The following is a 55,688-nucleotide window of genomic DNA, read 5'->3' as shown; positions in this document are numbered from 1 at the left end:
AGTCTGAGCGCAGGAGGCCGGTGAACTCGCTGTCGCTGAGTTCGCGCTGTTCGGTGGGTTGGCCGGGGCGTTCGATGCTGTAGGTGCGGCCACGCAGGGCCCGCACCGAAGTTTCGTCTTTACGCACGACGATGGGGCGATGGGTGAAGGGGGAGTTGGGGTTGGTCGAGGTGTTGAAGTTGGCGGCCTCCACATCGACGAAGTACTGCAGTTCTTCGGCAAAGGTCTGGATCGTCTTGCCGAACTCACGCAGGTGCCAGACGTTGTCCGGGGTCTGCTGAAGCTCGTACTGCCAGACGCCCTGCTGCTGCGCTGCACCTGAAGTGAATGGCAGGGGAGTGAGCAGGCCGGAACCGAACCCGACGTCGGCCAGCCACTGCTGCTCCTGGGTGGCCACTCGGAGCACGAGATGGGATCGGGAGCGGACGATTTCGGCTGGGTCGCCGACGCGGGCCAGAATGCGGGTGACCTGAAAGCCCAGCCGTTCGGCGACGGCTCCGAACAGCATGCCGTGCTCGTAGCAGTAACCCCCGCGCTGCCGATCGACCAGCTTGGCCTGTACGTGCTCCAGGTCGACGGCGATGCCGCGGCCCAGGATGACGTCGAGGTTCTCGAACGGGATGCTGGCCACATGGGCGCGGTGCAGGGCGGCCAGGGTCTTCTCGTCGCTCTCCAGTGGTCCGGTGTGTCCGATTCGCTTCAGATAGGCTTCGAGATCGAGGTTCTCGCTCTGCCACTCGGTGGTCACGGGTGCGGTTCCTTCCGGGCGATGATTGCGGACGAGGGGTGCGGGGCCGGTGCTGGAACGGGCGACGAGGTGGGTCGGGAGTACTACCTGTTCCTCGGTGTAGGTGGGGTCGAGCAGCAGACGGCCCATCAGGCGGCCCTTTTCGTGGATCGGCTGCCGAATCGTGGTGAGCCCGAGGGTGGCTGCGGAGGGAATGTCGTCGAACCCGGTGACCGAGATGTCGCGCCCGGGCCGAAGTCCCCTCTGCTGAAGAACCTTGAGGACGCCGGTGGCCATGACGTCACTGTCGGCGGCGATCGCTGTGGGCATGTCGGGTTGGTCGAAAAACCCAGCTGCGTCGGGCGAAGGCGAATTCTTGCCGCCGCTGACGACGCGCACGCGAGCTCGTGGGCCCAGGCCCTCGCGCAGCCCGGCCAGACGCAATCTGGAGTAGCGCGTGAGGTGACTTTCGTCGTCGAGGCTCACCGACGTCCATTGTTGGTGAAGGCTGTAAACCACGAAGACCACGTTTTGATGCCCGAAACCGGCCAGATGTGAACCAAGTTCGCGGGCGGCGGCACGGTCGTCGATGGCGACGAACGGTCCGGACTCGTTGATCGACTCCCGCACCATCGGAATGTGGCGGTCGCGCAAGACCTGGACCGCCGGATGCTCGTCGGTCAGGTTGTCGGCCACCACGGCCGCGTCGATCACCGCGCGCTGCACGGCGTCGAGCGACTTACGCAGCTCGTCGGGGCCGGAGCCAGCGGCCGCCAACGGGATCAGGACCAGGCCCGTCCCGGTCTGCTCGGTGATCTCGGCCAGACCCCCGAGCATGGCCAGAAGATAGGGGTCCTTGAAGGCCTGGGAAAGACCGACCGTGAACAGGACTCCGATCGCCTCGGCCTTGCCGGTGCGCAGCGAGCGGGCCGCGGCGTTCGGCCCGGAGTAGCCCAGCTGCCGGGCGACCTCGAGAATGCGCACTCTGGCCTGGGCAGACAGCCGATCCGGGCGGTTGAAGGCGTAGGAGACCTGGGCCGTGGACACCCCCGCGGCGGCGGCCACGGACTTGAGGGTGGGGCGCGGTCCCATCTTTCCTCCCGACGGTGTTAATCAATTAACATCAGCGTCGCCCAAGCTCTTCGCTCCGTCAAGGCCGCATGGGGAACCAATCCGGGCGGCGGGCCGTCCAAGGTTCGGCACTGGTGAGGGAGGTATTTCGATGAGCCAGAAATTGAGGACGGCGGTGGTCGGCCTGGTCCTGCCCGTCCTGTTGGTCACGGGTTGCGGAGAGCAGGGCGAGCCCGTGGCCGAGGGGACCGCGCTGGTCGGGTCCAACGTGGCCGAAGACATCGTGGGCCGGTGGTATCCGCTGCGGATCGAGGGGTACCGCCTGGATCCGGTGTTCGCGGACTCCTGGGCCGATGCCTATCTGGAGTTCGACCAGGGTGAATGGACCGGCAGCGACGGGTGCAACGGCCTGCGCGGTACCTACGAGCTCGACGCCGGCGGTGCGTTCGAGCAGAAGGAGATGGCCTCCACCGAGATCGGCTGCGCCAACGTGCCGCACTACGACGTGCTCGACCGGGCCACCACTGTGCGGGTCGAGGACGACACGCTGATCTTCAGTGCGGACGAGGAGATCGCGCGGTACACCCGTTCCGAGAACCCGGCCCCCACCCGGACCGACGCTCCCTCGCCCGCCGCGTCGATCGTCCAAAAGAAGACCGAGCCGGACGTGCCCCCGGGAACTTGACCTCGATTTGAAGGTCCCGAAAGCAACCTGAGAGCGCCCGGAACCGACCTCACTGGCGTCGGCCGGCGACCCGCCGGCACCGTCGAACCAGGAAAGGTGCCATGTCCAGCGTCTTCTCAGTGCGGTCGGGAGCCCGGAAGGGCCGGATCCGGCTGGCGTGGCTGCTCGCCGCCGCGGTCGTGACCGCGGCGGTCGTTCCGGCGACCCTGCACCTTCGTTCTGCCGGTGCGGCCAACTACCCCGGCCCGGGTGCGGTCTCGGGCAACATCGCGGTGCACGACCCGACCATGGTGAAGGGGCCGGACGGCACCTACCTGATGGCGGCCACGGCCCCCGGCATCGCGCTGCGCACCTCCACCGACCGCACCAAGTTCACCTACACCGGGCTGGCCTTCCCCAACGGTGCCTCCTGGACGGACGAGTACACCGGCCAGTCGAACGCCAACCTGTGGGCGCCGGACCTCTCGTACCGCAACGGCAAGTTCTACCTGTACTACTCGGCCTCGTCGTTCGGGAAGAACAAGTCGGCGATCTTCCTGGCCACCAGCACCACCGGCAAGCCCGGCAGCTGGACCAACCAGGGCAAGATCTACTCCACCACGACCAGCAGCAACCACAACGCGATCGACCCGAACCTGATCGTCGACCGGCAGGGCAAGTGGTGGCTCTCGCTCGGCTCGTTCTGGACCGGGATCAAGATGATCGAGCTGAACCCGACCACGGGCAAGCGGATCTCGAGCAGCTCCACGGTGCACAGCCTGGCCTCCCGCACCGGGAGCACGGCGATCGAGGCGCCGGCCATCATCTACCACGCCGGCTACTACTACCTGTTCACCTCGTGGGACAACTGCTGCAAGGGCAAGGACAGCACCTACAAGATCATGGTCGGCCGCTCCAAGACCATCACCGGCCCGTACAAGGACCGGCCGGGCAAGCTGCTCACCGCCGGCGGGGGCACCCAGATCCTGGGCACGCACGGCAGCATCGTCGGCCCGGGCGGGCAGTCGCTGATCCAGGACGGTGACGGCGACGTGCTCGTGTACCACTACTACGACGGCGCCGACAACGGTGTGGCCAAGCTCGGGATCAACCGGCTGACCTGGGACTCCTCGAACTGGCCGGTGGTGAGCTGATCTGACGGACCGGCTCAGCGCACGTCCAGTTTCACCGTCTCGCCGGCCAGTTTCAGGTTCAGGGTGTCCGGTTCCTCGTCGGCCGGGATGAGGAACTGCAGCTCGACCGTGCGGGTCTTGCCCGCGGCCACCTCGACGGCGTCGTCGGTGCGACTGTCGTAGGAGCGGGCCAGGTCGGTGCGCAGGGACTGGTCGGCACCCGGCACGGGCACGGGGCGGTCGGAGGTGTTCTGCACCTTCACCGCCACCGTGGCCACCTGCTGGTCGGTCTTGGCCTTGAGGTCGGAGACCTTGGCCTCGGCCGGTACCGAGACCACGAGAGTGACGGCGGTCGAGGCCGGGCCCTGGGTCAGCCGGCCCTCGACCGTCGCCTCCTCGCCCAGTTCGGTGGCTGGCACCAGAAAGGCCGGCAGCTTGCCGTAGTGCAGGGCGATCGCCCCGGCGAAGAGCAGACCCGCGACAGCCAGCGCCGAGAACACAGCGGGCCAGCTGCCGCGTGGGTCAGGGGGTTTCTGGGACGAACCGGACCGGCGCTTGCCGTTGTCGTCCGCCATGTCTCCCCTTCGTCTACGCCGCTGTGGCACCTCGGGCGAGCATCGGGCCCAGCGAGCCGGAGTTCAAGCCCAGTCCCAGAACCGGCGGTGCACGTTGACCGCCCACTCCTCGATCGTGGCCGTGTCGGCCCGCTGCGGCAGGGGAGTGCGGCCGGACTCCAGCGCCTGCACCACCTCGGCCGCCACCGCGTCGATCTCGTCCAGCACGGTCTGCAGCTCTTTCACCTGCCCGGACTTCACCTCCAGCACCCGCTGCCGCTCGGCCTCGGGCATCGGCAGGGTCAGTCGGCCGTGCTGCGCCAGTTCACGGCCCTGCATGGCCAGGCGGAGGGCGTGCGAGGCGTACTTCGTGTCGTATCCGTACCGTTCCACCAGCTCAGGACGGTTCGGCACCTTCCGCCCGCCGTTGACCAGGGCCTTGCGCTGGGCCTGCATGAACCCCAGGACGCGGGTGGTCGCGGCCTGCGAAAGGAAGGACTGCCGCAGGGCCCGCAGTTCGTGCCCCAGTTCGTTGCAGAACAGCAGATCCGGTTCGGGCGCGAAGAGCGGCAGCAGCGCGGTGGGGTTGCCCTTCACCGCCAGCCGCAGGTATTTCCGCAGGCTGTACATGACCAGGTCGGTGTCACCCGGCCCGGACCGGGCTCCCTCGGCCTGGGAACGGGCCACGTAGCTGTCACGGGTGTAGCCCAGCCCGAGCAGCCAGCGGGCAGGCTCGACGAACACGCCCATCTCGTCGTGGTCGTCGGTGCCGGCGATGGCGATGCCGTGCAGCCCGGAGCCCACCGTGCAGCGCAGGATCTGGCCGGCCTCGGCCACCGTCCGGTCCCCGTACTCCAGCACCGGCTCGGTCAGCAGCTCCCGAACGTCCATGTCGACGACCTCCACTCCGTGCCCTGTTTTTGGGCAGTCGGACATCGTGCAACAGCGGGCCGGTCCGGCGCCACCGCAATTTTCCGTGGTGCTCGACACGGTTGGTTGCGACGCCAGTTGAGGCTTGCCTAACCTGGCGGGCGAACCAGTGGACGACGAGACGGTGCGGTGTCGCGGCAGATGAGCCGAGTGATCACGAACGAGGCGGAGCTGCGCGAGATCGTCGAGCTGCCGCATCCGGACATCGCTTCCAAGGCGGTGGGCCGGATCGACCCCGAGTCCCGGCGCTTCATCGAGCTCAGCCCGTTCTTCCTGCTGGCCACCACCGCCGAGGACGGAACCTGCGACGTCTCACCGCGCGGTGACCCGGCCGGGAACGTGCTGGTGCTGGACGAGAAGACGATCGCCTTCGGCGACCGGCGGGGGAATCGTCGCCTGGACAGTCTGCGCAACATCCTGCAGTCGCCCCGGGTGGGCATGCTGTTCGTGGTGCCCGGGATCAGCGACACCATCCGGGTGAACGGCCGGGCCCGGATCGTGGCCGACGCGCCCTACCTGGACCGGATGACGGTGAAGGGATCCGCGCCCCACCTGAGCGTGGAGGTGGCGGTGGAGGAGCTGTTCTCGCACTGCAGCAAGGCTTTCGTGCGCTCGAGCCTCTGGGACGCCGCCACCTGGCCCAGCCGCCGGGACGTGCCGACCGGCGGGCAGATCGCCAAGAGCCAGCGCGAGCTCGAGGTCGAGGCGAAGCTGATCGACGACATGCTCGCGCTGGACGCCCAGCACGGCCTCTACTGAGCTCAGCGGGCGAGGTTCTGGTCGAGGAACGCGCGTACTGTCTCGAAAGTCGGGGCGGGCTGGTCGGTGCGGGTGAGGTTGCCGCCCTCGGTGGTGTGGACGACCACTTGCGGGGTGGGGGCGGAGCCGGTCAGGTAGGCATCGGTGTGCCCGGCGTCCTGCACCAGGCTGAAAGTGGCTGGGGCACCGGCGTCGTGGTAGGCGCCGAACAGGATCTGCGACTGGTTGAAGGGCACCAGGAGGTCGGCCGTGCCGTGGGTGATCCAGATGGGCGGGGCCTCGGCGGTGACGTAGGTGGCCGGGTTCGCGCGGCGGGTGGCCTTGGGGCGGGTCTGGATCGGGAAACCCATGAGCTGCGACTCGGGCGACGAGCCCGGATTGTGCTTCTGGCCCTCGGGAAGCCGGTGCTTGTCCATGGCCAGGAAGTTGGTCGGGCCGAAGAGGTCGACGACGGCCTGGACCTCGCTGGACTCCCCGGGATTGCCCAGATCGCCCTCGAGGAAGGCGTTCCCGGCCGAGACCCCGGCCATGACCGCGCCCCACGCGCCGCTGCTCGTGCCCATGGTGGCGAAACGTTGCTTGTCCAGGCCGTATTCGTCGGCGTGGGCGCGTAGCCAGCGGATCGCTGCCTTCACGTCGTGCACCTGGGCCGGGAACTTGGCCTGGGCGGAGCTGCGCACGTTCAGGCCGACCACGGCGTAGCCGTGCTGGGCCCAGAGGCCGGCCAGGTTCTCGGCGCCGACGGTGCCGCTCAGGTCGGAGGTGGTGGACTTGGTGTCGTCGCTGCCGAAGGCCGAGCCGGCCTGGAAAAGCACGACCGGGAAGGGGCCTTGGACGCCGGTGGGCACGTAGAGGTCGAGAAGGTGCGCCCGGCCCACCGCCTCGGCGTAGGCCAGATCGGCGTGCTTGATGTGGCCCGGCTCACTCGAAGGAGTGCTGGTGGCCGGAGGCGTGGACTCGGCGCGCGAGGTTCCGGCGCAGGCGGTCAACCCCGCCAGGGCCAGTGCTGCCAGTCCGGCTCGTCGGGTGAGGCCTTGGCCAGAGGTCGGACGCCGGCGGGGTGCGGGGAAGGGCATGGCCTCACCCTAGGTTCGACCCGCCTCATGCGGGAACACCTGCCCGCCTGGTGGAGGACGTGGCCTCGATCGCGTTCCGGTGGCGCCCGGACGGCGAGCTCATTCGGGCCAAACCGTCCTCGGCGACAAGTGATCTGGCGGAATCTGCCGCGACCGGTAGCGTGACCGTTGCACCACGGTGGGTGGTGAATCGCGCCGGGCGTGCCCTCCGTCCCGGTTTCCACCAGGATAGGCGTGTGAAGTTGGTACCCCTCTCGACCCGCATCCGTAAGCTGGCCCGAACGCGGCTCGGCCTGGCCAAACTGCGCCCCGGGCAGCTCGAGGCAGTCAAGGCCCTGGCGAACGGCCGGGACGTGATGGTCGTGATGCCCACCGGGGCGGGTAAGTCGGCGGTGTACCAGCTGGCCGGTCTGCTGCTGGACGGGCCGACCGTGGTGGTCTCGCCGCTGATCGCCCTGCAGCGCGACCAGCTGGCCAACCTGGCCCGGCACGGTGAGGACGCGGGGCTCGGCGCGGTGGCGGTGAACTCGGCGCAGAGCCGGGGCCGCACCGACGAGGCCTGGGAGTCACTGACCACGGGCGATGCGGAGTTCGTGTTCCTTGCCCCGGAGCAGCTGGCCAACCAGGAAGTCCTGGAAAGGCTGGCCGAGCTGAAGGTCTCGCTGCTGGCGGTGGACGAGGCGCACTGCGTGTCGGCCTGGGGGCACGACTTCCGGCCCGACTACCTGCGCATCGGTGACGTGGTGGAGACGCTCGGGCGGCCGCGGGTGGTCGCCCTCACCGCCACCGCGGCCCCGCCGGTGCGGGCGGAGATCGCCGAACGGCTGCGGATGAACGATCCGGTGCAGCTGGTCACCGGTTTCGACCGGCCCAACCTGGAGCTGGAGGTCCGGCGGTTCGTCGAGGCCCGGCACAAGGAGAAGGCCGTGGTCGAGCGGGTGGCCGAGCTGAAGGGCAGCGGGCTGGTCTACACCGCCACCCGGCGTTCCACCGAGGAGTACGCGGAGGCGCTGCGGGCCGAGGGCCGCAGCGCCCGGGCCTACCACGCCGGGCTGAAGGTGGCCGAGCGCGAGGAGGTGCACCAGGCGTTCCTGGCCGGTGAGGTCGAGGTGGTGGTGGCCACCAACGCGTTCGGGATGGGGATCAACAAGGCGGACGTGCGGTTCGTCCTGCACGCCGACGTGCCCGACTCGATCGACTCCTACTACCAGGAGATCGGCCGGGCCGGCCGTGACGGAGACCCGGCGCTGGCCTGCCTCTACTACCGCCCCGAAGACCTGTCGCTGCGCAACTTCTTCGCCTCCGGCGGCCCCGACGAGGACACGTTGACGCAGGTGGCCGGGGCGGTGCGCAAGCACACCAAGAAGGAGGGCCCGGTGCCGGTGGGGGAGCTGCGCGAGCAGCTGGACCTCACCCACACCAAGCTCACCAACGCGGTGAACCTGCTCGAGCAGGCCGGGGCCGTACAGGTGCAGGACGACGCGCTGGCCTACACGGACGTGAGCGTCCCGGCGGCCGCCGCGGTGGCCGCCGCGGCCGAGGTGGATGCCGAGCACACCCGGATGGACAAGTCCCGGGTGGAGATGATGCGCGGTTTCGCTGAGACCACCGGGTGCCGGCGGGAGTTCCTGCTCGGCTACTTCGGTGAGGAGCTGGACACCGGGGACGAGCCGGGCTGCGGCAACTGCGACACCTGCAAGTCGGGTCTGGTGGCCGAGCAGGAGGCCGAGGCCGAGGATCTGCCGCCGGAGATCGCGGCGGTGCGCTTCGACACCAACGAACGCGTCCGGCACCGGGAGTGGGGACCCGGGGTGGTGATGCGCGACGAGGCCGACCGGATCACCGTGCTGTTCGAGCAGGTGGGATACCGCACGCTGGCCCTGGCCGCGATCGCCGCGGACGCGACGCTGCTGGTCCGCGAGGCGTAGCGGGGTTGTCCACAGGCGGGAAACGGGGTCGCGCCGAACCGATAGAGTCGGATCCATGGGAAGCCCGAAATCTGCCGTCGACGGTCTCGAAGCCCGCTGGGGCGAGACCTGGGAGCGCGAAGGTACGTACCGGTTCGACCGGACCCGTGAGCGCTCCGAGATCTACTCCATCGACACCCCGCCGCCGACCGTATCGGGCTCCCTGCACGTCGGTCACGTCTTCAGCTACACCCAGACCGACACGATCGCCCGGTTCCAGCGCATGTGCGGCCGCGAGGTCTTCTACCCGATGGGGTGGGACGACAACGGTCTGCCCACCGAGCGCCGGGTGGAGAACTTCTACGGCGTGCGGTGCGACCCGTCGGTGCCCTACGTCGAGGACTTCACGCCCCCGGCCAAGGTCCCGTCCAAGCGGCAGGACTTCGTGGCGGTCGGCCGGCGCAACTTCGTCGAGCTGTGCGAGCAGCTCACCGCCACCGACGAGAAGGTGTTCGAGCAGCTCTGGCGCACGCTCGGGCTCTCGGTCGACTGGTCGCTGACCTACTCCACGGTCTCGCAGTACTCGCAGAAGATCAGCCAGCGAGCCTTCCTGAAGAACTTCGAGCGCGGCGAGGCGTACTCCTCCGAGGCGCCCAGCCTGTGGGACACCACGTTCCAGACGGCGGTGGCCCAGGCCGAGCTGGAAGACCGCGACCGTCCGGCGGCCTACCACGACCTGCGTTTCCACTCTGTCTCGGGCGCCTCCGGCGACGGGGTGACCATCTCCACCACCCGGCCGGAGCTGCTCGCGGCCTGTGTCGCGCTGGTCGCCCACCCGGACGACGAGCGGTACCAGCCGCTGTTCGGCACCACCGTCACCACCCCGGTCTTCGGGGTCGAGGTGCCGATCGTGGCGCACCGGCTGGCGCAGCCCGACAAGGGCACCGGCATCGCCATGATCTGTACGTTCGGTGACCTGACCGACGTCATCTGGTGGCGTGAGCTGGATCTGCCCACCCGGCCGATCATCACCAAGGTCGGCCGCGTCACCTCCGACACCCCGGCCTGGCTCGCCACCGAGGCCGGCCGCGAGGCGTTCGCCCAGATCGCCGGCAAGTCGGTCTTCGCGGCCCAGCAGGCCACCGTGGAGATGCTGAGGTCCTCCGGCGACCTGCTGGCCGACCCCAGGCCGATCACCCACCCGGTCAAGTTCTTCGAGAAGGGTGACCGGCCGCTGGAGATCGTCACCAGCCGGCAGTGGTACATCCGCAACGGTGGCCGTTCCGAGCAGGTCCGCAACGACCTGATCGCCCGCGGCAAAGACCTGCACTGGACGCCGGAGCACATGCGGCACCGGTACGAGAACTGGGTCGAGGGCCTGAACGGCGACTGGCTGGTCTCCCGTCAGCGCTTCTTCGGTGTGCCGATCCCGCTGTGGTACGCGCTCGACGCCGACGGCGAACCGCAGTACGACAAGCCGATCGTCCCGGACGACGCGCAGCTGCCGGTCGACCCGCAGTCGCACGTGCCGGCCGGTTACACCGCCGAACAGCGCGACCAGCCGGGCGGTTTCACCGGCGACCCGGACGTGATGGACACCTGGGCCACCTCCTCGCTGACCCCGCAGATCGTCACCGGGTGGAGCGAGGACGAGGACCTGCACGCCCGCACCTTCCCGATGGACCTGCGTCCGCAGGGCCACGACATCATCCGCACCTGGCTGTTCTCGACCGTGGTGCGCAGCCACTACGAGCACGGCAGCCTGCCCTGGACGCACACCAACCTGTCCGGCTGGATCCTCGACCCGGACCGCAAGAAGATGTCCAAGTCCAAGGGCAACGTGGTGGTGCCGTCCGACCTGCTGGAACAGCACGGCGCCGACGCGGTGCGGTACTGGGCCACCAGCGCCCGCCTGGGCGTGGACACGGCGTTCGACCCGGGCCAGATGAAGATCGGCCGGCGGCTGGCGCTGAAGATCGTCAACGCCTCCAAGTTCGCGCTGGGCTTCGGCTCGGCCGAGGGCGCGGGGGCCGAGGGCGCGATCACCGAGCCGGTCGACGAGGCCCTGCTGGCCCAGCTGATCACCCTGGTCGAGCAGGCCACCGCGGCGTTCGAGGGCTACGACTACTCGCGGGCGCTCAAGCTCACCGAGGAGTTCTTCTGGCAGTTCTGCGACGACTACCTGGAGCTGGTGAAGGACCGCGCCTACGGTGAGGGCGCCGGGGCCGTCTCGGCCCAGACGGCGCTGCGCACCGCGGTCTCGGTGCTGCTGCGGCTGTTCGCGCCGTTCCTGCCCTACGTCACCGAAGAGGCCTGGTCGATGGCCTCGACCGAGTCCGGGCAGCGGCTGCCGGGCTTCGGCGCCGGCTCGATCCACCGGTCCAGCTGGCCCGCCCCGGTCGAGATCCGTGACCTGCTGAAGGGCTCGGACGAACCGGCCGCCGGCGAGCTGTCGGTGCTGGCGGTCGCGGCCGACGTGCTGCGTCAGATCCGCAAGACCAAGTCCGACGCCAAGAAGTCGGTGCGCGCCGAGGTCGAGAAGGTCGTGGTGTCCGACACCGCCGCCCGGATCACGGCCGTGCAGGCGGTCATCGGTGACCTGCGGGCTGCGGGCACGGTGGCCGAGCTGGTCACGGTGGCGGTCGACGAGGCCGACGCCAAGGTGGAGGTCACGCTGCGCGAGACGGAGCCGACCGCGAGCTGACGCTCGGGCGAGGCTGGACGGTCGGCCCAGCCCGATCAGCACAGCCCGGTCGACGCAGCCCGGTCGTCGCAGGCGGCACTCATCCCTTCCGGGGGCTTGGGTGCCGCCTGCGTCGTTCCGGGCTAGTCTCGGACACCAATGGACGCACGCGAGGGCACCGGGACAACGGGCAGGGATGCCCGCGTCGGCTCGGGCGAGGCCGGCTCGGATCAGGCTGGCTCGGGCGTGAGCGCTGCGGGTCAGGCTGGCTCGGGCGAGAGCGCTGCGGGCCAGGTCGGCTCGGGTCAGGCTGGTTCGGGTGAGGTCGGCTCGGGACAGGTCCGCTCGGGTCAGGTCGGCTCGGGCGAGGCAGGCTCGGGTCAGGTCGGCTCGGGTCAGGCGGGCTCGGGCGAGGACGCTGCGGGACAGGCCGATACGAGCGAGGCCGGCTCCAGCATGCCCCGCTCGTCCCAGCCAGGCCCGGACGACCTGGACGGCCTGCCCAATGTCGACGAGGAAGGCGAGACGGCCCCCGACATCGACCCCGCTCCGGACATCGACGTGCCCGGGGTGGACGAGGACGAAGACCCGGCCACCCGCATCTGGTTCCTCACTCCCTCCGAACGCGGCAACCCCTCGTCCACCATTGACCGCATTCCCCGCGACGACGGCCGCGGCTGGGTGGCCGGCAACCAGGTGCGTCCACTCGTCCATGGTGCCAACTACTTTCGCCGACTTTACGAGGAGCTGACCGCCCTCCGGCGCGGCGATCGTCTCTACTTCACCGACTGGCGGGGCGACCGCGACGAGAAGCTGCTGGAGGACGGGCCGACCATCGGTGAGGTGCTCACCGGCCTGGCCCGCGACGGGGTGGACGTGCGCGGCCTGCTCTGGCGCTCGCACTCGGACAGCTTCGCGTTCAGTGCCCAGCAGAACCAGCGGCTGGGCACCGAGATCAACCTGGCCGGTGGGGAGGTGCTGCTGGACCAGCGGGTCCGGCGGTTCGGGGCGCATCACCAGAAGCTCTTCGTGATCCGGCACCAGGGAGAGCCCGAACGGGACGTGGCCTTCGTCGGGGGGATCGACCTGTGCTACTCCCGGCGCGACGACGCCGAGCATCGCGGCGACCCGCAGCAGGCCCCGATGGACAAGCGCTATCAGGGGCGGGCGCCGTGGCACGATGCCGCTCTGGAGCTGCGAGGGCCGATTGTCGGCGACCTGCTGCGTACATTCATCGAGCGCTGGGACGATCCGACGCCGCTGGACCGGCGTACGCCCTACCGGATGCTGATCCAGCGTCGAGCCCACATGCCGCGTCACCCTAGGAAGCTGCCCGAGACGTTTCCGGATCCGCAGCCCAGCGGGCGTCATGCGGTGCAGTTGCTGCGTACCTATGGCGCGAAGCGTCCTCGCTACCCCTTCGCCGAGAACGGTGAGCGCAGTGTGGCCCGGGCCTACGAGAAGGCCTTCAAGCAGGCGCAGAGCCTGATCTACGTCGAGGACCAGTACCTCTGGTCGCGGGTGGTGGCCGAGGGCATTGCCGATGCCCTGCGGCGGGCCCCGGAGTTGCGGGTGATCGCGGTGGTGCCGCGCTATCCCGACCAGAACAACCCGCCCAACCGGCTGGGGCAGCTCGACGCCATCAAGACCCTGAAAGAAGCCGCACCGGAGCGGTTCGCGGTGTACGACCTGGAGAACCCGCAGGGCGTGCCGATCTATGTGCACGCCAAGATCTGTGTGGTCGACGACGTCTGGATGACCTGCGGTTCGGACAATTTCAACCGTCGCTCGTGGACCAACGACAGCGAACTCACCTGCGCGGTGCTGGATCCGGAGCACGACCCGCGCGAGCCCACCGCGCTGGGGGCCCGCCGGCTGCCGCGCGATCTGCGGCTCTCGCTGTGGGCCGAGCACCTGGGCGTTCCGGAGGACGATCCCCGCCTGCTCGACCCCGTCACGGCCTTCGACCTGTGGAAGAGCACGGCCCGCGCCCTGGACGACTGGCATGCCCAGGGGCAGACCGGGGAGCGGCCGAAAGGTCATGCCCGGCAGCACGATCCGGAGCCGATCGGCCGTCTGGCCCGGCTCTGGGCGACGCCGGTGTACCGCATGATCTACGACCCGGACGACCGTCCCCGCCGACTGCGTCCGAAGGTGAAGTTCTAGGGCGCGGTCTGCCGGTGGACCGCCTGGCTGAGCGCCTCGAGGATCGGCAGTTGCCCCTTGACCAGCTTGGTCGCTGCGGTCCGGAGGTCGAACCAGGCGGCCCGGTCCATCTCGGGGAACCACTGCATCTGGCCCGAGCCACGCGGCCACTCCATCTCGAACAGGTTGCTGGAGAACGTGCTGACGTCGTGCTCGCCGTGCACCGCAAAGGTGGTGATCACCTTGCCGCTGGACTGCTTGGTGTCACCGAGCTCCAGGTAGGGACCCTCCGGGGCGGGGGACCCCATCTCTTCCTGGAACTCCCGCAGCGCCGCGGTCAGCGCGTCCTCGCCCGGCTCGAACAGGCCCTTGGGGATCGACCAGGCGTGGTCCTCCTTGTGCGCCCACAACGGCCCGCCCATGTGCGCGATCAGCACCTCGAGATCGCCGTCGTGGTCGAACCGGTAGACCAGCATTGCTGCGCTTCTCGTCGCCACGGGCGCCATCATGCCCCACTCACCGCGTACCAGACCCCCTGGGAGATCGGCCGGTAGCCCAGACGCTCGTACAGGGGCAGGCCCATCTTGGTCGCCACCAGCCCGGATGCCATCTCGGGGCGGGAGGCCAGGATCGCCGTCATCAGCGCGGCCCCGAGCCCGCCACCGCGGTGAGCCGGCAGCGTGGCCAGCCAGTACACGCCCAGTAGTGCGCCGTCGTCGTAACTCACCGCCGCCGCTGCGGGCACTCCGTCACGCCGCGCCAGCCAGGTGCGCCACCCCGGGTTGCTCAGCACGGCCTTGGGCAGGAACCCGCCCGGCTGCCAGGGCTGCACCTCGGGGCGGGGGAAGCCCTCGACGATGACCTGCTCGGCCTGTTCCAGCTCGTCGGGCGTGGTGGCGATGGTCACGTCGACCCCGGGCCGCTTCACGACCTCGACCGGCTCGGCGGTGCGCAGCATGACGGGGTAGACGAACGGAGTCACGCCTTCGGGCACCACGACCCCGCCGACGCCGAACGAGTCCTCGACCATGTTCCGGCGCCCGAGGGCAGGTAGTTCGAAGAGTTCGGCGATACGTGCGGGCGACAGCGGGCGGCGGGCCACGACCTGGCCGCCGCCGGGGGCGTGCCGGGAGAACACGTCCTGGTCGTTGGGCAGGCCGCCGGTGGGCAGGTCCATGGCTCTCCAGCGGCCCTGGTTGTTGGCGTTGAACAGGTGGATCCCGGTGTCGCTCATGTAGTGCATCATCGACGCCGTGGGATCGAAGGAAGCAGGCCGGGGTCAGGTGCGTCGTCTGGATGCCCTCCTGCGGCGGACGGTGGCGCAGGGTGCGGCGGAGATCACGGCCGATCCGGAGCGGCCGGAGTCGTTCACCCTGCTGGTGGAGGGCACCGCCCAGTCGCACGTCGACCTGGCCGACCCCACCCGCCTGGAGTTCGAGTACATGCGCTGGCTCGGCTTCCTGATCGACCTGGCCGCCGAGCCCGGCCGGCCGCTGAACGTGCTGCACCTGGGCGGGGGCGCCTGGACCCTGCCGCGCTACATCGCGCACACCCGTCCCGGCTCCCGGCAGCGGGTGGTGGAGATCGACGAGCCGCTGATCGAGTTCGTCCGCGAGCACCTGCCGCTGCCGAAGAACTCCGGCGTGCGGGTGCGGGCCGGAGACGCCCGGGAGGTGCTCACCGGGCTCACCGAGGACAGCGTCGACCTGATGATCGTGGACGTGTTCAGCGGCGCCCGGATCCCCGCCCACCTGACCTCGGCCGAGTTCGTCGAGCAGGCCGCGCGGGTGCTGCGGCCGGGTGGGATCTACGCGGCGAACCTGGCCGACGGGCCCGGGCTGCACTTCGCCCGGGCGCAGGTGGCCACTGCCCAGACGGTGTTCGCCGAGACCACGATCGTGGCCCAGCCGCCGGTGCTGCGCGGCCGCCGGTTCGGGAACCTGGTGCTGGCCGCGAGCACCGGGCCGCTGCCCCTGCGAGGGCTGGCCCGGCGCACCGCCTCGGACGTGTTCGCCGCGCGGGTGCTGGCGGGCACCGACCTGGAGAACTTCGTGGCCGGTGCCCAGCCGGTGAACGATGCGCAGGCGCAGCAGTCACCGGAACCTCCGGACGGACTCTTCAAGGGCTAGAGCGGCTGCCAGTCGGGCCGGTTGGCCCAGATGTCGTCGTAGTACTCGCGCAGCTGCAGCCGGCCGGCGGCCGGTTCGTCGAGCAGAACCGTTGCGTGCCGGTGCAGTTGGACGATGGACGCGGGGCAGACGGCCGAGAGCGGACCCTCCACGGCGTGCGCCACGGCTTCCGCCTTGCCTTCACCGCTGGCCAGCATGAGCAGGTGCCGGCTGCGCCCGATGGTGCCCAGCCCCTGGGTGAGGACGTGCCGGGGCACCTCGTCGAGCGAGCTGAAGAACCGCGCATTGTCCTGCCGGGTGCGGGCGTTCAGCGTCTTCGGCCGGGTGAGTGAGGTGAGGGCGGAACCCGGCTCGTTGAACGCGATGTGCCCGTTCGAGCCGATCCCGGCGATCTGCACGTCGATACCGCCCGCGTCGATGATCGCCTGCTCGTAGCGGGCGCATTCGGCGACCGGGTCGGCGGCGGCGCCGTTCGGCCCCTGAACCGCTGCCGGCGGGATGTCCAGCCGGTCGGTGACCTCGCGCTGGATCACCGCCGCATAGCGTTCCGGGTGATCTTCGGGCAGGCCCACGTACTCGTCGAGCATGAAGGCCCGGGCGTGCGCGAAGCTCAGGCCCGCTTCCTTGTGCCGGCGGGTGAGCTCCTGGTAGAGCGGTTGCGGGGTGGAGCCGGTGGCCAGGCCGATCACCGGCTCGGCGCCGGTGCGCAACAGGGTCTCGATGATGTCGGCCGCCAGGGCGGCGGTCTCGGTGGCAGTAGGTAGGACAATGACTTCCATCAGCCCAGCAGTCCTTCGGTCCATTCCGGCGCGGGTGCGAAATACCAGTCGTAGACCAGGTTCCCCTCGACCAGGGTGGCCACGGGGAACTGGTCGTCATTGAGCAGAACCAGGTCGGCGACGCTGCCGGGCCGGATCCGGCCCAGATCGTCGCGACCGAGCAGGGCCGCCGGCACGGTGGTGGCGGCGGGCAGTACCTCACCGAGCTCGCGCCCGGTGAAAGTAGCGAGCAGGCGCAGACACTGGTCGAGCGAGACGGCGCTACCGGCCAGGGTCGTGCCGTCGTCGGCCAGGCGGACCGAGCCGTTGCGGATGATCACCCGGCGGGAGCCGAGCCGGGCCTCGCCGTCGGGCTGGCCCAGGGCTGCGGTGGTGTCGCTGACGGCCAGGAAACGCTGGGAGCCGAGTGCGTTCCAGGTCAGCGACACCGTGCGCGGATGAACGTGCAGGCCGTCGACGATGACCCCGGCCACCAGACCGCCCCCGTCGAGCACGGCCCCGGCCGGCCCGGGCTGCTGATGGTGAAACGGGGTCATGGCGTTGTACAGGTGAGTCACCGCGCGGGCGCCCGCCGCTGCCCCGGCCTCGAACTGCTCGAGCGTGGCGGCAGTGTGGCCCATCGAGACCAGCACGCCCCGATCGGCCAGCTCACGGATCACTTCGAGGGCGCCGGGCAGTTCGGGCGCGAGAGTGGCCATCAGAACGCCCGACTCGGGATCCCAGCCCTCGATCAGGTCGAGGCTGGGAGAGCGCAGGAAGCGCTCGTCGTGGGCGCCCTTGCCGGCCGGGGCGAGCATCGGGCCCTCGAAGTGCAGGCCCAGGGGGCGCGCGCCGGCGGGAACCGCATCGGGGCGGCCGTCGGCCAGTACCTCCATGGCCCTCAACCGCGTACGGACGTCGGTGGTCACCAAAGTGGGAAGGAACGAGGTGACGCCGTAGCGGGGGAGGGCGGCCGCGACCCGCCACAGGCCTTCCGGATCGGCGGTGATGTCCACCCCGGCGGCGCCGTTGACCTGCAGATCGATCAGACCGGGGACGAGGGTCAGGCCGGTTGCGTCGAGGACCTCACCGGAGTGGGTCACGGGTGAGGAGACCGGACCGACCGAGACCACCCGGCCCTCGGCGAGCACCACATCGGCTCGCCGGCTCTGCCCGGTGACCGGGTCGAGCACCGAGGCTCCGGTGACGGCGGCGACCCGGGTGCCGCTCACGGCGACACCACCCGCGCTACCGCCGGGCTGTTCATGCGGGAAGGTCCCCGGCGAGCACACCCGGCACCAGCTCTGCGTCGGGGTCGATCTGCGACAGCGGCGGGTCGATCGCCAGCAGGGCGGCGCCGATCGCCGCGACCGGCTGGTCACGCGGCACCACGGTGAGCCGGGCGGCCAGGTCGAGACCCCGCAGGAAGTCCGATCCGGCCGCCTGCCGGTCGAGGGCCTTGGCCACGGCGTGCCGCAGCGGCTCACCGATCTCGGCCACGCCGCCACCCAGCACGATCAGGTCGACATCGACCGTGAGGGCCAGCATGCGCACCCCGGCGGCCAGCGAGTCGGCCACCTCGTCGCGCAGCGCCCGCGCCGCCAGGTCACCGGCGGCGGCCGCGTCGAACAGGTCCTGTCCGGAGGGCAGGTCGCTGCCCTCGCGGGTGCTCCAGCGGGCGGCGATGGCGCTGCCCGAGGCCACCGACTCCAGGCAGCCGCGCTGACCGCAGCTGCACAGCGGGCCGGCCGAGTCGACCGGGATGTGCCCGATCTCGCCGGCCGCGTTGTGCGGCCCGCGGCGCAGTTCGCCGTTGAGCACGATGCCCGCCGCGATGCCGGTGCCGATGCTGAGGTAGGCCATGTCCACCCGGCCCAGCCGCAGGTGCGAGGCCGCGCCCAGGGCCGCCGCGTTGACGTCGTTCTCGACCACCACGGGCAGGTCGAGCCGCCGGCCCAGGAGCTCGGCCAGGGCCAGCCCGCCGGGGCCCACGCCCAGGTTGACCGCGTGGGTGATGCGACCACGGGCCGCGTCGACCAGCCCGGGGATACCGATGCCGACGCCGCTGAACAGCTGCCGCGGCAGGGCCGGAGCACCGTTGTCGAGGCGGCCGTCGGGGTCGGCGTCGAGCCGGCCGTCGAACCGGGCGGCCAGCTTGCGGGCCAGCGCGGTGAGCGCCCGGGCGGCGGTGTCGACCACCCCCTCGGGGCCCAGGCCGGTGTTCAGCCGGACCGACTCGACCACCCGGGCCCGCCCGTCCGGGGTCCCGGTGTCGACCGCGACGGCCAGCACCTTGGAACCGCCGATGTCGAGCCCGGCCAGCAACTTGCGTTCGATCACCGTGGGCCAAGCCTTTCCGCGGCTGCTCGCAGACTCACCGATGATCCTCCGTACGTCCATACCGCCACCGCGCCGGGCAACCCGGTGGGTTCACCCTCAGCATTCACGACCGGCCACCCGGTCTCGACCGTGACCAGATCCGGGCGTGCCCCGGCGATCCGCGCCAACCGGTCTGCCACCCACGTGTGCCGATGAGCATCCCGCACCAGTGCGACCAGGGGCCTGCCCTCCGCCTCGGCCAGGACCGACTCCAGATCGTCGGCCGGGGACAGAGAACGCTTCACCGCTCCCTCGAGCGGCAGCGTCCACGGTACCTCACCCGCGGCGATTCCCGGCGTGACGTGAAACTCAAGTAGCAGAGCGTGTTTCAGCACCGGAAGTTCGTCCGGAGCGCGCAGGAACAGGGCTCTGCGAGCGGCCTCCAGGTCGGCCTCCCCGTCCTGGTACCCGCCCCCACCCGAGTCTCCGTTCCCGGAGACAGGCCCACGAGCGTCCTCAATCGGCGGTTCAGGCGCCAGAGAACCCGACTGCACCGCCCTGACCAGGGCATCCACCCGTCCGGCCGCGTCCGCGAGCCGTTCGGCCGGAAGCCGGCCGTCCGCGACCGCGGCCACGATGTCGTCCACGATCCAGCTCACGATGGGTTCCATCTGGCCGGGCTCGCGCTCGGGGCCGATGCACAGCAGGTCGGCTCCGGCCGCCAGGGCCGCCACCGCCGCCCGCCCGGTGCCCCCGTAGGGCCGGGCCACGCCCACCATGTCGAGGGCGTCGGTGACGATCACCCCTTCGAAACCCATGTCTTCACGAAGGATCCCGAGAACCGCGGGACTCGTCGTGGCCGGGTTCACCGGATCGACCGCGGCCAGCACCACGTGCGACGTCATCACCGCGGGCACCCCGGCGGCCACCGCCGTCGCGAAGGGGGCCAGTTCGCGCTTACGTGCCGTCTCTTCGTCGATGTCCAGCCGGGGCATCGACAGGTGCGAATCCTCCACCGTGGCACCGTGTCCCGGGAAGTGCTTGATGCACGAGGCGACCCCGGCCGAGTGCAGCCCGGAAGCGAAGGCGACCACGTGCCGTCCCGCCAGCTCCGGAGTCGCCCCGAAGCTGCGCACCCCGATCACCGGGTTGTCGGGCTCGCAGTTGACGTCGGCCACCGGTCCCAGATCCAGGCCGATCCCGATGTCCCGCAAGCGTTTACCGATACCGGCGCCGACCGCCCGGGTGAGCGCCACGTCGTTCACCGCTCCGAGCACCGCGTGCCCGGCCGTACGGCTGCCGCTGCGAGCGTCCAGGCGGGTCACGTCCCCGCCCTCCTCGTCCAGGGTGACCAGACAGCCGTCCGGAGAACTCTTGTGGATCTCCTGCACCAGGTGCCGGGCCTGATCGTCGGAACCGGTCAGGTTGGTCCCGAACAGGCACACCGAGCCCAGGCCCTGGGCGATCCTCTCCTGCATCCACCCCGGCAGCGTGGTGCCGTGGAACGACGGCATGAGGACGCGGTGGGCCTGTCGTACGACCTGTTCTTCGGTGCTGCTCATCCCTTGACCGCCCCTGCCACGAGCCCCTCGGTCATCCGTCCCTGCACGATCATGAAGAACACGATGACCGGAATCGCCATCAGCGTCGAACCGGCCATCACGCCGCCCCAGTCGGTGCCCTTGGCGCCCTCGTTGAACGTCTGCAGCCACACCGGCAGGGTCTGGTTCTCCGGCTTGTTCATCAGCACCAGGGCGAAGGTGAACTCGTTCCAGGCCTGGATGAAGGCGAACGTGCCGGTGGCCACCAGCCCCGGCGCCATCAGCGGGAACGTGACCTTGGTGAAGGCCTGGAAGCGACTGCAGCCGTCGACCATGGCCGCCTCCTCCAGCTCCAGCGGCACCCCGGCGACGAACCCGCGCAGCGTCCAGATCGTGAACGGCAGCACCACCACCAGGTACACCAGGGTCAGGCCGAACACGGTGTTCACCAGCTGCCAGCCGTCCAGCACCTTGAACAGCGAGATCACCATGGCCTCGGCCGGGATCATCTGCACCACCAGCACGGCCACGATGAAGCTGGTGCGGCCGCGGAACCGGAAGCGGCTCACCGCCACGGCCGCCAGCAGAGCGAACACGATCGCCACGACCACGGTGATCAGCGTGACGGTCAGGCTGTTGCGCAGGGCGCTGACGAAGTCACCCTGGTCGAACGCCTTGCGGTAGTTGCCCAGGGTCGCGTTCCAGGGCAGGAAGTTCGGGGTGTCGCTCTGGATGTCCACACCGCGCTGGAACGAGGTGTTGATCATCCAGTACACCGGGAACATGGCGACCAGGACCACGACGACGGCGGCGAGGTTGGCGGCCAGGTCTCCGGGCTTGCGCCGGCGCTTGTTGGCTCGAACGACGGACGTCGGTGCCGCCTCGGGCGGCCGGCTCACCTTGGGTGGGCTGGTGAGGCTCACAGCTCCTCCTGACGGGTGATCTGGCGCAGGTAGAACACGGTGAACAGCAGAGTGATCAGGAGCATCACCACGGCCACGGCGGCGCCCACGTCGAACTTGTTCTCGCCGAAGGCCAGCCGGTACGCGTACACCCCGAGCACATTGGTGTCGCGGGCGATGCCGCCGGCCTTCTGCAGCACGTAGAACTGGGTGAACACGCGCAGGTCCCAGAGCACCGACAGGGCGGTGAGGATCAGGATCACCGGGCGCAGGAAGGGCAGGATCACGTAGCGGAAGCGCTGCCAGACCCCGGCGCCGTCGAGCTCCGCGGCCTCCAGCACCTCACCGGGCACCTGGGTCAGGCCGGCGTAGAGGGTGAAGGCGACGAACGGGATGCCCATCCAGACCACGATGATCAGCGCGACGCCGAAGAACGACCAGGGGTTGCTCAGCCAGGAATGGCCGTGGAAGTCGCCGCCGAACTGCGAGAGCAGCCAGTTGACCAGACCGTAGCGGGTGTCGAAGAGCCACTGCCAGACCACCGTGGCCGACAGCGGGGGCATGGCCCAGGCGAACAGCAGCGAGACGATCAGGGCCATCCGCAGCACCCGGCCCACCCGGCGGGTGAGCAGGGCCACCAGCATGCCCAGCACCATGGTGAGAACGACTGCGGTGGCGCAGAATCCGATGGTCCGGGCGAGCACCACCCAGAACTGCTGATCCTTGAAGATGCCGGTGTAGTTGTCCAGGCCGACCCAGTCCGGCGGGGCGCCGAACTGCTGCTTGAGGCCGAACTTCTGCATCGACAGCACGAACAGCCGGCCGAACGGGTAACCCAGCACCAGAACCAGCACCAGGGTGGCCGGCAGCAGCAGGCCGTAGGGCAGAGCTCGTACGGCCAGCTTCTTGGGGGGTGCCCCCGGCACAGGCTTTTCGGCCTGTGCCGGGGTCATCGGGGGGAGAGTGGTCATGGTGCTTACTGGTTCAGGGCCGAGGCGATGGCTTCGTCGGCGGTCTTGGCCTCGGCGGCCACGTCCTTGCCCTGGGCGATCGCGACCAGCATGTCCGGCAGCACGGAACCGGCCTCGACACCGGCCCAGTTCTCGCTGGCCGGGGTGAAGCGGGTGTTCTCGGCCGCCTTGGCCTGGGCCTCCGCGGCCTCGTCGCCGGTGACCTGACCCAGCAGCGACTTCTTCACCGGCAGCAGGCCGAGGTCGGCCAGCTTGGTCTGGTAGCCCTCACTGGCCATGATCTTGAGCAGGCTGTAGGCGAGCTCCGGGTTCGCCGACTTGGCCGAGATGGCCAGGTTGGAGCCACCCAGGAAGGCCGGGGCGGTGGTGCCCGGCGCCTTGCCCGGCAGGGCGAACGCGCCGATGTTCTTCTCCATCTTGGGGCAGCCGTCGTCCTCGTTCAGGATCTGGCCGACCTTCCAGCCCGGGCCCATCAGCATGCCGATCTTGCCCTTGCAGAAGTCCAGGTAGTCCTTGGCCTCGTCGGCGTCCTTGGGCGCCGCGGACGCCTCGTCCATGATCTTCTTGACCGTGGTCAGGCCGGCCACCGACTGCGGGCTGGACAGCTTGCCCACCCACGCGTCGCCCTCCTTGACCGCGATGTCGCCACCCTCGTCCCAGATGAAGGGCAGTGCGGCGTACCAGTACTTGCCCGGGTAGTAGATCCCGGAGAAGTCGGCCTCGGCGGCGTTCTCCTGCTTGAGCTTGATCCCGGCGTCCACGAACTCCTGGGTGGAGGTGGGGATCTCCAGGCCGGCCTTCTCGAACAGGTCCTTGCGGTAGACCACGATCCGGGCGCCGCCGTAGTAGGGCACGCCGTAGAACTTGCCGTCGTAGCTGCCCGACTCGACCAGGCTCTGCACCAGGTCGTCGCCGCCGAGCTCGGCCTTCTTGTCGGAGATGTCGTACAGCGCGCCGGCGGCCTCGAAGGCCTGCGCCTGGGTGTTGCCCAGCTCCACCACGTCCGGGCTGTCGCTGCTGGACAGCGAGGTGGTCAGCTTCTCCACGATGCCGGTCCACTGCTGCCGCTCGAACTCCAGCTTGGAGCCGGGGTTCGCCTTCTCGAACTCGGCCTTGGCGTAGTCGACCAGCTCCTGCGGGGTGTCCTCGCCGTTCAGCCACAGCCGGACGGTGCCGGTCTTGGCCTCGCCTTCGTTGCTGCCGCCGGACGTGTCGTCGCTGTCCCCACCACAGGCGGACAGGGCGAGGGCGGTGGCGATGCCCACCGCGGCCAGAGCACGGATCTTCACGGGGTTCCTCCGTTGGAACGAGAGCGAAAATGGGTGTGCGGGATCTACGGAACGGCTTCGTGCCGTTCCGTTTCGGTGCTGGTTCGGTTCTTGCGGCTGGTTCGGGTTTTTCGGCTGGAGCGGTCTTTCGGAGTGCCTGATCTCTAGGAGACGCCGAGTTCGCCGGACAGAACGAGGACGGCCGAGCCGAGCAGGATGCTGTTCTCGTGGAGCGTGGACAACCGGATCTCGAGGGCCTGCCCGACCACCGGCAGCACGCGCCGCCGGATCGCCGTGCGGGCCGCATCGAGGAGAGCGCCGCCGAGCAGGTCCGGCGGGCCGGTGAGCACGACCTCGCCGAGGTCGAGCGTGCTGATCACCGGGGCGAGCGCGATCCCGAGGCTGGTCCCGGCCTGAGCCAGCACCTCCTGCTTCTCGGGATCGGGCAGACCGGCGAGTCTTTCGCGGAGATGGGTGACCGACAGCAGGCGCTCCAGGCAGCCGGAGCGGCCGCAGGCGCAGGGCAGCCCGGGCTCTTCGACGATCAGGTGCCCGATCTCACCGGCGGCGAACCGGTCGCCGCGCACCAGAGCCCCGTCGAGCAGGATCCCGGCGCCCACACCCATCCCCACCGTGAGGACGAGAACGCCACTGGCCCGGTTGTTCTCGTTGGTTCCAGTCGCAGCCTCGGTCTCGGAGGCGCCGAAGCTGTGTTCGGCCAGGGCGGCGGCGTTCGCGTCGTTGGCCACGTGCACCGGCCGTTCCAGGGCCTTGCTGAGCACCTCGGCCAGGGGCATGCCCGCCCAGCCGAGGTTGGGGGCGCTGACCACGGTGCCGTGATGGTCCACCACGCCGGGGCTGCCGACCCCGATGCCGAGCACCGGGCGCTCGGCCAGTTCGGTGAGTTCGCGGGCCAGTTCGGTGACGGCGGTGGCCGCCGCCTCGCCGGTGCGGCCCTCGCGCGGCACCTGGCGGGTGACCAGGATGTTGCCGGCCAGGTCGAGCACCGCGCCGCGGAAGAACACGTCGGGGGAGAGGTCGAGGCTGACGATGTGCGCCGCTGCGGGCTCGAAACCCACCAGCGTGGCCGGTTTCCCGACCCGGGCGGTGCCGGCCCGGGTGCCCAGCTCGACCGCCAGCCCTTCCGTGATCAGCTCGCTGACCAGGGCGCCGATCGTCACCGGGGTGAGGGACGTGACCCGCGCCAGGTCGGCCCGGCTCTGCGGGCCGTCGCTGTACAGCGACTGCAGGACCAGGGACCGGTTGTAGACGCGGGCCTGGCCAGGCATGACCTTGGTGGTCGGGCGGAGGGCCCTCCCGGGGGTGGCTGGCATTTTTTTAGTGAAGCGTCTTTATAAAACGCCGTCAAGGCCTGAAGCGCCTGGTTCTGGTCTTGTTCCCCGGTCGTGTCCGCTGACCGTGTTCGCTGGTCGTGTCCGCTGGTCTTGTTCTCGGGTCTTGTTCTCGGGTTGTGTCCGAGGATATGCCTGCGGCCCGCGACCGTCTGGTCGCGGGCCGCTCGGCTCCTGCCTGGTGCTGGGGCTGGTGCTGGGGCTCGGATCAGGCCAGGGCGGCCTTCACGGCTTCTTCCAGCGAACGGGTGGGCCGACCGAGCAGACGGGACAGGTCGCCGGTGCCCACGTGCAGTTCACCGTCGCGGATGCCGCGGTCGCAGTCGGCCAGGATCTCGTCCAACGGGGCGGGCAGGCCGATGCTGCTCAGCACCTGCCGGAACTCGTCGGTGGGCAGGTCGTTGTAGGCCACCTCACGGCCGGACTGACGGCTGATCTCGGCGGCCAGCTCGGACAGTGTGAACGACTCGTCGCCACCCATCTCGTAGACCTCGCCCCCCTCGGCGTTCAGCAGCGCCTCGACGTCGGCCTCGGCCAGGTCGGCCCGGCTCGCCCCGCTGACCCGGCCGCCACCGGCGGCGCCCGCGATCGAGCCGCGCTCGAGGTAGCCGGGGATCTGTGCGGTGTAGACCTCCAGGTACCAGCCGTGGCGCAGCAGCACCACGGGCAGGCCCGAGGCCTTGAGTGCGGCCTCGGTGGCCAGGTGGTCGGAGGCCAGCTTCATGGTGGTGGTGCCGGCGTTGGCGATGCTGGTGTAGGCGATCAGGCCCACGTTCGCGGCCTTGGCGGCGTCGATCACGTTCTTGTGCTGCGGGATGCGGCGGCCGGGCTCGCTGGCCGAGATGAAGAGCACCTTGTCGGCGCCCCGGAAGGCCTCGGCCAGGGTGTCCGGCCGGTCGTAGTCGATCACCTTGAGCTGGATACCGGTGTCGGCCAGGTCGGCGAGCTTGGACAGGTCCCGTCCGCCGGCCACGATCTCCCCGGCCGGGACGCCCTTGCGGAGCAGGGCCTCGAGGGCGAGACGGCCGAGCTGGCCGGTGGCGGCGGTGACGACGATGGTCATGGGAGTTCCTTCCGGTGGTGCTGCGGTCTGCTTGCCTGATGGTCAAGGCCAGCCTGGCCAGGAGACTTCCCAGTCGAAAGTACCCACTTTCAGGTAAGGTACTGTCCGGCTGGAAAGTATCCAGCGTGATGGGGTGAAGCAGATGACGGTCGGGCTCAAGCAGATCTTCGCCGGCGGCGCCCTCGCGCAGGACTGTCCCAGTCGGGTGGTGCTCGACCACGTGACCAGCAAGTGGGGTGTGCTGGTGGTGATCGCCCTGGACGGGCGCACGCTGCGCTGGGGTGAGCTGCGCCGGGCGGTGCAGGGCATCAGCGAGAAGATGCTGGCCCAGACCTTGAAGACGTTCGAGGCCGACGGTCTCGTGGTGCGCCACGCCCGTCCGGTGATCCCGCCGCACGTGGAGTACAGCCTCACCCCGCTGGGCCAAGAACTGGTGGCGTTGTTGCAGCCCTTGCTGGTCTGGGCTGCGAACAACGCCGACACAATGCTGGCTCGCGACTGAGGCTCAGCTCAGGGCGGTTCTCACGGCCTCGGCGAGCGAGGTGGTGGGGCGGCCCAGCAGGCGGGAGAGGTCACCGGCCTCGACCAGCATCTCGCCGTCGCGTACGCCCCGGTCGGCGTCGGCCAGCAGCCCGTCCATCGGAGCCGGGATCCCGAAGCTGTTCAGCAGCTCGCGGTATTCGCCGGTCGGAAGGTCAGCGTAGGCAATGTCTTTGCCCGACTGCCGGCTCACCTCGGCCGCCAGTTCCGTGAGAGTGAACGCCTCGTCCCCGCCCATCTCGTAGATCTCGCCGCCCTGGGCGCCGAGCAGCGCCGCGATGTCGGCCTCGGCCAGGTCGGCCCGGGTGGCCGCGCTCACGCGGCCCGCGCCCGCCGAGCCCACGATCGTCCCTTGTTCGAGTGCAGTTGGGATCTGGTCGGTGTAGTTCTCGGTGTACCACGCGTGGCGGAGCAGAACCGAGGGGATGCCAGAGGTTTTCAGTGCGAGCTCGGTCGGCTTGTCCTCGTCGGCCAGTCGCACCGTGGTGCGGTCGCAGTGGGCGACGCTGGTGTAGGCGATCAGCTCCACGCCGGCGGCACGGGCCGCGTCGATCACGTTCTGGTGCTGCCGGACCCGCTGGCCGATGTCGGTGCCGGAGATGAACAGCACCCGTTCGGCGCCGGTGAAGGCTGCGGTCAGGGTCTCAGGCCGGTCGTAGTCGATCACCTTCAGATGGACGCCCTGCTCGGCGAACTGCCTGAGCAGCTCCAGGTTTCGCCCTCCGGCTACGATTTCATGGGCGGGAATGCCCTTTTTCAGCAAGGCCGGGAGTGCGAGCCGGCCGAGTTTGCCGGTGGCGCCGGTGATGACGATGGACATGGGTATTTCCTTTCGGGATGGTTGCTCGCGGGTGGGGCGGGAGTGGGGACGAGTTCTGCTGAGCCGGAAAGTCAGGCCTTCATGGGGTTCTGGTCGGGCCTTCGTCGGGCTCGAGTCGGGCCTTCGTCGGGCTCTGGTCGGGCCTTCGCCAGGCTTTGGACGGGCCTTCGTCAGGCTCTGGTCGGGCCCTTCGTCAGGCTTTGGACGGGCCTTCGTCAGGCTCAGGTGGGGCCTTCGTCGGGCTTTGGTCGGGCTTTGGTCGGGCTTTGGTCAGGCGGCCTTTGTGAGGCCGAGCGTCAGGCTGAGGGCGGCGGTCAGGCAGGCGGCGGTGCGCACGTGGTTCCAGGCAGTCCAGCGGGTCAGGTAGTGCTGCCAGTGCTGGGCGATGTCGGCGCTGCTGGGGTTCAGGGCGTCCAGGGCGTTGTTCATCGGCACGTTGAAAGCGCCGGTCACACCCACGCCGCCCAGCAGGTACAACGCGGCCCCGGCCAGGAGCAGTGCCCGGAGCGACCCTTCCGTGCTGCGCAGCGCGATCACGGCGACCGCCACAGCGCCCGCCCCCGTGGCGAAGACGGCGATCATCAGGGGTGGGCGCAGCGCGGTGACGTTGATCCCCTGCATGGCCGCGACCGCCTGGCCCGGTGCCACCCGGTTCAGCCCGGCCATCACGAAGCCGGAGAAGGCGAACAGGACACCGGCGACCAGGCCGCAGCCGACTGCGGTGAACACGACGACAAGCTCTGAGGTGCGGCTCAATTCGTTCATGAGTCCATTGAGCCCGGGTTGCTGGAAACTTCCCATCCTTGATCGGCGCAGGTGCATACGCATGCGTCCAAGCCACTCGTCGCCGGCCGGTCAGAAGGGGGGTTCACCGTATTCGGGGTAGGTTCCGGTCGGCTCACCCCAAGGAGCGTGGGGTGGTCGGGCCAACGCTGGTCTCGCGGCGGCTGGCGTGGTCGGGACGGCCTGTGCGGCTGTGGCGGCCTGCAGGGTCTGCGTGGCTGTGTCGGCTTGGGTGGGTTGGGCACTTGTGGTGGCTTGGGTGGTTCGGGTCTGCGTGGCGTGGGGACCTGTGGCGGCCTGCGCTGTCTTGGCTGTCTTGGCTGTCTTGGCTGTCTTGGCTGTCTCGGCGGCTTGGAGGGCTTGAGCGGCTTGCTTGGCCTGCCTGGCTGCGGCTCGCCGGTACCGGTCCTTCTGGTCGGCCTGCCACTGCAGTTGCCGCAGCCAGCTGCGGGTGCGGTGGGCAGTGCGCTCGACCGAGGACATCAGGTCGGTCCGCGAGAACGTCCCGTCTGCGTCAGGCAACGAGGGGGCGCGAGTGGGCAGGCACCACCCCGGCATGCCAGGCAGACGCGGTGGTGGACTGCTGTGCTCGGCGCCGTCCGGGGTGGTCCAGATGATCGTGCCGGGCGGACAGAGATCTTCCGGCCGAGCCAGGCGAGCGTGCCATTCGGCGAAGGTCTTGAGGCGATGATGGCCACGGCAAGCCGGATGAAGATTGCAGGCGCAGGACAGGCCGCCCTGCTGAAAAGGCTTGAGATGGTCCAGATCACACCTGCTGGCCGGGGTTGTGCAGCCGGGGAAGGTGCACACGGGATAGCGGGCGGTGACCTGGTTGAACAGGGTGCGGCCGGGGCGGTATCGATCAACCTGTGCCTGGTTGTGGTCGAGACCTATGGGGCAGGCGGGTTCAGTGCCTGGGGATGCGCCGGGGTCTTGGTCAGTGGCCACGTCGCTGTCGGCATTGCCAACGGCCGTGCCTGCGTGATCATGCGTGCAGGCGCCGGGCAGGACCATGAGGGTCACTTGCCCCGGTGCCACAGCGAGTCGGCGGGCTTGCTCAGCCGTGATGACGCCATGGCCCTGCAGCAGACCCGGGATGTTGTCGAGGCCCAGCAGCGTGGTGTCGGTGATCGTCACTACCAGGTGAGGGCCACGTCTTCCGGAGCGCGGCAGATCTCGAAGACGCCACCAGGCCGGAACCAGGCCCGACGGCACCGGTGGAAAGCCCAACCTGGTGAAACTTTCCTGTCTACGGACCTCGTCAGCATCCTGCTGCTCTTCGGGCCGGCGGTGGGGGGAGTCTGAAGTCGGGGCGGAGGAAGCGGCGGGATCGTCTTCGGTGGTCTTTCGGTTCGAGGTTTGCTCTGTCTGCTGCTTCGCAGATGCGTCAGCGTTGGTCCCGCTCGAGCGGTGCGCATTCGGGCCGGTGGAGGACTCAGAGCTGCTGTCGCCTTCTGCGCTGTCGCGTTCTTCGCTGTGCTGGTCGCCGCGGTCGCTGTTTCCGCGGTCGCTGTGTGCGCGGTCGCTGTTTCCGCGGTCGCTGTTTCCGCGGTCGCTGTTTCCGCGGTCGCTGTCTTCGCCGTCCCTGTCTTCGCCGTCGCTGTGTGCGCGATCGCGTTCGCTGTTGACGCGTTCGCCGCTGGACTCGTCTTCGCTGCCAGGGTCCTCGCAAGGGTCGTCACGGACCTCGTTGCGGGGGTCAGGCACCAGCGGAATGTCCACCCCCTCGGACAGGGCCTGTACGAGGGCAGCCAGCACATCGGCCCGCCGCTGTGCATGGGTGCGACCGTCGGGCACGCCGTCGGCCTCGGCCTGGTCGCGAGCCGCATCGGCTGCTGCGTCGAGGAAACCGTCCAGCAACTGGCCTGTCTCGGCCGAGATCAGTGCCGTGACCAGAGCCATGCCGTCTGGTCGGGCCTCTATATCTACGTGCCGGCCGCGCAGGGCCTCGGTGTGGCGAGCGGCGCCACCGTCCGGCTCGAGCTGGAGCAGCAGTTGCTCGATCAGCCGCTCCAGCTGCCCGTAGGTCAGCCCGGGAGCCTGACCGGCCAGCAGTGCTTCGAGCAGGAGCCAGGACTCGTCTCCTGGTTCCAGATCCGGAAGTTCGTCACAGGCCTCGTGCAGCTTGCGGGTAATAAGAGAGGCACGGCGCAGGTCCAGGCGCCCCTGGTCCAGCAGGGACATGATGCGCGGCAGATCCTGGGTGAGCCCGACCGCGACGGCGATCTCGGCCGCCATGGAACGGGGGTGACAGGTGAACTCGGGCGCCAGGCGTGAGGCAACCAGTTTCTGCGACGAGATCGACCAGGCCGAATTCTGTTCTGCGTCAAGAGGATCGGGGGATTCGGCACCTCGGCGTCGGGCTGGGGGCACCACCTTGACGGCCTGAGTCAGGGCGTGCAGCTGAGCAGCCTGCAACTGCCGGATCACCAGTTCGCGGGCCACCACTGCACGGTGCCAGGCGTACGCCGCCCCGGATGCTGTGCCGCTCGGGCCGGTTGTACCGCTCAGGCTGGTCAGGCTGGCCGGGTCGGTCAGGCTGGTCACACCGCTCGGGTCTGCCGTACTGGTTCCGCTCGCCGTACCGCTTGGGCCTGCTGCGCCGCCTACTCCGTCCGTGCTGGTCACGCCGCCTGCACCGCTCGCGCCGCTCGGGCTGCTCGGGCCACCTGCGCTGGTCGCACCGCTCGGGCCGCTCGGGCCGCTCGGGCTGGTCGGGCAGTTCACGCCGCCGAGCGCGTCCAGCTCCTGCAGCAGCCACTCGAAGACTTCCCTGACCGGCCCTGGCGACCCAGCCCCGACGCGTCCTTCAGCCAGCGCACCCATGCCCAACACCCCCGTCCTCAATTACTTTTCGCGACCCCCATCGCGACAGCAACCAGACTAGGCCCGACCACCGACAAAACCGCCCAAGCCCGGATCCGGCGGTCGAAACCCCAGCTCAGCTCGGGGTGGAGTGATTTACAGTTGATCACCATGGACGGGATGTCGGCACTGCTCGACGGGCCTCGGGCCCGCGAGGCGTTCCTGCTGCGCTCCACCCTGACCGCGCCCTGGTCGATGAAGATCGCCGACGAGGCCGCACTGACACTCTGCTCGGTGGTCTCCGGCCGGGGCTGCGTGATGCCGGCCGAAGGGGGAGTGCGGTGGCTCGGGCCGGGTGACGTCTCCCTGTTCAAGGGGCCGCGGCCGTACGTGGTCGCCGACGATCCGGCCACCCCGCCTCAGGCGATCGTCCTTCCGGGGCAGGTGTGTGTCACGCCCGACGGGCTGCCGGTGCTGATCTCCACTCTCGGCACCCGCAGCTGGGGCAACGACCCGAACGGCGAGACGGTGATCGTCACCGGTTCCTACCAGCTGCCCGGTGAGACCAGTCGCCGGCTGCTGGACGCCCTGCCTGAGCTGATCGTGCTCACCGGCGAGGAGTGGGGCAGCCCGTTGCCCGCGCTGCTGAACGAGGAGATCGTGAAGGACGAGCCGGGGCAGAGCGCGATGCTCGACCGGCTGCTCGACCTCACCCTGATCAGTGCGCTGCGGGCCTGGTTCGCCCGGGCCGACGGGGCTGCGCCGGGGTGGTACCTGGCCTACGGCGATCCGGTGGTGGGACCGGCGCTGCGGCTCATGCAGGACGAGGTGGCCCGCCCGTGGACGGTGGACTCGCTGGCCGCCGAGGTCGGGGTCTCGCGGGCCGGGCTGGCCCGGCGGTTCCGCGAACTGGTGGGTGAGCCGCCGATGACGTTCCTGACCAGCTGGCGGCTCGACCTGGCGGCCGACCTGCTGCGCTCGCCGGACATGACGTTGAGTGCGGTGGCCCGGCAGGTCGGGTACAGCACGCCGTTCGCGCTCAGCGCGGCGTTCAAACGAGTGCGGGGGATGAGTCCCAGCGAGTACCGGGTGTCCGCCTGAGACTGTCGTACCCAGGGCATAGGGTGAAGAAAGAAGCCCAGATCGTGTGGCTTTGTTCTTCCTGCAGATGGGACACAGTGGTGAGTGAGATCCTGGTCGTTCTGGAGCGCGAGGTCGTGGCCCCGCCCGATGTCACTTTCGACGCCCTGGCCGACTACACGATCATGCGGCCGAAGATCCTGCCGGAGCAGTTCACCGGTTACGAGGTCACGGCCGGGGGTACCGGCGAGGGCACCCACGTCACCTACGACCTGCACGCCACGAAGAAGCGGGTGCGGCACGTCGAAGCCGTGGTCACCGAGCCGCCGGCCGGGCAGCAGTTGCTGGAGTCCGACACCCGGTCCACGCTGCGGGTGCTGTGGGACGTGGCGGCCGCCCCGAGCGGCAGCCGGGTAACGGTGAAGATCACCTGGCAGGGGGCGGGCGGTGTGAAGGGCTTCTTCGAGCGTACTTTCGCCCCCGGTGGCCTGAAGCGCATCTACGGCGAGAAGCTCGACCGGCTGCAGCAGCAGATCGCGCAGGACGCGCCGTGAGCTCCGGCCCCGGCCAAGGCCAGTTGTCCGACCCCGGCCAAGGCCGGCTGTCCGGCCCTGGGCGGGAGGCGGTGGCCACCGTCACCGGCTCGGCCTACGCCGAGGCGATGCCCGACCGCGCCCGTCTGCATCTGCGGGTGCAGGTGGCCGGACCTTCGGAGAAGGCGGCGACCGATGCGTTCGCCCACGCCCTGGCCGGGGCCCGAAGCCTGCTCGACGAGCTGGGCTGCACCTACACGGTGGGCTCGGTGTCTTCCTGGGACGGCGGCAGGGAGCAGGAAAAGCGCTCCCGGCACCAGGTCTGGAGTCAGATCGTGGTCACGGTCACCGATCTGGACCTGCTGCCCAGGCTGACCGAGCGGGTGCTGGAGACCGAGCGGCTCGGGGTGGATCATCTGGAGTGGGAGGTGAGCAACCTGCGCGAGCTGCGCCGCGAGGCCCGGGTGAAGGCGATCGCCGAGGCCCGGGAGGCCGCGAAAGACTATGCGGCGGCGCTGGGTCTGCGGCTCGGCCCGGTGGTCGGGGTGAGCGATCCGGGCTCCGGTGGTGTGCATCCGATGGGCGTTCGCCAGTCGTTCGCGGCCCGGGCCAAGGGTGAGGCGGGGGATCGGCCGCAGCTCGACCTGAGCAGTACAGAACCGGTACGCGTTGAGGGGATGGTTACGGTTTCGTTCGTGCTGGAGGGTGATTCGAGCCAATAAAGGACGGGGGTGGGCACGTTCGCGGGAACGAACGGGTGGACGTTGTGGTGGGTGGGGTGCGCGGGCTGGCTCTGGCCGCTCAGATGGGGCCTCGGGTGCCGGCCGCTTCGTGGGGGTGTCGGATCGGGTGCTGGCAGGTCATGCGCTAGCGGATCATGCGTCGGCGCGGTACGTTCGCCGGGCGTCGCTGTCGGGGCGCACCGGCTTCGGACCACGGACGGGATCTGACGATGAGCGAGATCAACGAGTACCAGGCCACTTTCGACCTGATCGACGTCGACTCCGACGGGCTGATCTCGGCCGCCGAGCTGAAGAACCTGATGGTGGCGCTGGGCGCGGCCGAGGTGACCGACGAGGCCGCGGTGGCTGCGCTCGCGGCGATCGACGCAGACGGCGACGGGCTGGTGTCGCTGCCCGAGCTGGCCGATTACCTCAGTCAGAACGCGCCTCGCTGAGACCTTTTCGCGTGGGTGGTGGTTGAGGCCGGTCGCGTACGAGGTCGTTGGGGCCGGGCGCGTGCGGGGTGGCTGAGGCTGGTCGCGTGTGAGGTCGCTGGGATCTGTTGCGCGCGAGGTGGCTGGGGCCGGTTGCGTGCGAGGTGGCTGGGCCGGTTGCGTGCGATGTGGCTGAGGTGTGCCGCGTGTGAGGTTGCCGGGATCTGTCACGTGAGGGGTGGCTGAGGCCGGTCGCGTGGAGGTCCTTGGGGTCCTGTCGCGTGTGAGGTGGCTGGGGCCGGTTGCGCGCGAGGTGGCTGGGGCCGGTTGCGCGCGAGGTGGCTGAGGCTGGTCGCGTACGAGGTCGTTGGGGCCGGTCGCCTACGGGGTGGCTGAGGCTGGTCGCGTACGAGGTCGTTGGGGCCGGTCGCGTACGGGGTGGCTTAGGCCTGCCGCGTGCGAGGTGGCTGGGATCCGTCACGCGGAGGTGGCTGGGGTCTGCCGCGTGTGAGGTCGCTGGGATCTGCCGCGCGGAGGTCGTTGGGGCCGGTCGCGTGTGAGATGGCTGAGACCTTTTCGCGGTGCGAGGTGGCGGAGGTCCCTCGCTCACGAGCTCGCTGGGGTCTGTCGTTCGGGCCCGGAGTCTTTGTGCCCGGGTGACCCGGCGTTCCTGGAGTTGCCCGGTCGGGGAAACTCCAGGAACGGCCGGGAAGACCTCGGCAGAGACGGGCTGCGGTCAGGCGACGGGGGGTCGTCCGGGCTGGCTGGGCTGCCTGTGTTGTCTATGCCGGCTGGGCTGCCTGGGGTGCCTCGGCTGCCTGGGCCCGGGCTTTCTCCAGGTTGGTCAGGACGGTGTCCAGGACCGGCTTGTAGGTGTCCGGGTCGGTGTCGGCCAGGGTGCTGACGATGGTGGCCACCTCTTCCAGGGAGCCCACCGCGGGCTGTAGCGCCCCGGCCCGGACCTGCAGGGTGGCCAGGTTGTTCAGGGCCACGGCGAGCGGCTCGCGGTACTGCTGCGGGTTCTGCGCGGCCAGCTGGCGCACGATCCGCGCGGCCTCGCCCATCGCAGCCAGGCCGCCCTCCTGGTCGCCGGTGCGGAAGCGGATGGTGGCCACCCCGCTGAGGGCCGTGGCGGTGGGGAGCATGGCCTGTTCCGGCACCACGGTCTGCAGCAGCGTGTAGATCTTCACCGCCTCGTCGACCGCCTTCAGCGCGGCCACGTCGTCGCCGGCGGCGGCGTACTGGTCCGACATCGCGGTCAGGGCCAGCCCTAGGTTGGGCATGCCGACCGCCTGGTCCTCCTCGGTCACCTGGCGCCACAGCTGGGTGGCCTCGGTGATCGCGGCCAGCGCGGCCTCGCCCGAGCCGGTGGCCGCCAGCACCAGGCTGCGGCTGTAGAGCGCGTTCGCCAGGGCGTTGCGGGAGGCGCTGTCGGGCGTGCCGTGCGCGCGGCGCAGGTTCACGGCCTCGTCGATGGCCGCCAGAGCGCCCTGTGTGTCACCCGTCTCGGCGAGCTCGGCGAAGCGCTCCTCCAGGGTTCTTGCCTGCTCGAGGTCCCGCTCACCCAAGGGTCCGGCTCCTTATCGTTCCAACGATCACAACCGATCACGGTAACGGGCAGGACCGGGCAAGTGCCAAAATCTCGACGCTGGGTGATCGGTGCCGACTCAGCGGTGCCCGGGATGCCGCCGGTGGGCCTGGAACACCCAGCTGCGCAACAGGGTGAAGCGCAGGGTGGTGGCGAGCAGGCTGGCCAGGACCAGGACGGTGACCTCGACCAGGTGGTGCGCGGTGCCGGTGGCGGAGTCCAGCAGGGTGAGCGAGCCGCTGGTCAGGGCCAGGGTGAGGGCGAAGACGGCGAGTCCCTGGAACTGGTGGCGCCACCAGCGGTGCGGGCCGTGCACGCCGAACGTCAGGCTGCGGTTGGCGGCGGTGTTGCCGATCGTGGTCACCAGCAGGGCCACCAGGTTCGCGGCCTGGGCGCCGAGCCCGTACCGCAGCAGGGCGTACAGGATCACGTAGGCCACGGTGCTGACCAGGCCGACGGTGGCGAAGCGGATGAGCTGCCCGGTCAGGCCCGGGGGCACGCCGTCCGGGTCGACGGTGCGGCCGGTGGGCGAGATGGCCGTCGTCGCCCCGGCCGCCGGGCTCCCGAAGGTGCCGATCGGCACCTGAGGCTCACCGGCGTCCTCAATCGGCTTGAGACCCAGTTCGGCCCGGATCCCGGCGAGGGGGAGCCGGCCGGTGGTGAGGGCCTTGCCCACCCGGACGACGCCGCGCAGGTCGGCCATCGCCGTGGCGACGATGTCGACGGAGGTGTCGGGGTCGTCCACCCAGTCGACCGGGACCTCGTGGATGCGCAGGCCGCTGCGCTCGGCCAGGACCAGCAGTTCGGTGTCGAAGAACCAGCCGGTGTCCTCCACCAGGGGCAGCAGGCGCTGGGCGACGTCGCCCCGGATCGCCTTGAAACCGCACTGGGCGTCGGAGAACCCGGCGGCCAGGGTGCCCCGCAGGATCAGGTTGTAGCAGCGTGAGATCAGTTCCCGGCGGGTGCCCCGGACCACCCGCGAGCCCCGGGCCAGCCGGCTGCCGATGGCGAGTTCCGAGTGCCCGGACAGCAGCGGGGCGACCAGGGGGAGCAGGGCGGTGAGGTCGGTGGAGAGGTCGACGTCCATGTAGGCCAGGACGACGGCGTCCGAGGCCGACCAGACCGCGCGCAGGGCCCGGCCGCGGCCCTTCTGCTCCAGGTGCACCACCTCGACCTCGGGGTAGCGGGCGGCGAGCTGGGAGGCGATCGCGAAAGTGCGGTCGACGCTGGCGTTGTCGGCGATGGTGATGCGGAACCGGTAGGGGAAGCTGCCGGACAGGTAGGCGTGCAGCCGTTCGACGCAGGGTCCGAGGCCGGCCTCCTCGTTGTAGACGGGCACGACGACGTCCAGGGCGGGCACAGGCAGTTGCCGGGAGTCGTGCGGTTGCCAGGAGTCGTCGCCCTGCCGGTGAGGGGAGTCGATCTGCTGGTCGAGGTGGCCGGTCTGGGAGGACGTGGGGATCGCCGTCATGGTGGCAACCCTGGCGGCCGTCGCTGGCACGTGGATGCACCTCGACTGAGGGTCTGCTGTGAGGGGTTCCGGGTCACTGCCGGTAGTCGTCCGCCGTTCGGGTGAACCCGCCGGACCGCCCCCGTAGGGCACTCGAACATGTGTTCGAGATCAGCTACCGTGGAGTCCGGGTCGGGGTCGTAATGTCGGTGATGTCGTAATTGGAGAAGGCCATGCCCAGCGTCCCTCGGATTCGTCGTGCCACGCCGCACGGTGCAGTCTTCCGTCGCGAACGCGGAGAGGGCCTGCCCGTCGTGGCCCTGATCCGCTGGCACCACGGGATCAACCGCACGGTCCCGGCCACCGCCACGGCCTGGACCCGGGACGCCGTGGAGATCACCTGGGAACCGGAGATCGGGGCCGGGCTGCGCACCGACTGGATCGCGGCCACCGACGTCACCCGCGAGATCGACCTGCCCGATCTGGCCGACGACGTGGTGCTGCCGCCGCACACCGTCTCCGGCGAGGTGAAGAAACGCTGGTGAGAAGGGCCTTTCCGGTGCGGTGACCGCTTTTGGGGACGCCCGTGGAGACGCTTCTGTCACGCGGCGGTAGCGCTGTGGTCGCGTTGTTGTCGCGTTGTTGTCGCGCTGTGGGGACGCGATCGGAGACGTTCGGGCGCACAGTCGCGCAACGGGGCCTGGACCAGAGTGAAGCTCACCGATCGCCAACGGCTTTGGAGGCTTCACCCGATGTTCAGGCACACGCAGCAGACCCAGTACAACTGCACGCCCGACCAGCCGGACCCGCTGTACGCGATGAAGCTGCAGGAGCTGATCGGTGGCGCCTACGGCGAGCTGACGGTGGCCATGCAGTACCTGTTCCAGGGCTGGAACACCCGGATCCCGGGCAAGTACAAGGACCTGATCCTGGACACCGCGACCGAGGAGCTCGGTCACGTCGAGATGATCTCGATCATGATCGCCCGGTTGCTGGAAGGCGCTCCGGCGGAGCAGATCTCGGCGGCGGCCGCGGCCAACCCGGCGCTCGCCGCGGTGCTCGGCGGGCAGAACCCGCAGCACGCGATCGTGGGGGGCGGCGGGGCGCTGCCGGCCGACAGCGCCGGTTACCCCTGGAACGGCAAGTACATCGTGGCCAGCGGCAACCTGCTCGCCGACTTCCACGCCAACGCTGCCGCCGAGATGCAGGGCCGGCTGCAGACCGCCCGCCTCTACAACATGACCGAGGACAAGGGGGTGCGCGACATGCTCCGGTTCAACCTGGCCCGGGACACCGCGCACCAGAACCAGTGGCTGGCCGCGATCGAGCGGCTGAAGGAGGACGGGCTGGAGGACCTGCCGGTGCCGATCAAGTTCGGCCTGGACACCGAGTACACCGAGCACAGCTACGAGGTGTGGGGCCTGTCCGACGGCACCGAGGGCCCGGCCGCGCTGCCCGCGACCACCCCGGACGGCCGCAGCGAGTTCACCTACCTGCAGGACCCGCAGCCGCTGGGCCCGAACCCGGGCGTCCCCGCGGCCGACCCGCTGCTGTACGCCACCACCGGCGAAGGCAGCCGTGAGGTGGCCGGGGGCACGGCTCCCTCCACCGGGGGCGGCGGCCTGCTCGACAAGGCCAAGGAGGCGCTGACCGGGGCGGAGCCCGGTACTCACCCCAAGAGCAGCTGACATCCGGGCCAGGGCCCCGCCAGTGACTGGCGGGGCCCCACCGGCGTTTCCAGATCCCCGGAGGTCCGATGCTGATCCGCCCCGACCGTGATGCCGGCCCGCCGGTGCTCACGGCCGATCTCCACCCCAGTCTCTACGCCCCCCGGTCCGGGCCGGACCCGAGCCCGCACCACCCGGTCGTGGACCTGCGCACCGCCGAGCCCAAGCCGCCGCCGCGGGTGAAACTGCCCAGCAAGCGGATGCTTCCGCTGCTCGGCCCGGCGTTCGTCGCATCGATCGCCTACATCGACCCGGGGAACTTCGCCACCAACATCAGCGGCGGCGCGACCTTCGGCTACACCCTGATCTGGGTGGTCGTCCTGGCCAACGTGATGGCCATGCTGGTGCAGTACCTCTCGGCCAAGCTCGGCCTGGCCACCGGCCGCGACCTGGCCCAGCTGTGCGGGGAGCGCACCCGCGGCCCGGCCCGCTGGTTCCTCTGGGGCCAGGCCGAACTGGTGGCGATGGCCACCGACCTGGCCGAGTTCGTCGGGGCCGCGGTGGCCCTGCACCTGCTCTTCGGTATCGAGCCGCTGGCGGCCGGAGGGATCACCGCGGTGGTCTCGTTCGCCGTCCTGGCCCTGCGGCGCCGGGGCCGGCGCCCGTTCGAGATCGCGATCGTGGCCTTCCTGGCCGTGGTCGTGCTGGCCTTCGCCTACCAGGTGCTGCTGGCCGGGCCGGACGCCGGCGCCTTCACGGCCGGTCTGGTGCCGCGTCTCGAGGGCACCGAGAGCCTGCTGCTGGCCAGCGGGATCATCGGGGCGACGGTGATGCCGCACGCGGTGTACATCCACTCCTCGATGACCGCGCAACTGGGGCAGGAGAGGGCGGGAGAAAGTGGCCCCGGTCGTCTTCAGTTGCTGCGGGCCCAGCGTTTCGACGTGCTGACCGCGCTGGGGATCGCCGGTCTGGTCAATCTGTCGATGATGGTGGCCGCGGCGGCTCTGCTGCACGGCACCGGAACCGACATTGTCGGGCTGGAAGACGCGCACGCCGCGCTCGGGATCGTTGCCGGGGGTACGGCCGCGATGGTGTTCGCCGTCGCTCTGCTGTCTTCCGGGCTTTCTTCTGCGGCGGTGGGTACCTGCGCGGGCGATGTGGTGATGGCCGGATACCTTTCCCGCCGCATACCTTCGGCGCTGCGGCGGGCGATCACCATGCTGCCGGCGCTGTGGCTGCTGGGCAGTGGCACCGACACCGGCACCGCCTTGGTGCTCAGCCAGGTGGTGCTCTCGTTCGGTATCCCGTTCACGCTGGGGCCGCTGGTCTGGTTCACCGCCCGTCGGTCGGTGATGGGCGACTACGTCAACCGGACGCGCACCACCGTGTGCGCGTCGATGGTGATGGCGCTGATCGTGGCACTGAACGTGTGGCTGATCGTCTCGACCGTGGCCGGTGATGGCGGTCTGTAGGGCTTGTTCCGCCGAGGTGGGTTCCCGGGCGCCGGGGGCAGGGGAACCCACCTCTGAGGAACAGGCGGGCCGAGTACTGGTTCTGCGGGTCTGGCCGGAAGCCGGAGGCCCGCGGGCCCGGCTGGTCTCGGACGAACGCGTGGTGGTCGCCCAGGGGGTGCAGGCGATCTGTGCCGAGGTGGAGCGCTGGCTGACCGGACCCTAGTCTTCCGGGCGCTCCAGCAGGGGGCGGACCAGCTGGCGGATCTCGCCGGAGGGCGCGATCCCCAGCTCGGTGCGCAGCAGCGCCCGGTACTGGTGGTACTGCCGGAGCGCCTCGGCGGCGTTGCCCTCGGCCAGGTGGGCCTCGATAACCAGCCGATGAGCGCTCTCCCGCAACGGTTCTCCGGCCAGGGCGCGCAGTGCGGCCTGCAGGGCCTCACCGAAACGGCGCTGTTCCCGCAGCTGTTGGCTGCTGTGCTCGAGGGCGTGCAGACGGGACTGCCGGAACCGCTCGCGCTCCAGCAGCACCCAGTCCTCTTCCCAGAACGGCAGCAGATCGGCGTACCAGTTCTCCGGCGGCGGATCCCGCTGGGCGTCGGGGCTGGTGATCAGGTCCGAGGCCTCGTGCAGGTCGACCCGGACGTCTTCGGCGAGGGCGAGCCGGCTGCCGTTGCTGCGGACCAGTTGACGGCCGCCGGGCCGGGGCAGCCGGCTGATCGAGGCACGCAGATTGGCGGCGGCCCGAGCTCCCGGGCTCTCCGGCCAGAGGGTGCCGGCCAGGGTCGGTCTTCCCACCGAACCCCGGGTGATGGCCAGGAAGGCGAGCAGCTTCTGGCCGCACCGGCGCACCGGCAGGGCCTGTGAACCGGCGAGCACGTCGAAGTCGCCGATCAGACGCAACCGGATCGGGCCGGACCCGGCAACCGCGGCTGCGGAGGCAGAGGTGGGAAACATGTCATCCCGGATGTGTTGCGGGCTGAAGGGGCGACAGTTTGCACCCGCAACCGTTCTATCCCCCTGCGCCGGAGCGGCAACACGACACGTCCCCCGGCGCACGGGTCTAAGGTGTCGAGGGGGGTCGGGGATACTGCCACGGTGTCTGACAGCGTTTTGGAAGCACCGGATCCGTTCGCCTCCACCCAGCCCTGGGCCATGCAACTGGCCATACGTGATGAACGGGCCTCTCGCCCAACCCATCTGGCGGTCTGCGAGGCGGCTGCCCAAGCGGTGGTGAAGTTGCTGACCGACCCCCGCAGCGCGCCGGACGGGGAGTGGTATCCGCTGGTGCACCACTGGGCCTCGGGGCCGATCCGTAAGGTGGTTCGCCGGGGTAGGGGCATTCGCTTCACACAGGTGCAGGAGCTGGCCGGGGTAGAGGTCGAGCATGCGGGGGCTCAGGTGCGGGCGTTCGTGCCCGGGCCGGTCGACCAGGTGCCCGCGGCGCTGACCAAGATGCAGGTCGGCGGTACGGAGATGCCCGAGGAGGGGAAGTCGTCCGAACCCGTCGCCGGTGGCCTGACCATCGCGCTCACGGCGCTGACCCCGATGACGACGGGCAAGGCGGCGGCGCAGAGCGGGCACGCGGCCCAGTTGGCCTTGATGTCGATGGAGGACGAGGCCCGCTTGCGTTGGGAGGAGAGTGGCTGGGCGGTGCGGGTGGTCGCCCCGGAGGAGGCGGGCTGGGCCGAGGCGGTGCAGCGGGCCCGGGTGGCCGTGCACGACGGCGGTTTCACCGAGGTTGCTCCGGGGACCCAGACCGCGGTCGCCTGGTGGTGACCTTCAGTCCTTGTTGCGCACCTGGTCCATGCAGATGGTGGCGACGACGGCCAGGAAGCGTTCCAGCACCGGCAGTCCCGCGCCGAAGTCGATGCGGTAGCGGTGGGTGCTGCTGAAGAACCCGTTGCTGCTGCGGTGCGCGGTGGCCCGGACGAGCGATTCGTCGGCGCCGTCGACCACCGCGAAGTCGCTGCTGCCCCACGAGCCGCCGATCATGCGCAGCACCTGCCCGTTGCTGCCGAGCACCTGCAGCCGGGGCGAGCCGAAGGCGTTCTCCCGGCGGATCACGGCCAGTGAGGTGCCGGTCCGGCCGAACACCTCGTAGGTGCCGTTGTCGAGGAACGAGCCGGTGCGGGTGAGCTGGGCGCAGACCTGGCCGTGGGCGTCGTGCAGGACGTGCCGGTGGGTGGCCAGGTCGCCGAAGACCAGGCTGGCCGCCGAGTTGTCGGCGCCGAGCGCGGCGATCGGCGTGCCGTCGGTGCCGTGCACGTCGTAGCCGCCCTCGCCGAACATCGCCGCGTTCTCGACCACCTCGAGCTGGGGCCGGCTGCTGAGCCCGGCCTCCAGCCCGTCGGTGAAGTGCCCGACAGATCTATGGACGGGTGTGGGCGGCGGTTGGGTGCCTGGGCCGGGAGAACCCCAGGCCGGAACCGACGTGGGCGGGGGAGGAGCTGGTGTGCCCCACGGCCCGGCCGGCCCCGGCGGGGGTTCTGGTGTGCCCCATACCGGCTGATCCTGGTCCACCATGACCTGAGAGTACGGGACCGAACGGGAGGGTCCTCGGCCTCAGTGGCCGCGGGCCACCCAGGCGTCGTAGTCCTTGGCCTCGGCGCCGATCGAGGTGGAGTCGCCGTGCCCGGTGAGCACCTCGGTGGTCTCGGGCAGGGCCAGGAGCCGCGTCCGGATCGAGTCCAGGATCGTGGGGAAGCTGCTGAACGAGCGACCGGTCGCCCCCGGCCCACCGCAGAACAACGTGTCTCCGCTGAGCAGCTTCTCCAGCGCCGGCACGTACAGGCACACCGCGCCGGGGGAGTGCCCCGGCGTGTGCAGCACCTGCACCTCGGCGCCGGCCACGGTGAAGGTCTGGCCGTCGGCCAGGGCCTTCGGCTCGTAGCCGGGGTGCACCACGTCCCACAGCATCCGGTCTTCCGGGTGCAGGTGGACCGGGGCGCCGGAGGCCACCTCGAGAGCGGCGTTGATGTGGTCGTTGTGGCCGTGGGTGCAGACCACGCCCAGCAGCGAGCGCGAGCCGATCGCCTCGACCACCGGGGCGGCCTGGTGGGCCGCGTCGACCACCAGCACCTCGTCGTCGTCGCCGATCAGCCAGACGTTGTTGTCCACGTCGAAGTCCTGGCCGTCGAGCGAGAACACCCCGCTGGTGACGACCTTGTCGATGCGCAGCGGGCCGCTCACAGCACGACCACCGAGCGCAGCACCTCGCCGGTCTTCATCTTGGCGAACGAGGCCTCGACGTCGTCCAGGCCGATCGTCTCGGAGACGAACTTCTCCAGCGGCAGCCGGCCCTGCAGGTGCAGGTCGACCATGGTCGGGAAGTCGCGGCTGGGCAGGCAGTCGCCGTACCAGGACGACTTCAGCGAGCCGCCCCGGCCGAACACGTCGATCAGCGGGATCTCGAGCTGCATGCTCGGGTCCGGCACCCCGACCAGGACCACGGTGCCGGCCAGGTCGCGGGCGTAGAACGCGGTCTTCCAGGTCTCCGGCCGGCCGACCGCGTCGATCACCAGGTCGGCGCCGAAACCGCCGGTGAGCGCCTGCACGGCCTCGACCGGGTCGGACGCCTTGCTGTTGACCGTGTGGGTGGCGCCGAACTCGCGGGCCCACTCCAGCTTCCGGTCGTCCAGGTCGACGGCGATGATCGTCTTGGCGCCGGCCAGCCGGGCCCCGGCGATGGCCGCGTTGCCCACGCCGCCGCAGCCGATCACCGCGACGGTGTCGTCCCGGTTCACGTTGCCGGTGTTCAGCGCCGCGCCCAGGCCGGCCATCACACCGCAGCCGAGCAGGCCGGCCACCTCGGGCCGGACCGCCGGGTCGACCTTGGTGCACTGGCCGGCGGCGACCAGCGTCTTCTCGATGAACGCGCCGATGCCCAGGGCCGGGGAGAGCTCGGTGCCGTCTTCGAGCGTCATCTTCTGCTTGGCGTTGTGCGTGTTGAAGCACAGGTGCGGGCGGCCGCGCAGGCAGGCCCGGCACTGGCCGCAGACCGCGCGCCAGTTCAGGATGACGAAGTCGCCCGGGGCCACGTCGGTGACCCCCTCGCCGACGCTCTCCACGATCCCGGCGGCCTCGTGGCCCAGGAGGAACGGGTACTCGTCGTTGATGCCGCCCTCGCGGTAGTGCAGGTCGGTGTGGCAGACCCCGCAGGCCTGGACCTTCACCACGGCCTCGCCGGGGCCCGGGTCGGGGACGATGACCGTCTCGATCGACACCGGCGCGCCCTTCGCCAGTGACACAACTCCGCGCACCTGCTGCGACATACTCGTCCGGCCTCCTGTTTCCGTTCTGACTCTCCGGGCACACCGACCCTATGCGCTCCGGAGGGCGGGGCGGCAGAGGCGCCCCCGGGTCGTGCGCCGAGTTGCGCCCCCGGGATCCGAGCCACGGATGGCGGTCTCCGCCGGGCGCACCCCCTGAGTCTGCCGATCTCCGCTGATCGGTGGAGGGGGCGACCCTGGCGGCGAGGGACCGACTCGGGCACAATGATCGGCGACACGCGTCCGTGTGTGGACGGTGCCTGTGGCTCATGTCCTGAGTTGAGGTCGTTGGGGAAGACGAACCTCAAACCGGGTCGAGGAGGGCCAGATGTCGGGTGCCATCACGCGAGGCGTGCTGTTCGTGCATTCCGCGCCGAGCGCGTTGTGCCCACATGTGGAATGGGCAGCGGGCGGCGTGTTAGGGCTGCGTTTGTCGCTGGACTGGATCGAACAGCCGGCGGCACCAGGCCTGTTCCGGACAGAGCTGTCCTGGCAGGCACCGCAGGGGATGGGCGCGCGGCTGACGTCTGCCCTGCGCGGCTGGGCCCATCTGAGGTTCGAGGTGACCGAGGAGGCCAGTCCGGGAGTCGACGGGGGCCGGTGGAGCCACACCCCCGAGCTGGGGATCTTCCACGCCGTGACCGACGTGCACGGCAACGTGATGATCCCCGAGGACCGGATCCGCGCCGCCATGGAGATCGGTCACGCCGATCCCCTGCTGATGCAGCGCGAGCTGGACCTGGCCCTGGGCCGGGCCTGGGACGACGAGCTGGAACCGTTCCGGTACGCCGGTGACGGAGCCCCGGTGCGCTGGCTGCACCGGGTCGGCTAGGACGTCGGTCAGAACGTGTTCTAGACAAGAACTTCAGGCAAACGCGTAGGGCCGGTCCCCACCCGGGGGGACCGGCCCTACGTCGTGTGCGGCCCGCTCCTAGGCGGAGCGGAACACCAGGCCGACGTTGTGCCCGCCGAAACCGAACGCGTTGTTCACCGCGGCCCGGTCGCCGTCGGGCAGCTTGCGCGGATCCTTGTTCACCACGTCCAGGGTGATCTTCGGGTCCTGGCTGTCCAGGTTGATGGTCGGCGGGGCGATGCCCTCCCGCACGGCCAGCACGGTGAAGATCGCCTCCAGCGCCCCGGCCGCGCCGAGCAGGTGCCCGGTCATCGACTTGGTCGCCGAGACCGCCACGCCGTCGGTCGCCTCGCCCAGCGCCAGGCGGATGGCCTGGGCCTCGGCGATGTCCCCGACGCCGGTGGAGGTGGCGTGGGCGTTCAGGTGCACGATGTCCGAGGCGGCCAGGTCACCGTCGGCCAGCGCCGCCCGCATGGCCCGGGCCGCGCCCTGGCCCTCCGGGTGCGGGGCCGACATGTGGTAGCCGTCGGAGGTGACGCCGACGCCGGCCAGCACCGCGTGGATCGTGGCGCCGCGGGCCTTGGCGTGAGCCATCGACTCCAGCACCACCGCGCCGGAACCCTCACCCATGACGAAGCCGTTGCGGTCGACGTCGTAGGGGCGGGAGGCCCGCTCCATGTCGTCGTTCCACTTCGACAGCGCCTGCATGGCGGCGAAGGCCCCGATGGTCACCGGGTGGATGCACCCCTCGGTGCCCCCGGCCACCACCACGTCGGCCAGACCGCGGCGGATCAGGTCGGCGCCCTGGGCGATCGCCTCGGCGCCGGACGCGCAGGCTGACACCGGGGTGTGCACCCCGGCGCGGGCCTGCAGGTCGAGACCGACCGCGGCGGCCGGGCCGTTGGGCATGAGCATGGGCACGGTCATCGGGAGCATCCGACGCGCGCCCTTCTCGTTCAGCGTGTCGTACGCGTTGAGCACGGTGTGCAGGCCGCCGATGCCGGAGGCCATGCACACCGCCAGACGCTCCTTCTCGACCTCGGGGGCGCCGGCGTGGGCCCACGCCTCCCGGGTCGAGATCATCGCGTACTGACCGCTCGGGTCGAGCCTGCGGATCTCCTGCGGGGTGAGGACCTCCGAGGCCGGCTGGGCCAGGCTGCAGGCGAACGAGACCGGAAGCGTGGGATACCGCTCGATCCAGTGCGCCTCAAGCGGGCGGGCGCCGGAGCGACCCGCGAGCAACGCCTCCCAGGTGCTCTGTACGTCGCCGCCGAGCGGGCTGGTGGCACCCAGCCCGGTGACGGCGATCTGCCTGTCGTCTGAACCCGGCATAAGAGTCAGGCCTTCGCCGACTCGGCGTTGCTGATGTAGGAGACGGCGTCCTGGACGGTCTTCAGGCCGCCCACGGCCTCGTCCGGGATCTCCACGTCGAACTTGTCCTGCGCGTTGACGACGATGGTCATCATCGACAGCGAGTCGATGTCCAGGTCGTCGGTGAAGGACTTGTCCAGCTGCACGTCGCCGGCCGGGATGCCGGTCTCCTCAGCGACGAGCTCGGCGAGTCCGGCGAGGATCTCGTCCTGGGTGTGCGCCATGGTTGTTCTCCAATTCGTTGGTGTGATGGTGCAGTCCGTGGGATACGGAGCGCTCCGCCCGGCCAGGGGGACCGGGTGGGCAGATTTTCAGGGCAGCTCGACGACCTGGGCCGAGTAGCTGAGGCCGGCTCCGAAGCCGATCAGGAGCGCGAGCCCTCCGGAGGGTACCTGGCCCTCGGCGATGATGCGGTCCAGAGCCAGCGGGATGCTCGCGCCGGTGGTGTTGCCGCTGTCGATCACGTCGCGGGCGACCACCACGTGGTCGGGCACCTTGAGCTGCTTGGCCATCTGGTCGATGATCCGGATGTTGGCCTGGTGCGGGACGAAGGCGGCCAGGTCGGCCACGTCGACCTCGGCGGCCTCCAGCGCCTTGCGGGCCACGTCGGCCATCTGCCAGACCGCCCAGCGGAAGATCTTCGGGCCCATCATGGTCAGCGTCGGCCAGTCGGGCTGCCCGCCGGCCGCGATGCCGTCGCGGTACTCCGTCCAGGAAGCGGTCTGGTACAGCGCCTCCCACTGGTCGGCGTCGCCGCCCCAGACGGTGGGACCGATGCCGGGGGTGTCGCTCGGGCCGATGACGGCCGCTCCGGCGCCGTCCCCGAAGATCATCGCGCTGCCGCGGTCGCGCGGGTCGACCACGTCGGTCATCCGGTCGACCCCGACCAGCAGGACGTTACGGGCGGTACCGCCGCGGACCAGGTCGTTGGCCACCGCCACCCCGTGGGTGAAGCCGGCGCACGCGGTGGACAGGTCGAACGTGGCGGCCGGGCCGGCGCCGATCCGGGCGGCGGTCAGGGCGGCGGCCGACGGCATCGAGACCATGTGGGTGCTGGTGGCGACCAGGACCGCGTCGATCTCGGCGGGGGTCAGCCCGGCCCGCTCGATCGCCTGCTCGGCCGCCGGGACGGCCAGGTCGACGACGGTCTCGCCGGGGGCGGCGAAGCGCCGGGTGACGATGCCGGTGCGCTCCCGGATCCACTGGTCCGAGGAGTCGAGCACCTCGCAGATCTCTTCGTTGGTGACGATCCGGTCGGGCCGGCGGGCGCCGGTGGACAGGATCCGCGCGAACTCGGGCCCGCGCCGGCTGCCGATGCGGCTCATGACTCCTCGCTCAGCAGTGACCGGGCCGGCTCGGCGTGCTTCTCGATCAGCTCGCGGGCGGCGGGCAGGTCGTCCGGCGTCTTCAGCGAGACCAGCTCGACCCCGGGCAGGGCGCGCTTGGCGATCCCGGTCAGGGTGCCGGCCGGCGGCAGCTCGAGCAGGCCGGTCACGCTGAGCTCGCGGAACGTCTCCAGGCACAGGTCCCAGCGCACCGGGCGGCTGATCTGGTGGACGATCCGCTGCAGCACCTCGCGGCCGTCGTCGACCACGGCGCCGTCGGCGTTGGAGACCAGGCGCACCCGGGCGTCGTGGGTGCTGATCGCGCGGGCGTAGCCCTCGAGCACCTGCACGGCCGGGGCCATGTGCTCGGTGTGGAACGCGCCGGCCACCTTCAGCGGACGGACCCGGGCCTTGGCCGGCGGTTCGGCCTTCAGCCGCTCCAGGTCTTCCAGCGTGCCGGCGGCGACCACCTGGCCGGCCATGTTCATGTTCGCCGGGGTCAGGTTCAGGCGCTCCAGCGTGGCCAGGACCTCGTCCGGGTCGCCGCCCAGCAGGGCGCTCATCCCGGTCGGGGTGGCCGCGGCGGCCTGGGCCATCGCCCGGCCGCGCACCCGGACCAGCACCATCGCCTGCTCGGCGGTGATCACACCGGCCGCGGCGGCCGCAGTGATCTCGCCGACCGAGTGACCGGCGCCCACCCCGATCCGGCGGTAGGCGTCGGCCGGCCGGGGGAACAGGGAGAGCAGGGAGACCAGCCCGGCCGCGACGATCAGCGGCTGCGCGACGGCGGTGTCCTGGATGGTCTCGGCGTCCGAGGTGGTGCCGTGCGCCACCAGGTCGATGTCGGCCACGGCGGACAGCCAGTTCATCCGGTCCGCGGCCGCGGGGTCCTCCAGCCAGGGCTGGAGGAAGCCAGGAGTCTGGGAGCCCTGTCCGGGCGCAACGATGACGAGCACGGACTCAACGATGCGCCGGGCGGGGGAATCCCGGACGGCGTGGAGGGTACGAAGCTTTCCCCATCCCTTTGTGAGGTTCCTACAAAGAGCCTAGGGACGATTTCTGGTCACGTCTGTGGATCACTGACCCGACCTGCGATGATGGCTATGCGTAACACAAAGGCTCCGCGTGCGTCAGTAGGGTCCCACCTAGTGATGTCACTCACTCGACGCAATCGGTAGCGAACCGTGTTCGGGTGCACGAACAGCGCCCGGGCCGCGCCCTCCAGCGATCCGCCGAGCTCCACGTAGGTCCAGACCGTCTCCAGCAGGTGCGCCGCGCCCTCGGTGAGCGGCCGGTAGGCCTGCTCGATCAGGGTGCGCCGGGCCTCGGCGTCGCCGGTGAGCAGCCGCTCGGGCAGCAGGTCCTCGCTCTGCACCGGCCGCGGCGCCCCGGGCCAGGCCCGGGCCGAGCTCAGGCCGGAGATCGCCGCCCGGGCCGACTCCGAGGCGGCCATCAGCCCGTTCACGGCCGGGCCGACCACCACCGGGCCGGGCCCGAAGAACTGGACCAGGTCGCCGACCAGGGCGCCCGGGTCGTCGGCGTGGCCGAGGATGGCCACCAGCCGCTCGCCCTGGACCCCGATCAGCAGGTCGCCGCCCGCGCCCCGGGTGCTGCGGCGCAGGCCCTCCAGGCTCTCCTCCACCGGAGCCGGCGGGGCCGCACCGGCGACCACCAGCACCTTGGTGGACGCCCCCCAGTTCAGCGCGGCCGCCCGGGACCGCAGGTCCTCGCTCTCGGCGCCGCGCAGCACCGCGTCGACGACCAGGGCCTCCAGCCGGGCGTCCCACGAGCCGCGGGACTCGGCCGCCCGGGCGTAGATCTCCGCGGCGGCGAAGGCGACGTCGCGGGAGTACCGCAGGACGGCCTCGCGCAGGTGCTGTTCGGCGCCGGGCCCGGCGATCGAGGGCACCTGCTCCTCGATCGAGTCGACCACGGTGCGCACCATCTCCAGGGCGCGCTGCAGCGAGATCGAGCGGGTCAGCTCGCGCGGGGCGGTGCCGAACACGTCGGCGGTGATCGCGACCTTGCCGGTCGGCTCCTGGTACCAGGCGATGAAGGCGGAGATCGCGGCGTGCGCGATCAGCCCGACCCAGGAGCGGTCCTGGGCGCTCATCGCCCGGTACCAGGGCAGTGCCTCTTCCATCCGGCGGACGGCCTCACCGGCGAGGGTGCCCCGGGCCGCCCTCAGATTGGCGACGGTTGCCTCGTCCGCGGTGACCACGTTCCGAGGTTAGGGCACCTGATCGCCGTGGGGGCGCGGTGGACCGCCGCGGTCGCCGAGGGCGGGGCCTACCCGTTAGGGTCGAGATGGTCTTACGTCACACTGCCGTCACCTGACAGGCGGGTATCACGGGTGGGACGGCCAGGATCGATTCTGCACGGAAGGCAGCACGAAATACAGCCAGCACGTAAGACACACGTAGCACCAGGACTGCACCGCAGGTTGCCGAAAGGGGCGATATGTCAGCGCTGGACCGGCTGAAGCAGCGCTCGGCGGACGACACCGTCGCAGGTGGCGGCGACCGCATCGAGACACTGGCCGCGCACTCCGTGGAAACCCCCGTCGAGCTCGGGGGCGGCGATCTGCACGCCACCGACGAGGACCGCAGCGAGGAGGAGTCACTGCGGGCCCGGCTGGGTGAGGACCCCAACGACGTGGTGGCCTTCGACCGGCTCGCCGAGATCGTCCGGGCGATGGGCGCCGAGAGCCACGAGGGCGGCGACCCGCAGCGGGCCGCCCAGGACTCGGTGTGGGCGCTGGCCGAGGAGGTCGCCCAGAACAACCGGGCCTGGTACCCGCTGATCCAGCTGGCCCGGCTGTCCATCGACGACGACCGGGAGATGGCGCTGCGCCGGCTGAGCACCGCGGCCGACCGCGACCACACCGGGGACGCGCTGGCCCAGGGGCTGCAGATGCTGCGCGAGGCCGGGCACGCGAACGACGCCCTGAACCTCGGGGTGGGGCACTGGCGGCCGAAGGAGCACGTGCTCCCGGCCGGCCGGGAGCTCGTCCTGGCGGCGATCGAGGCCGAACGGCTGAGCGAGGCCCGGCGGCACCTGGCCGCACTGGCCGAGCACCCGGACCAGAACGCCGTGCAGGCGCTGCGCCAGGAGATCGGCGACCGGCTGGGCCCGCCCACCGGGTCGATCCCGATGGGCGGCGCGAACGGTATCTCCACGATGTTCTGAGCAGCACTTCTCAGCAGCACCACGAAGGGGCCGTCGGAGGGACTCCTCCGACGGCCCCTTCGTCGTGTCCCCTCGCCACCACGGAAGCCGACGCTCCGCGCCCCGGTGAGGCGGACATCCGTCCTCAAACAAAAACCGCAGAAGCCGAGGGGCCGCCGGGAAGTCTCCCCGACGGCCCCTCGCCTCTGCCCTGACTGCTAGGCGTCGCCGCCCGCGGTGCCGGTGGTACCGGCGCGCACGTTCAGCAGGTCGTACTTGTCGATCGCCTTCTGCGGCACGTCGGCGGCCACCTCACCGCGGCCGGCCAGCATCTCCAGCACCCGCACGACCACCGACGGGCTGTCGATGCCGAAGTAGCGCCGGGCCGCCGGGCGGGTGTCCGAGATGCCGTAGCCCTCGGCGCCGAGGGAGACGAACTCCTGCGGCACCCACTGGCGGATCTGGTCGGGGACCGCGCGCATGTAGTCGCTGACCGCGACCACCGGACCCTGGGCGCTCTCCAGCCGCTGCGTCACGAACGGCTTGCGGGCCGGCTCGGACGGGTGCTTGAACGCGTGCTCCTCGACCGCGAGGGCGTCGCGGCGCAGCTCGGTCCAGCTGGTGACGCTCCACACGTCGGCGGACACGCCCCAGTCCTCGGCCAGGAGCCGCTGGGCCTCCAGGGCCCACGGCACCGAGACCCCCGAGGCCAGGATCTGGGCCTTCGGCCCGGACGCCTGCTCGGACGTGCGCAGCTTGTAGATGCCCTTGAGGATGCCCTCGACGTCGACGTCCGCGGGGGCCGGCGGCTGCACGATCGGCTCGTTGTAGACGGTCAGGTAGTAGAAGATGTCCTCCGGCGACTCGCCGTACATCCTCCGCAGGCCGTCCTTCATGATCTGGCCGATCTCGTACCCGTAGGCCGGGTCGTAGATCACCGCCGCCGGGTTGGTCGAGGCCAGCAGCGGCGAGTGCCCGTCGGCGTGCTGCAGGCCCTCACCGGTGAGCGTGGTGCGCCCGGCCGTGGCGCCGATCAGGAAGCCCCGGGCCATCTGGTCCATCGCCGCCCACAGGCTGTCGCCGGTGCGCTGGAAGCCGAACATCGAGTAGAAGACGTAGACCGGGATCATCGGCTCGCCGTGCGTGGCGTACGACGTGCCGGCCGCCTGGAACGCCCCGACCGAGCCGGCCTCGTTGATGCCGACGTGCAGGATCTGGCCCTTGACCGACTCGGTGTAGGCGAGCATCAGCTCACGGTCGACCGAGGTGTACTGCTGGCCGTGCGGGTTGTAGATCTTCGCGGTCGGGAAGAACGAGTCCATCCCGAAGGTGCGCGCCTCGTCCGGGATGATCGGCACCACGCGGTGGCCGAAGTCCTTGTCGCGCATCAGGTCGCGCAGGATCCGGACGAACGCCATGGTGGTGGCGACCTGCTGCTTGCCCGAGCCCTTGTTGGCGCCCGCGTAGGCCTTGTCGTCCGGCAGCTTCAGGGTGCCCGCGCTGTGCCGGCGCTGCGGCACCGCGCCACCGAGCTTGCGGCGACGGTCCTTGATGTACTGCAGGGTCTCGTCGTCCTCGCCCGGGTGGTAGTAGGGCGGGAGGTACTTGTCGGCCTCGAGCTGGGCGTCGCTGATCGGGATGCGCAGGCCGTCGCGGAACGCCTTGAGGTCGTCCAGCGTGAGCTTCTTCATCTGGTGGGTCGCGTTACGGCCGGCGAAGTGCGTGCCCAGGCCGTAGCCCTTGATCGTCTTGGCCAGGATCACCGTGGGCTGGCCGTTGTGCTCGACCGCGGCGCGGTAGGCGGCGTAGACCTTGCGGTAGTCGTGACCACCGCGCTTCAGGTTCCACCAGATGTCGTCGTCGGACAGCTTCTCGACCAGCTTAAGCGTGCGCGGGTCGCGCCCGAAGAAGTGCTCGCGGATGTAGGCGCCGTCTTCTGCGCGGAAGGTCTGGTAGTCACCGTCGGGGGTGATGTTCATCAGGTTGACCAGGGCGTTGTCCCGGTCGGCGGCCAGCAGCGGGTCCCAGTCGCGACCCCAGACCACCTTGATGACGTTCCAGCCGGCGCCGCGGAACTGCGCCTCCAGCTCCTGGATGATCTTGCCGTTGCCGCGGACCGGGCCGTCGAGGCGCTGCAGGTTGCAGTTCACCACGAAGGTCAGGTTGTCGAGCTCCTCCTGGGCGGCGACCTGGAGGAAGCCGCGGCTCTCGGGCTCGTCCATCTCGCCGTCGCCGAGGAACGCCCAGACGTGCTGCTGGGAGGTGTCCTTGATGCCGCGGTTGTGCAGGTACTTGTTGAAGGAGGCCTGGTAGACCGCGTTCATCGGGCCGAGGCCCATCGAGACGGTCGGGAACTCCCAGAAGTCCGGCATCAGCCGGGGGTGCGGGTACGAGGACAGCCCGCCGGCCGGGTGCGAGCGCTCCTGCCGGAAGCCGTCGAGCTGGTCGGCGGAGAGCCGGCCCTCCAGGAAGGCGCGGGCGTAGACGCCGGGGGAGGCGTGGCCCTGGAAGAAGATCTGGTCACCGCCGCCCGGGTGGTCCTTGCCCCGGAAGAAGTGGTTGAAGCCCACTTCGTAGAGCGAGGCCGAGGAGGCGTAGGAGGAGATGTGACCGCCGACACCGATGTCCGGGCGCTGGGCGCGGTGCACCATGACCGCGGCGTTCCAGCGGATCCAGCGGCGGGCGGTGCGCTCGGCCTCTTCGTCACCCGGGAACCAGGGCTCGGCCTCCGGCGGGATGGTGTTGACGTAGTCGGTGGCCGTGAGACTCGGCACACCGACGCCCCGCTCACGGGCCCGCTGCAGCAACGACTGCATCAGGTACCGGGCGCGCTGGCGGCCCTGGCCGTCGATGGCCGCGTCGAGAGACGCGATCCACTCGGCCGTCTCCTCAGGATCGATGTCGGGCAGCCGGCTCGGCAGCCCGTTCAGGATCGGGCCTGATGATTCTCGTCCGACCACGACGTCCCTCCTGGATTTAGGACAACGATTGTGAAAACACGCCGAATCGGCCGGATCGCGACCGGTTCGGGCCTCTATCTTGGCTGACGGGCTGTCCGGGCGTCACAGGTACCCCAGTTGAGCGGGGTGCCGGGGCGGCCGTGCCCTTCCACCCTCCAGTGTGCCCCTTGGGTGCGGCGGCGGGTACGGCGGGGCGCTCTTGATCACCAGATGTCGGTCTGCCCCGGGCGTGTCGGCGGCGTGTCGCAGGCGTGTCGGGGGCGTGTCGCAGGCGTTGCGGGGAGCGGTTCTCACCCGACCGGGTGGCGCCGGAGGCGTGGTGAGGTGGTGCCGACCGCCGATTGTTCCGGCAAAAACAAGTAGTACGAGGTGACGGGGCGGTTGCGCGGCACTGAGGGGATGGAGTCCACTAGCCTGACCAGCCTGGTGATGGTTGCATCGTCGCCGGAGCGATGAATTGACGAACGAGCGGGTCGTGAGACCCGCCCGATGATTGAGCGGCCCGTCGAGGGCCGCCAGTGCCGCCGCGCGGGAGCGTAGGCAGCGGAGGAGGTCAGTGAGGTGGGCGCGACCGCGGAGCCCGCGGCTGAGCAGTCCATGGCCGGCCGGCTCGGACTCAAGCCCGGTCAGTTCGTACAGGAGTTCGGGTACGACGACGACGTGGACGATGATCTTCGTCTCGCAATCGAGACGCTGACGGGCAACGAACTGGCCGACGAGGACGCACAGGACGTCGTGGATGCCGCTCTGTTCTGGTGGCGGGACGGCGACGGCGACCTGGTCGACGCGCTCGTCGACGGCCTGACGAACCTCGCCGAGGGTGGCGTGATCTGGCTGCTGACCCCCAAGGCCGGGCGTTCCGGCCATGTGGAGCACAGCGAGATCGAAGAGGCCGCCCCGACCGCCGGCCTCCACGCGACCAGCACGATCAGCGTGTGCCAGGACTGGACCGGGACACGGCTGGCCACCCCCAAGGCGGGCCGGCGCTGAGCCCAGCCGACCGGGGGCCCCACGCACCGGCCGGTTCCTGACAGACTGGGTTCCGCACGCCGGGTGAACCGGTGTGCGGACCAGTCCTGCTCCGCCAGAGAGGAAACGCGCAGATGGCACTGGAGATCGGCCAGGCCGCCCCCGGGTTCGCCCTGAAGAGCGAGCACGGCGAGGTGGTGGAGTTGTCCGCGTTCCAGGGGGAGAAGAACGTCGCCCTGGTCTTCTACCCGTTCGCGTTCTCCGGGTTGTGCAGCGGTGAGCTGTGCGAGATCCGCGACAACCTGGCGGCCTTCGAGGACGGCGCGGTGCAGGTGCTGGCCGTGTCCTGCGACCCGATGTTCTCGCTGCGCAACTGGGCCGACATCGAGAAGTTCGCCTTCCCGCTGCTGTCCGACTTCTGGCCGCACGGGGCGGTGGCCAAGGAGTACGGGGTGTTCAACGAGAGCACCGGCAGCGCCGTGCGCGGTACCTTCCTGATCGACAAGGAGGGCGTGCTGCGCTGGAGCGTGGTGAACGGCATGGGCGAGCCCCGCTCGCTCGAGGGCTACCGCGAGGCCATCGCCGCGCTCTGATAGAAATCTCCTTCCGGACTGCCCTGCGGCAGTTCCGGATCGGGCCTGTAGCTCAGTTGGTAGAGCACCGCGTTTACACCGCGGGTGTCGTCGGTTCGAGACCGGCCGGGCCCACCGTGCACTGCCCTCCTCGCTGTTCTCACTGCCGGCGTAGGTGTTCCAGCACCGCCAGCACGCGCCGGTTGTACGAGGCGTCCGGCGGGATGCCGAGCTTGGTGAAGATCGTGTTGATGTGCTTCTCCACCGCGCTCTGGCTGATGAACAGCCGGGCGGCCACCGCGGCGTTGCTCAGCCCCTCGGCCAGGGCGGCCAGGACCGCGAGTTCGCGCTCGGTGAGACCGGTCTCGTCCGGG

Annotated in this window: 51 protein-coding genes, 1 tRNA gene and 2 pseudogenes (2 of these 54 running past the window's edge); 22 read left to right on the top strand and 32 right to left on the bottom strand. The window is 70.2% G+C overall.

Annotation, left to right across the window (positions count from 1 at the left end; translation table 11 throughout):
• Nucleotides 1-1,819, bottom strand: the 5' portion of a protein-coding gene (locus LWF15_RS25590; protein ID WP_232813480.1) for an arylamine N-acetyltransferase. It extends 80 nt beyond the left edge of the window; 1,819 of the gene's 1,899 nt are visible here — the first part of the coding sequence; the start codon lies at nt 1,817-1,819; its stop codon lies beyond the left edge, outside the window.
• Between the two features lie 130 nt (nt 1,820-1,949).
• Here LWF15_RS25590 and LWF15_RS25585 point away from each other — a divergent pair, with 130 nt between their 5' ends.
• A complete protein-coding gene (locus tag LWF15_RS25585) occupies nt 1,950-2,483 on the top strand; it encodes an META domain-containing protein (protein WP_232813479.1) in 534 nt (177 codons plus the stop codon).
• Between the two features lie 101 nt (nt 2,484-2,584).
• Complete coding sequence (locus tag LWF15_RS25580; RefSeq protein WP_232813478.1) at nt 2,585-3,616, top strand: arabinan endo-1,5-alpha-L-arabinosidase; 1,032 nt, start codon at nt 2,585-2,587, stop codon at nt 3,614-3,616.
• Nucleotides 3,617-3,630: 14 nt separating this feature from the next.
• Here the strand turns inward: LWF15_RS25580 and LWF15_RS25575 are convergent, their stop codons facing one another.
• Nucleotides 3,631-4,170, bottom strand: a complete 540-nt coding sequence (locus LWF15_RS25575) for a DUF4352 domain-containing protein (RefSeq protein ID WP_232813477.1) — start codon at nt 4,168-4,170, stop codon at nt 3,631-3,633.
• A 63-nt stretch (nt 4,171-4,233) separates the two neighbouring features.
• Complete coding sequence (locus LWF15_RS25570) at nt 4,234-5,040, bottom strand: nucleotidyltransferase domain-containing protein (protein ID WP_232813476.1); 807 nt, start codon at nt 5,038-5,040, stop codon at nt 4,234-4,236.
• A gap of 180 nt (nt 5,041-5,220) precedes the next feature.
• On the opposite strand from LWF15_RS25570, the gene LWF15_RS25565 reads away from it, so the two are divergent.
• Entirely contained in the window at nt 5,221-5,838 is a 618-nt protein-coding gene (locus LWF15_RS25565; RefSeq protein ID WP_232813475.1) for an MSMEG_1061 family FMN-dependent PPOX-type flavoprotein, read from the top strand.
• A gap of 2 nt (nt 5,839-5,840) precedes the next feature.
• Here the strand turns inward: LWF15_RS25565 and LWF15_RS25560 are convergent, their stop codons facing one another.
• Nucleotides 5,841-6,914: an alpha/beta hydrolase gene (locus tag LWF15_RS25560; RefSeq protein ID WP_232813474.1), complete on the bottom strand. Its 1,074-nt coding sequence runs from the start codon at nt 6,912-6,914 to the stop codon at nt 5,841-5,843.
• A 236-nt stretch (nt 6,915-7,150) separates the two neighbouring features.
• Between LWF15_RS25560 and LWF15_RS25555 the strand changes: the two genes are divergently transcribed.
• Both LWF15_RS25555 and valS read left to right on the top strand, forming a co-directional pair.
• Entirely contained in the window at nt 7,151-8,842 is a 1,692-nt protein-coding gene (locus LWF15_RS25555) for a RecQ family ATP-dependent DNA helicase (protein ID WP_232813473.1), read from the top strand.
• 55 nt (nt 8,843-8,897) lie between these two features.
• On the top strand, nt 8,898-11,525 hold the full coding sequence (valS, locus tag LWF15_RS25550; RefSeq protein WP_232813472.1) for a valine--tRNA ligase: 2,628 nt from the start codon (nt 8,898-8,900) through the stop codon (nt 11,523-11,525).
• Nucleotides 11,526-11,816: 291 nt separating this feature from the next.
• On the opposite strand, the pseudogene LWF15_RS38235 reads toward valS, so the two are convergent.
• A pseudogene (locus tag LWF15_RS38235) lies at nt 11,817-11,888 on the bottom strand (pentapeptide repeat-containing protein); the annotation flags it as partial.
• A 72-nt stretch (nt 11,889-11,960) separates the two neighbouring features.
• Between LWF15_RS38235 and LWF15_RS37800 the strand changes: the two are divergent.
• Nucleotides 11,961-13,670 carry a phospholipase D family protein gene (locus tag LWF15_RS37800; protein WP_408624002.1) on the top strand — a complete coding sequence of 570 codons (1,710 nt, stop codon included), beginning with the start codon at nt 11,961-11,963 and terminating at the stop codon, nt 13,668-13,670.
• On the opposite strand, the gene LWF15_RS25540 is transcribed toward LWF15_RS37800, so the two are convergent.
• Both LWF15_RS25540 and LWF15_RS25535 read right to left on the bottom strand, forming a co-directional pair.
• Nucleotides 13,667-14,146, bottom strand: coding sequence for an NUDIX domain-containing protein (locus tag LWF15_RS25540; protein ID WP_232813470.1), 480 nt, complete (start codon nt 14,144-14,146; stop codon nt 13,667-13,669). The two genes, LWF15_RS37800 and LWF15_RS25540, sit on opposite strands and share 4 nt — an antisense overlap.
• An 8-nt stretch (nt 14,147-14,154) precedes the next feature.
• Complete coding sequence (locus LWF15_RS25535; protein WP_232813469.1) at nt 14,155-14,883, bottom strand: GNAT family N-acetyltransferase; 729 nt, start codon at nt 14,881-14,883, stop codon at nt 14,155-14,157.
• A gap of 19 nt (nt 14,884-14,902) precedes the next feature.
• Here LWF15_RS25535 and LWF15_RS25530 point away from each other — a divergent pair, with 19 nt between their 5' ends.
• Nucleotides 14,903-15,778, top strand: a complete 876-nt coding sequence (locus LWF15_RS25530; RefSeq protein WP_232813468.1) for a spermidine synthase — start codon at nt 14,903-14,905, stop codon at nt 15,776-15,778.
• Here LWF15_RS25530 and nagB read toward each other — a convergent pair.
• The 9 genes from nagB to LWF15_RS25485 all read right to left on the bottom strand — a co-directional run bounded on the left by nagB (nt 15,775) and on the right by LWF15_RS25485 (nt 25,952).
• Nucleotides 15,775-16,557, bottom strand: coding sequence for a glucosamine-6-phosphate deaminase (nagB, locus tag LWF15_RS25525; protein ID WP_232813467.1), 783 nt, complete (start codon nt 16,555-16,557; stop codon nt 15,775-15,777). The two genes, LWF15_RS25530 and nagB, sit on opposite strands and share 4 nt — an antisense overlap.
• Nucleotides 16,557-17,768 carry an N-acetylglucosamine-6-phosphate deacetylase gene (gene nagA, locus LWF15_RS25520; RefSeq protein ID WP_232813466.1) on the bottom strand — a complete coding sequence of 404 codons (1,212 nt, stop codon included), beginning with the start codon at nt 17,766-17,768 and terminating at the stop codon, nt 16,557-16,559. The genes nagB and nagA overlap by 1 nt, the downstream gene beginning before the upstream one ends.
• Nucleotides 17,769-17,799: 31 nt before the next feature.
• Nucleotides 17,800-18,876, bottom strand: coding sequence for an ROK family protein (locus tag LWF15_RS25515; protein ID WP_232813465.1), 1,077 nt, complete (start codon nt 18,874-18,876; stop codon nt 17,800-17,802).
• Nucleotides 18,873-20,417 (bottom strand): glycoside hydrolase family 3 N-terminal domain-containing protein, encoded by a 1,545-nt coding sequence (locus LWF15_RS25510; RefSeq protein WP_232813464.1) that lies wholly within the window; start codon nt 20,415-20,417, stop codon nt 18,873-18,875. Before LWF15_RS25510 ends, LWF15_RS25515 begins: the two co-directional genes overlap by 4 nt.
• Nucleotides 20,414-21,319 (bottom strand): carbohydrate ABC transporter permease, encoded by a 906-nt coding sequence (locus tag LWF15_RS25505; protein ID WP_232813463.1) that lies wholly within the window; start codon nt 21,317-21,319, stop codon nt 20,414-20,416. The genes LWF15_RS25510 and LWF15_RS25505 overlap by 4 nt, the downstream gene beginning before the upstream one ends.
• Nucleotides 21,316-22,269, bottom strand: a complete 954-nt coding sequence (locus tag LWF15_RS25500; RefSeq protein WP_232813462.1) for a carbohydrate ABC transporter permease — start codon at nt 22,267-22,269, stop codon at nt 21,316-21,318. Before LWF15_RS25500 ends, LWF15_RS25505 begins: the two co-directional genes overlap by 4 nt.
• 5 nt (nt 22,270-22,274) lie before the next feature.
• Nucleotides 22,275-23,558 (bottom strand): extracellular solute-binding protein, encoded by a 1,284-nt coding sequence (locus LWF15_RS25495; RefSeq protein WP_232813461.1) that lies wholly within the window; start codon nt 23,556-23,558, stop codon nt 22,275-22,277.
• A gap of 143 nt (nt 23,559-23,701) precedes the next feature.
• The gene (locus LWF15_RS25490; RefSeq protein WP_232813460.1) at nt 23,702-24,871 is read right to left on the bottom strand and encodes an ROK family protein; all 1,170 of its coding nucleotides are present in this window, start codon (nt 24,869-24,871) and stop codon (nt 23,702-23,704) included.
• A gap of 226 nt (nt 24,872-25,097) precedes the next feature.
• Nucleotides 25,098-25,952: an SDR family oxidoreductase gene (locus LWF15_RS25485; protein ID WP_232813459.1), complete on the bottom strand. Its 855-nt coding sequence runs from the start codon at nt 25,950-25,952 to the stop codon at nt 25,098-25,100.
• A gap of 142 nt (nt 25,953-26,094) precedes the next feature.
• Between LWF15_RS25485 and LWF15_RS25480 the strand changes: the two genes are divergently transcribed.
• Nucleotides 26,095-26,454 (top strand): winged helix-turn-helix transcriptional regulator, encoded by a 360-nt coding sequence (locus tag LWF15_RS25480; RefSeq protein ID WP_232813497.1) that lies wholly within the window; start codon nt 26,095-26,097, stop codon nt 26,452-26,454.
• A 3-nt stretch (nt 26,455-26,457) separates the two neighbouring features.
• Here LWF15_RS25480 and LWF15_RS25475 read toward each other — a convergent pair whose 3' ends face one another.
• The 3 genes from LWF15_RS25475 to LWF15_RS25465 all read right to left on the bottom strand — a co-directional run bounded on the left by LWF15_RS25475 (nt 26,458) and on the right by LWF15_RS25465 (nt 30,642).
• Nucleotides 26,458-27,312 (bottom strand): SDR family oxidoreductase, encoded by an 855-nt coding sequence (locus LWF15_RS25475; RefSeq protein ID WP_232813458.1) that lies wholly within the window; start codon nt 27,310-27,312, stop codon nt 26,458-26,460.
• A gap of 270 nt (nt 27,313-27,582) precedes the next feature.
• Nucleotides 27,583-28,077 (bottom strand): anthrone oxygenase family protein, encoded by a 495-nt coding sequence (locus LWF15_RS25470; protein ID WP_232813457.1) that lies wholly within the window; start codon nt 28,075-28,077, stop codon nt 27,583-27,585.
• A 90-nt stretch (nt 28,078-28,167) separates the two neighbouring features.
• A complete protein-coding gene (locus LWF15_RS25465; protein WP_232813456.1) occupies nt 28,168-30,642 on the bottom strand; it encodes an HNH endonuclease signature motif containing protein in 2,475 nt (824 codons plus the stop codon).
• 429 nt (nt 30,643-31,071) lie between these two features.
• On the opposite strand from LWF15_RS25465, the gene LWF15_RS25460 reads away from it, so the two are divergent.
• The 4 genes from LWF15_RS25460 to LWF15_RS25445 all read left to right on the top strand — a co-directional run bounded on the left by LWF15_RS25460 (nt 31,072) and on the right by LWF15_RS25445 (nt 33,690).
• Nucleotides 31,072-32,001 carry an AraC family transcriptional regulator gene (locus LWF15_RS25460; RefSeq protein ID WP_232813455.1) on the top strand — a complete coding sequence of 310 codons (930 nt, stop codon included), beginning with the start codon at nt 31,072-31,074 and terminating at the stop codon, nt 31,999-32,001.
• Between the two features lie 80 nt (nt 32,002-32,081).
• Nucleotides 32,082-32,534, top strand: a complete 453-nt coding sequence (locus LWF15_RS25455; protein WP_232813454.1) for an SRPBCC family protein — start codon at nt 32,082-32,084, stop codon at nt 32,532-32,534.
• Nucleotides 32,531-33,235 carry an SIMPL domain-containing protein gene (locus LWF15_RS25450; protein WP_232813453.1) on the top strand — a complete coding sequence of 235 codons (705 nt, stop codon included), beginning with the start codon at nt 32,531-32,533 and terminating at the stop codon, nt 33,233-33,235. Before LWF15_RS25455 ends, LWF15_RS25450 begins: the two co-directional genes overlap by 4 nt.
• Nucleotides 33,236-33,465: 230 nt before the next feature.
• Nucleotides 33,466-33,690: an EF-hand domain-containing protein gene (locus tag LWF15_RS25445; RefSeq protein ID WP_232813452.1), complete on the top strand. Its 225-nt coding sequence runs from the start codon at nt 33,466-33,468 to the stop codon at nt 33,688-33,690.
• A 761-nt stretch (nt 33,691-34,451) separates the two neighbouring features.
• On the opposite strand, the gene LWF15_RS25440 is transcribed toward LWF15_RS25445, so the two are convergent.
• Complete coding sequence (locus LWF15_RS25440) at nt 34,452-35,237, bottom strand: hypothetical protein (RefSeq protein WP_232813451.1); 786 nt, start codon at nt 35,235-35,237, stop codon at nt 34,452-34,454.
• Nucleotides 35,238-35,336: 99 nt separating this feature from the next.
• A complete protein-coding gene (locus tag LWF15_RS25435) occupies nt 35,337-36,728 on the bottom strand; it encodes a bifunctional glycosyltransferase family 2/GtrA family protein (protein WP_232813450.1) in 1,392 nt (463 codons plus the stop codon).
• A 212-nt stretch (nt 36,729-36,940) separates the two neighbouring features.
• On the opposite strand from LWF15_RS25435, the gene LWF15_RS25430 reads away from it, so the two are divergent.
• The 4 genes from LWF15_RS25430 to LWF15_RS25415 all read left to right on the top strand — a co-directional run bounded on the left by LWF15_RS25430 (nt 36,941) and on the right by LWF15_RS25415 (nt 40,051).
• Nucleotides 36,941-37,252: a hypothetical protein gene (locus LWF15_RS25430; RefSeq protein WP_232813449.1), complete on the top strand. Its 312-nt coding sequence runs from the start codon at nt 36,941-36,943 to the stop codon at nt 37,250-37,252.
• A gap of 207 nt (nt 37,253-37,459) precedes the next feature.
• On the top strand, nt 37,460-38,395 hold the full coding sequence (locus LWF15_RS25425) for a manganese catalase family protein (protein WP_232813448.1): 936 nt from the start codon (nt 37,460-37,462) through the stop codon (nt 38,393-38,395).
• 68 nt (nt 38,396-38,463) lie between these two features.
• Entirely contained in the window at nt 38,464-39,846 is a 1,383-nt protein-coding gene (locus tag LWF15_RS25420; RefSeq protein ID WP_232813447.1) for an Nramp family divalent metal transporter, read from the top strand.
• On the top strand, nt 39,833-40,051 hold the full coding sequence (locus LWF15_RS25415) for a hypothetical protein (protein WP_232813446.1): 219 nt from the start codon (nt 39,833-39,835) through the stop codon (nt 40,049-40,051). The genes LWF15_RS25420 and LWF15_RS25415 overlap by 14 nt, the downstream gene beginning before the upstream one ends.
• On the opposite strand, the gene LWF15_RS25410 is transcribed toward LWF15_RS25415, so the two are convergent.
• The gene (locus LWF15_RS25410; RefSeq protein WP_232813445.1) at nt 40,048-40,782 is read right to left on the bottom strand and encodes an AfsR/SARP family transcriptional regulator; all 735 of its coding nucleotides are present in this window, start codon (nt 40,780-40,782) and stop codon (nt 40,048-40,050) included. The two genes, LWF15_RS25415 and LWF15_RS25410, sit on opposite strands and share 4 nt — an antisense overlap.
• 141 nt (nt 40,783-40,923) lie before the next feature.
• Between LWF15_RS25410 and LWF15_RS25405 the strand changes: the two genes are divergently transcribed.
• Nucleotides 40,924-41,604, top strand: coding sequence for a peptidyl-tRNA hydrolase (locus LWF15_RS25405; protein ID WP_232813444.1), 681 nt, complete (start codon nt 40,924-40,926; stop codon nt 41,602-41,604).
• 3 nt (nt 41,605-41,607) lie between these two features.
• Here the strand turns inward: LWF15_RS25405 and LWF15_RS25400 are convergent, their stop codons facing one another.
• Genes LWF15_RS25400 through LWF15_RS25390 form a run of 3 tightly spaced genes read right to left on the bottom strand, consistent with a single transcriptional unit; the run spans nt 41,608 to nt 44,099 of the window.
• Complete coding sequence (locus LWF15_RS25400; RefSeq protein ID WP_232813443.1) at nt 41,608-42,351, bottom strand: hypothetical protein; 744 nt, start codon at nt 42,349-42,351, stop codon at nt 41,608-41,610.
• A 39-nt stretch (nt 42,352-42,390) separates the two neighbouring features.
• Nucleotides 42,391-43,017 (bottom strand): MBL fold metallo-hydrolase, encoded by a 627-nt coding sequence (locus LWF15_RS25395; protein WP_232813442.1) that lies wholly within the window; start codon nt 43,015-43,017, stop codon nt 42,391-42,393.
• Nucleotides 43,014-44,099 (bottom strand): S-(hydroxymethyl)mycothiol dehydrogenase, encoded by a 1,086-nt coding sequence (locus LWF15_RS25390; protein WP_269810793.1) that lies wholly within the window; start codon nt 44,097-44,099, stop codon nt 43,014-43,016. Before LWF15_RS25390 ends, LWF15_RS25395 begins: the two co-directional genes overlap by 4 nt.
• A gap of 325 nt (nt 44,100-44,424) precedes the next feature.
• Here LWF15_RS25390 and LWF15_RS25385 point away from each other — a divergent pair, with 325 nt between their 5' ends.
• Nucleotides 44,425-44,928 (top strand): DUF3145 domain-containing protein, encoded by a 504-nt coding sequence (locus LWF15_RS25385; RefSeq protein ID WP_232813440.1) that lies wholly within the window; start codon nt 44,425-44,427, stop codon nt 44,926-44,928.
• 99 nt (nt 44,929-45,027) lie between these two features.
• Here the strand turns inward: LWF15_RS25385 and LWF15_RS25380 are convergent, their stop codons facing one another.
• From LWF15_RS25380 to LWF15_RS25360, 5 genes and pseudogenes are all read right to left on the bottom strand, one after another.
• Nucleotides 45,028-46,281, bottom strand: a complete 1,254-nt coding sequence (locus LWF15_RS25380) for a beta-ketoacyl-[acyl-carrier-protein] synthase family protein (RefSeq protein WP_232813439.1) — start codon at nt 46,279-46,281, stop codon at nt 45,028-45,030.
• 5 nt (nt 46,282-46,286) lie between these two features.
• On the bottom strand, nt 46,287-46,544 hold the full coding sequence (locus tag LWF15_RS25375; RefSeq protein WP_232813438.1) for an acyl carrier protein: 258 nt from the start codon (nt 46,542-46,544) through the stop codon (nt 46,287-46,289).
• A gap of 87 nt (nt 46,545-46,631) precedes the next feature.
• Nucleotides 46,632-47,645: a beta-ketoacyl-ACP synthase III gene (locus LWF15_RS25370; RefSeq protein WP_232813437.1), complete on the bottom strand. Its 1,014-nt coding sequence runs from the start codon at nt 47,643-47,645 to the stop codon at nt 46,632-46,634.
• A 29-nt stretch (nt 47,646-47,674) separates the two neighbouring features.
• Nucleotides 47,675-48,601, bottom strand: a pseudogene (locus LWF15_RS25365) (ACP S-malonyltransferase); the annotation flags it as partial.
• A gap of 107 nt (nt 48,602-48,708) precedes the next feature.
• Nucleotides 48,709-49,866 carry a PucR family transcriptional regulator gene (locus tag LWF15_RS25360; protein WP_232813435.1) on the bottom strand — a complete coding sequence of 386 codons (1,158 nt, stop codon included), beginning with the start codon at nt 49,864-49,866 and terminating at the stop codon, nt 48,709-48,711.
• Between the two features lie 239 nt (nt 49,867-50,105).
• Between LWF15_RS25360 and LWF15_RS25355 the strand changes: the two genes are divergently transcribed.
• On the top strand, nt 50,106-50,834 hold the full coding sequence (locus tag LWF15_RS25355; RefSeq protein WP_232813434.1) for a hypothetical protein: 729 nt from the start codon (nt 50,106-50,108) through the stop codon (nt 50,832-50,834).
• A 197-nt stretch (nt 50,835-51,031) separates the two neighbouring features.
• Here LWF15_RS25355 and aceE read toward each other — a convergent pair whose 3' ends face one another.
• Nucleotides 51,032-53,773 (bottom strand): pyruvate dehydrogenase (acetyl-transferring), homodimeric type, encoded by a 2,742-nt coding sequence (gene aceE / locus LWF15_RS25350; RefSeq protein ID WP_352396666.1) that lies wholly within the window; start codon nt 53,771-53,773, stop codon nt 51,032-51,034.
• A 561-nt stretch (nt 53,774-54,334) separates the two neighbouring features.
• Here aceE and LWF15_RS25345 point away from each other — a divergent pair.
• The 3 genes from LWF15_RS25345 (at nt 54,335) to LWF15_RS25335 (ending at nt 55,449) form a co-directional block, all read left to right on the top strand.
• Nucleotides 54,335-54,763: a DUF3052 domain-containing protein gene (locus LWF15_RS25345; protein WP_232813433.1), complete on the top strand. Its 429-nt coding sequence runs from the start codon at nt 54,335-54,337 to the stop codon at nt 54,761-54,763.
• A 113-nt stretch (nt 54,764-54,876) separates the two neighbouring features.
• On the top strand, nt 54,877-55,335 hold the full coding sequence (locus LWF15_RS25340; RefSeq protein WP_232813432.1) for a peroxiredoxin: 459 nt from the start codon (nt 54,877-54,879) through the stop codon (nt 55,333-55,335).
• Nucleotides 55,336-55,376: 41 nt separating this feature from the next.
• Nucleotides 55,377-55,449: transfer RNA gene (locus LWF15_RS25335), tRNA-Val, on the top strand.
• Nucleotides 55,450-55,474: 25 nt separating this feature from the next.
• On the opposite strand, the gene LWF15_RS25330 is transcribed toward LWF15_RS25335, so the two are convergent.
• Nucleotides 55,475-55,688, bottom strand: partial view of a response regulator transcription factor gene (locus LWF15_RS25330; protein WP_232813431.1) — the 3' end only. The gene runs 425 nt beyond the window's last position; only the last 214 of its 639 coding nucleotides appear in the window; the start codon falls outside the window, past its right edge — the gene reads right to left on this strand; its stop codon occupies nt 55,475-55,477.

The sequence above is a fragment of the Kineosporia rhizophila genome, assembly GCF_021277265.1.
Taxonomy (GTDB): domain Bacteria; phylum Actinomycetota; class Actinomycetes; order Actinomycetales; family Kineosporiaceae; genus Kineosporia; species Kineosporia rhizophila.
This window is presented reverse-complemented; position numbering and strand designations above follow the sequence as displayed.

Excerpts from the sequence above, each read along its gene's own strand:
- LWF15_RS25585 (WP_232813479.1), top strand. The coding sequence starts at position 1,950 with ATGAGCCAGAAATTGAGGACGGCGGTGGTCGGCCTGGTCCTGCCCGTC.
- LWF15_RS25580 (WP_232813478.1), top strand. The coding sequence starts at position 2,585 with ATGTCCAGCGTCTTCTCAGTGCGGTCGGGAGCCCGGAAGGGCCGGATC.
- LWF15_RS25575 (WP_232813477.1), bottom strand. The coding sequence starts at position 4,170 with ATGGCGGACGACAACGGCAAGCGCCGGTCCGGTTCGTCCCAGAAACCC.
- LWF15_RS25570 (WP_232813476.1), bottom strand. The coding sequence starts at position 5,040 with ATGGACGTTCGGGAGCTGCTGACCGAGCCGGTGCTGGAGTACGGGGAC.
- LWF15_RS25565 (WP_232813475.1), top strand. The coding sequence starts at position 5,221 with ATGAGCCGAGTGATCACGAACGAGGCGGAGCTGCGCGAGATCGTCGAG.
- LWF15_RS25560 (WP_232813474.1), bottom strand. The coding sequence starts at position 6,914 with ATGCCCTTCCCCGCACCCCGCCGGCGTCCGACCTCTGGCCAAGGCCTC.
- valS (WP_232813472.1), top strand. The coding sequence starts at position 8,898 with ATGGGAAGCCCGAAATCTGCCGTCGACGGTCTCGAAGCCCGCTGGGGC.
- LWF15_RS37800 (WP_408624002.1), top strand. The coding sequence starts at position 11,961 with ATGCCCCGCTCGTCCCAGCCAGGCCCGGACGACCTGGACGGCCTGCCC.
- LWF15_RS25535 (WP_232813469.1), bottom strand. The coding sequence starts at position 14,883 with ATGAGCGACACCGGGATCCACCTGTTCAACGCCAACAACCAGGGCCGC.
- nagB (WP_232813467.1), bottom strand. The coding sequence starts at position 16,557 with ATGGAAGTCATTGTCCTACCTACTGCCACCGAGACCGCCGCCCTGGCG.
- LWF15_RS25510 (WP_232813464.1), bottom strand. The coding sequence starts at position 20,417 with ATGAGCAGCACCGAAGAACAGGTCGTACGACAGGCCCACCGCGTCCTC.
- LWF15_RS25500 (WP_232813462.1), bottom strand. The coding sequence starts at position 22,269 with ATGACCACTCTCCCCCCGATGACCCCGGCACAGGCCGAAAAGCCTGTG.
- LWF15_RS25490 (WP_232813460.1), bottom strand. The coding sequence starts at position 24,871 with ATGCCAGCCACCCCCGGGAGGGCCCTCCGCCCGACCACCAAGGTCATG.
- LWF15_RS25485 (WP_232813459.1), bottom strand. The coding sequence starts at position 25,952 with ATGACCATCGTCGTCACCGCCGCCACCGGCCAGCTCGGCCGTCTCGCC.
- LWF15_RS25480 (WP_232813497.1), top strand. The coding sequence starts at position 26,095 with ATGACGGTCGGGCTCAAGCAGATCTTCGCCGGCGGCGCCCTCGCGCAG.
- LWF15_RS25475 (WP_232813458.1), bottom strand. The coding sequence starts at position 27,312 with ATGTCCATCGTCATCACCGGCGCCACCGGCAAACTCGGCCGGCTCGCA.
- LWF15_RS25470 (WP_232813457.1), bottom strand. The coding sequence starts at position 28,077 with ATGAACGAATTGAGCCGCACCTCAGAGCTTGTCGTCGTGTTCACCGCA.
- LWF15_RS25460 (WP_232813455.1), top strand. The coding sequence starts at position 31,072 with ATGGACGGGATGTCGGCACTGCTCGACGGGCCTCGGGCCCGCGAGGCG.
- LWF15_RS25445 (WP_232813452.1), top strand. The coding sequence starts at position 33,466 with ATGAGCGAGATCAACGAGTACCAGGCCACTTTCGACCTGATCGACGTC.
- LWF15_RS25435 (WP_232813450.1), bottom strand. The coding sequence starts at position 36,728 with ATGACGGCGATCCCCACGTCCTCCCAGACCGGCCACCTCGACCAGCAG.
- LWF15_RS25430 (WP_232813449.1), top strand. The coding sequence starts at position 36,941 with ATGCCCAGCGTCCCTCGGATTCGTCGTGCCACGCCGCACGGTGCAGTC.
- LWF15_RS25425 (WP_232813448.1), top strand. The coding sequence starts at position 37,460 with ATGTTCAGGCACACGCAGCAGACCCAGTACAACTGCACGCCCGACCAG.
- LWF15_RS25420 (WP_232813447.1), top strand. The coding sequence starts at position 38,464 with ATGCTGATCCGCCCCGACCGTGATGCCGGCCCGCCGGTGCTCACGGCC.
- LWF15_RS25415 (WP_232813446.1), top strand. The coding sequence starts at position 39,833 with ATGGCGGTCTGTAGGGCTTGTTCCGCCGAGGTGGGTTCCCGGGCGCCG.
- LWF15_RS25410 (WP_232813445.1), bottom strand. The coding sequence starts at position 40,782 with ATGTTTCCCACCTCTGCCTCCGCAGCCGCGGTTGCCGGGTCCGGCCCG.
- LWF15_RS25400 (WP_232813443.1), bottom strand. The coding sequence starts at position 42,351 with ATGGTGGACCAGGATCAGCCGGTATGGGGCACACCAGAACCCCCGCCG.
- LWF15_RS25390 (WP_269810793.1), bottom strand. The coding sequence starts at position 44,099 with ATGTCGCAGCAGGTGCGCGGAGTTGTGTCACTGGCGAAGGGCGCGCCG.
- LWF15_RS25385 (WP_232813440.1), top strand. The coding sequence starts at position 44,425 with ATGTCGGGTGCCATCACGCGAGGCGTGCTGTTCGTGCATTCCGCGCCG.
- LWF15_RS25380 (WP_232813439.1), bottom strand. The coding sequence starts at position 46,281 with ATGCCGGGTTCAGACGACAGGCAGATCGCCGTCACCGGGCTGGGTGCC.
- LWF15_RS25375 (WP_232813438.1), bottom strand. The coding sequence starts at position 46,544 with ATGGCGCACACCCAGGACGAGATCCTCGCCGGACTCGCCGAGCTCGTC.
- LWF15_RS25370 (WP_232813437.1), bottom strand. The coding sequence starts at position 47,645 with ATGAGCCGCATCGGCAGCCGGCGCGGGCCCGAGTTCGCGCGGATCCTG.
- LWF15_RS25355 (WP_232813434.1), top strand. The coding sequence starts at position 50,106 with ATGTCAGCGCTGGACCGGCTGAAGCAGCGCTCGGCGGACGACACCGTC.
- LWF15_RS25340 (WP_232813432.1), top strand. The coding sequence starts at position 54,877 with ATGGCACTGGAGATCGGCCAGGCCGCCCCCGGGTTCGCCCTGAAGAGC.